The sequence below is a fragment of the Mycolicibacterium chubuense genome, from assembly GCF_001044255.1.
GTDB lineage: Bacteria > Actinomycetota > Actinomycetes > Mycobacteriales > Mycobacteriaceae > Mycobacterium > Mycobacterium chubuense.
The window spans coordinates 1-55,913 of the sequence record NZ_JYNX01000039.1; the positions used below are offsets into that span (position 1 = coordinate 1).

A 55,913-nucleotide genomic window follows, 5' to 3' on the forward strand; every position below is an offset into this window, starting at 1 on the left:
CCCACGTCTGAAGCTCGGTACCGGGCGGGCGGCTCGGCGGCTCGTCGGCGGTGGATCCACTGGTGGGTTCGGCGCCGCCCCCGGGGGTGGCTTCGGCGCGGATCCGGTCGCGTTGACGTCCGCCGACACACCGATGGACACGCCCGAGGCGGCGGCGTTCGGCGACGGGGTCGCGGTGCGGCTGCCCGACGGGACCGTGGTGATGGCGCCGAACGCGGTGGCCGCCAGCGCGGTGCGGCATGCCCTGACCCAACTCGGCGTGCCGTATCAGTGGGGCGGGACGACGCCGGGCCAGGGCCTGGACTGCAGCGGTCTGACGCAGTGGGCGTACCGCGAGGCGGGGCTGACCTTGCCGCGGTTGGCCCAGGAGCAGGACATCGGCGCGGCCGTGGCGCCCGGGTCGCTGCTGCCCGGCGACCTCGCGGTGTGGGACGGCCACGTCGCGATGATCGTGGGCGACGGCACGATGATCGAGGCCGGTGACCCGGTCAAGCTCTCGCCGATCAGGACGACGAACCTGAGTCAGGGGTTCCAGGGGTTCTGGCGGCCGACCGCGTAGGTGCCCCTACCGGCAACCGCCCGCGTACTGGCGGGCCAACTGGTCGACCCAGAGTTCCGCGGCGATCGGGTCATAGGGCGGCCCCGCTACCACGACCAGCTCGTCGACGCCGATGTCGTCCAGCTTCATGAGGTTCGCGGGGGCCGACTCCTTCAGGGAGACCGACACCTTCAGGTCGCCGAAATCGCGGCCGGCCTCGCGACACATCCTGCGCAACACCGACACCCGCTCGGCGACCTCCTCCACATCGGCGAGGTTGAAGCCGTACCACCCGTCTCCCCACTCGGCTACGCGCCGCAGGGCCTCGTCGGAGTTGCCGCCACAGATCACCGGGATCCAGCGCCGCACCGGCTTGGGATTGACGCGCACACGGTCGAAGGAGACGAACTCGCCAGTGAAGGTCGACACGTCATCGCGCCACAGCGTGCGCATGGCCGCCACATACTCTTCGGTGCGCCGGGCGCGCCGCGCGAACGGCACTCCCAGCGCGTCGAACTCCTCGCGTGACCAGCCGACCCCGATGCCCAGCGAGAACCGCCGACCGCCGCTGAGGCTATCCAGGGAGGCCGCCCGCTTGGCGGTGATGACCGGGTTGTGTTCGGGCAGCAGCAGCACACCCGTCGCCAGCCCGATCCGGTTGGTGGCAGCCGCCGCGAAGCTCAACGCGATCAGGGGATCCAGCCAGTCGGCGTCCGCCGGGACCGCCATCCGGCCGTCGGCATCGTAGGGATATATCGAGGACGGCTCATCGACCATGACAACGTGCTCGCCGATCCACAACGTCGCGAAGCCCGATCGTTCGGCAGCCGCAGCGACCGCATCGATCACAGGTCGGGAAGCTCCTGCGCCGATGCCCAGACCGTGTAGACCGAGACTGACCACATGCTGATCGTGGCAGCACTGCTCATCCAGCCGAGCGACGATCGGGTTGCGATACGTTAACGACTACGGTGAGCGTCACAAGTCGGCTGTCGGCCAAGAGCTGGCGCACGTCGCGGATTTCCGCTTCGCGGCCGACGAAGCTGGTGTAGTTCCCCTCATCCCGCAGCTGGACCTCTCCCGTATGCACACACGCCCGTGAAGTGATCACGGTGACGTGTGCCGCACCGTCCGCGAGGACGGCATCAAACCACGCGCCTGCACTACAAGCAGCTGTTCTTCGACCCCTAGAGCCCCTCAGGGGATTCGTGCAGAAGGCCCTCGGCTTCCGCCAGAGTCGTCGTGCAGATCGGCACACAGAAAGACCACCGCGTGTGCGCCCACGCGGTACGTCGTACCCGGGATGGGTTGTGCGCTAGCGAGATCTGCGACGTCGTCGGGTGGGTCGAGCGCGGTGTCGACGATGCGGCGCCACGGCAGGTCTGGTTCGGCCACATCTGGCAACTCGAAATCCACCGGCGCTTCGGAACTGTTGAGCATCGCATGCACCATCCGCGTACCGATGACGCTCCGGACGGTGAGCGCCAGTGTGTGGGAATCGTCTGACCAGTCGGGTTGATAGAGGCGACAGCCGTGGAACTGCACCAACGATCGGGTCAGGAACTCCCGCAACGGCAGCCCGTGCATCACCTGCGTCATGTCGAGTTCGAGCCGCACGTCGATCAGCTTCTCCGTGAATCGGCGGACGTCGGCGTGCCGATCCGGCAATGACCAGTCGAACCAGGTCATCTCGTTGTCCTGGCAGTACGGATTGTTGTTTCCCAGCTGGGTTCGACGAACCTCGTCACCCATGACGATCATCGGCACACCCATGGCAATCAGCGTGATACCGAGCAGATTCTTGACCAACCGCGTCCGGAGACGCTCGATCTCGGGATCATCGGAGGGACCCTCAACGCCGCAATTGACGGAGTAGTTCTCGTCAGTACCGTCGGTGTTGCCGGAAAGGTTGGCCTCGTTGTGTTTTCGGGCATAGCAGACGAGGTCGTTGAGGGTGAAACCGTCGTGGCAGGCGACGAAGTTGATGCTGTGCTCGACCTCGGCGGGGCGACTGCCGAACAGGTCCGGACTGCCGAGCAGCCTGTTGGGAAGCAGCGCCACGGTGCCTCGGTCACCGCGCACGAACCTGCGGAGGTCGTCACGAAACTTGCCGTTCCACTCCCGCCAGCGATCGCCGACGAAAGACCCGAGTTGGTAAAGCCCCGCGACGTCCCAGGCCTCCGCGATCACCTTCGTGCCGGCCAGCACGGGGTCACTCTCGATCTCCCAGATGATGGGTGGATCGGCCATGGGAGCGCCGCGCTCGTCGCGCGTCATAGCCGAGGCGAGGTCGAACCGAAAGCCGTCCACATGCATCTGGTCCACCCAGTGATGCACCGCGTCGACGATCATGCGTCGCACCACAGAGTTGTTGGCATTGATGGTGTTTCCGCACCCGGTGAAGTCCAGGTACCTCGCGGGGTTCACCGGATCGAGGATGTAATAGGTCTCGTTGTCCAGCCCGCGCCAGCAGAACGTGGGACCGTCGGGGCCGTCCTCGGCCGTGTGGTTGAACACCACGTCCAGGATCACCTCGATGCCGGCTCGGTGCAGTTCCTTGACCATGGTCCGGAACTCGTTCAAGGCGTCTACCGGATCACCGGTCGAGGCGTATGCGGCATGTGGGGCGAAAAACGACACCGGGCTGTAGCCCCAGTAGTTGACCAGACCCGCGGGTGCGTCCTGCGGATCGAAAGCCAGAACCGGCATCAACTCCACCGCCGTGATGCCCAACGAGCGCAGGTAGGGAATCTTGGTCACCAGCCCGGCGTAGGTACCGGCCAGCTCAGGCCCGAGCCCGCTGTTCGGGTGGGCGGTGAAGCCCCGGACGTGAAGTTCGTAGATGACGGTGCGCGCGAACGGCCGCCCCAAGGGGACATCTCCTTCCCAATCGTAGCCAGACAGATCGCACACGACGCTCTTCATCGCCGTACGCGTATCGCGATCCGCGCGCGCCTCAGCCATCCGGTCGTAGGCCGCCGGCACCGCCACCGCGAGGCCGTACGGATCAAGGAGGATGGCCGAGGAGTCTCCGACGCGCCACGCGTAGACCTGGCCCTGCCCGACGTCGGGCACGAACACGTGCCAGTAGTAGGCGGTCCGGTTCCGCATGCGGTCGAGGCGTATCACGCGCTCCGGCCGCGCGTCGTCCACGTCGTCGAACAGCAGCAGTTCGAGCGCCCCCTTGGTGCGCGACCACACCGAGAAGTTGGTGCCGCCGTCGATCCGACGGGCACCCAAAGGATACGCGCGGCCCGCGGCCGCACTTCGATCCATCGCTTCATTGTGGACCGAGTCGGGCCGCCAGTGGCGACCCAGACGAAACTCACCTTGGCGATCTCGAACAGGTGATGCGGCACGTGGTGAGCGGCATCCGGGATGCCGCTGCCGCGAAACACCGCCCCCCATCATCCCAGGATCGGAAAGCGACGCCGTGCTGCGAGTCCGTCGAGGCCCGCTTGCATCGCGGCCCTGACATACTCGTCGACCTCGCCCACGTTCGGGTTCTCCCCGAAGCGCGCCTCGATGTCGATCGGGGGCAACACCTGCGTGACGATTTTGGTGGGGAGCGGAATGTTGATCGGAAGTACCACGCTGAGGCCGAACGGGAATCCGACGGTGACAGGCAGGATATTCGTCCGAAAGAGCTTGCGCTCCAGGGCTGTCAGCCGCAGCGCACGCGCCAGCCACGTCCCCCTGGTGAGGTAGAACTGGTTCTCCTGACCGCCGATGGACACCGCGGGAACGATGGGAACGCCGGCCTCGATCGCGGTGGTCACATAGCCGGTCCTTCCGCCGAAGTCGATGACGTTCTCGCGCAGGGTCGGGCGGTAGACGTCGTAATCACCGCCGGGAAAGACCAACACCGGGGCCCCGGTCGCGAGTGCCTCGGCGGCGTGCTCGGGCGTCGCTCGGATGACACCGGTCCGCTCGAAGAAGTCGGCAACCGGTCCGCGGAAGAAGTTGTCGTGCGCGAGGACGTAGAGCGGCCGGTCGTATCCGAACGCCATGTAGTAGTCGACCGCGATCACCGACAGGTCGAAGGTGACGATCCCGCCGGAGTGGTTCGCCACCACCAGGGACGGTCCGGCCGGTATGTTCTCCAAACCCATGACCTGAGAGCGGAAGTACGTCTTGACAATCAGGCGGGTCAGATCCACGACGCGGCGGGTCAGATCCCCGTCCCACTTCGCGACCGCCGAAGTCGAGTCAGCCATCGGCTCACCCCGTCATCATGTTCCCGCCGTGACCGCCGTGGCCCCGTGCACAGTGGCACTCTGCGGGTCTGCCCGACGGGCTGATGTTACGCCGCCTCCGCGACCGGAGGCGAATGTTCGCTGTCGCGCTTCGAATGAGATCCGCGAGGGTCACGCCAACCGGTGCCCAAAGACTCTAGCTCCGGCCACCCGCCGGGCCGATTATCAAGTGATCCAACGATTCCGATCTCAGGAGGGCGCCATGACTGAAACCACCTCAAAGAACAAGTCCGACGCCGCCGCGACCGCCCACACGGTGGCCGAGCGCGCGGCTGGTTTGTCCGACGACGTGCTCAGATCGGTCGAAGCCGGCCAGCGGGCCGCAATCGAGGCGGTGCGCAAGTTCGTCGATACCGTCGACGAAGCGCTTCCCGCCAAGGAGGATCACCCGGCGCGGCGCGAAACCGTGATCGACGCGGCCCTGGACATGGCCGACCGACTCGTCACCACGCAGTACGAGTTCCTGCGCAGCGTCGTCCACAGCGCAGATCGATCGCTGCGCAAATCCGACGACTCGCACAGCTGACATGGCTGATCGCACCGAGCTGGCCGAACTGGCCGACCAGGTCGCCGCGGCGCTCCTGAAGGCCATCGCCAGTGCCGCGCCGAAGAGCCAGTCAACGGATGGGGTGCTGCATTTGGCGCAGGCTTACGCGCTGGTCGTCTCGGCCGAGTCCGACAAGGCACCACAGCCTCCGATCACAGCGAACTGACTGTCCGCGCGGCTCAGTCGTAGAGACGTGCGATGACGTCGGCGGAGTTCTTCACGATGACGTTGCGCTTCGCTTTCAGACTCGGCGTGAGATCGCCTGCGGCGATCGACAGTTCGCGATCGAGGATCGCGAAACGCTTGATCTGCTCCCACCGGTTGAGTTGCTCGTTGAGACTGTCGACATACCCGGCGATCAACTCCCGCGTCGCGTCGTGCCGCGCGATGTCAGCGAAGGACAGGTCGCCCAGACCGTTCCTGGCCGCCCAGTCGGCGATCGCCTCGCTGTCCAGACTCACCAGCGCCACACAGTAGGGCCGCTCCTCGCCGTCCACGATCATCTCGCTGACGTACGGGCACACGGCCTTGAACGCCGCCGCAACCGCCGACGGCGCCACGTACTTCCCCTGAGATGTCTTGAACAGGTCCTTCTTCCGGTCGGTGATACGCAGGAAGCCGTCGTCGTCGAGTGCTCCGACGTCACCGGTGCAGAACCAGCCATCCGCATCGAGCGCTTCGGCGGTGGCGGCCGGCAGATCGTGATAACCGGTCATCACACCCGGACTGCGCAGCAGGATCTCGCCGTCATCGGCGATCCTGGCTTCCGTGCCGGGAAAGGGCAGTCCGACGGTGCCGAAGCGATAAGCGTTGGGCCGGTTGATGAACGATGCCGCCGCCGTCTCGGTGAGGCCGTAGCCCTCGAGCACGATGATGCCGACCGCGTCGAACCACTGCGCGATGTCGTGGTTCAGCGGCGCCGCGGCCGAGACGAAGAACCTCAACCGGCCGCCGAATCGCTGCCGGATCGTCGAGAACACCAACCGGTCGGCGAGCGCGTGCTGCACCGCCAGCATCGGCGACAGGCTCCGGCGTTCCTCCCTGGCCTTCGACGCCTGGACTCCCACGCCGATCGCCCAGTCGAAGATGCGCTTCTTGATCCCGCCTTCGTCGGTGATCATGTTCTGGATCCGGGCGTGTGCCTTCTCGAAGATCCTGGGCGCGGCGGCCATGAACGTCGGGTGCACGGTCGCGAGGTTGTCCACGATCCTGTCGACCCGACCGTCGATCGCCGTCGGGAAGCCGACGATCAGCGGCAGCGCGAGCATCACCTTGCCGAACGCGTGGGCCAACGGCAACCACAGGAAGTTCAGGTCGTCGGCGCTCAGGAGGCCCAGGTCGTCGATGGCCGCGGCGGTGTACGTCCACGCGCGGTGAGGAAGGCGCACCCCTTTGGGACGGCCGGTGGTTCCCGAGGTGTAGATGATGCTGGCCAGGTGGTCGGGCCGGATGGCGTTCACCCTCTGCTCGATGACGTCGGCAGACTCGGCGAGCAGTCGCCCACCGAGTGCCTCGAGTTCGTCGAGCGTGATCACGAAGTCGCCGTCGCCCTGCCGATTGATGGGGCCGTCGATGATCACGACCTTGCGCACGTCGGGCAACTCCGCGCGGTGCTCGAGCAGCTTGTCGACCTGTGTCTGGTCTTCGGCGACCACGACGCGACTTCCCGAGTTGGCGACGATGAACGCGACATCGCGGGCATTGGTCGTCGGATAGACGGTGGTGGTGGCGGCACCGGCACACAGCACCGCGAAGTCGACCAGCACCCAGTCGTAGCGCGTCGACGAGGCCAGCGCGACCCGATCCTCGGGGGCCACGCCCAAGGCGACCAACCCGGCCGCGATGGACCGGACGCGATCCCCCACCTGCTGCCACGTGACGGTCGTCCAGCCGCCGTTGCCGGGGAACCGGAACGCCTCGGCATGCGGGGTGGCCGCGACGCGGTCGCGGAACAGGTGTGCGACGGACGGCGCCTGGTCGCAGATCGTGCCGATGTCGGCTGTGCTCGGCCTTGCCACGTCTTGAACGTAGGTACGACGCTTCGTGGTGCTGTAGAGGACAAAGACACCGATCTGATGGGGCTGCGCTCCAGGGCGTGTCGTTAGGCTGTGCCGCATGGCTGCAGACATCGTGCCGATCGGGCTGAGCTTGACCAAGGGCGACGTGTACACCCTGTGGGCGCCGCGGTGGCGCGCCGACGGCGACGAATGGGAGGCGTTCCTCGGTAAGGACGAGGACCTCTATGTCTTCGACACGGTCGCGGACCTGGCGGCGTTCGTCCGGACCAGCACCGACAACGACCTCGTCGACCACCCCGCGTGGGAGAAGCTGACCGAGGCCAACGCGCATTCGCTGACGCCCGCAGAGGAGCACTCCTACGACCTCGCCGGCTTCGAGGAGATCCTGTCGAACAAGCCGACCGACGACAGTGTGCGCACGCTGCACCGCGCCCTGGCGGTCGTGTCGTCGATCGGGTCGGTGTGCGAGATGCCCGCCGTCACGAAGTTCTTCAACGGCAACCCGGTGCTCGGCACCGTCGGCGGCGGAGCCGAGGCCTACGCCGGCCGCGCCGGGCGCAAGCGGTGGGCCGAGATCGAGAAGATCATCAACCGCGGGTGGGACCCCGTGATCGAGGCGCTCGACGAGATCATCACCAAGCCCGAGGTCGACGCCGCAGCCGTCCAGAAGGCACAGGAAGAACTCGACGCGCCGGCCCCCGAGATCGACGAGGACGACGTGGTGATCGACGACATCGTCGACACCGAGGAGGAGGCCGACGAGCTGACCGCGGTCGCCGAGACCAAGGTGCTCGGCAGCGACGAGGACTTCTGGGCGCGCGTCGGCATCGACCCGGTCCGCATCATGACCAGCGGCGGCACCTTCTTCACGCTGCGCTGTTACCTCGACGACCGGCCCATCTTCCTGGGCCGCAACGGGCGCATCAGCGTCTTCGGCTCCGAGCGGGCGCTGGCGCGCTATCTCGCCGACGAGCACGACCACGACCTGTCCGACCTGGCCACCTACGACGACATCCGCACCGCCGCCACCGACGGCTCGCTGCGCGTCGAGGTCACCGACGACAACATCTACGTGCTGTCCGGGATCGTCGACGACCTCGCCGAGGGCCCCGACGCACTCGATCACGACCAGCTCGAGCTAGCGGTCGAGCTGCTGCGCGACATCGCCGACTACGCCGACGACACCAACGTGGCGGCCAAGCTCGACAAGAACACCGCGCTGGGCCGGCTGATCTCCTACTCGCTGGACCCGGCGTCGGTGTCACGGCCGAACGCGCCCTACGCCGAGGCCGTCACCCAGTGGGAGTCGCTGGAGCGGTTCGTCGAATCCCGTCTGCGGTCCGAGTGATTTGGGCGTCGTTGGTCGCGCTGACGTTGACCAACGACGCCGAAATCGTTAACCGATGAGGACGGCGTAGCGGGGTTTGATGACCTCATCGATGATCGCCAGCCGCTCGTCGAAGGCGATGAACGCCGACTTCATCGCGTTGATCGTGAACCGCTCGAGATCGCTCCACCCGTAGCCGAACGCCTCCACCAACCGCAGCATCTCCAGGCTCATCGTGGTGTCACTCATCAGCCGGTTGTCGGTGTTGACGGTGACCCGGAACCGCAGCCGGGCCAGCCGGTCGAACGGATGCTCGGCGATGCTGCCCACCGCGCCGGTCTGCACGTTCGAGCTCGGGCACATCTCGAACGGGATGCGCTTGTCCCGCAGCAGCGACGCCAGCCTGCCCAGTTGCGCGGCGCCGTCCTCGTCGACGGTGATGTCGTCGACGATGCGGACGCCGTGGCCGAGCCGGTCGGCGCCGCAGAACGCGATCGCCTCGTGGATGGACGGCAGCCCGAACGCCTCGCCGGCGTGGATGGTGAAGCGCGCGTTGTTGCTGCGCATGTACTCGAACGCGTCGAGGTGCCGGGTGGGCGGGTAGCCCGCCTCGGCGCCGGCGATGTCGAAGCCCACCACACCCTTGTCGCGGAACCGGATGGCCAGCGCCGCGATCTCGCGCGAGCGTGCGGCGTGGCGCATCGCCGTGACCAGGCACCGCACCACGATCGTGTGGCCCTGCGCCGCGGCCGCCTTCTCCCCGTCGGCGAACCCGGCCAGCACCGCGTCGACGACGGCGTCCAGCGACAGTCCCCCGTCGATGTGCAGTTCGGGAGCGAACCGGATCTCGGCGTAGACGACGTTGTCGCGGGCCAGGTCCTCGACGCATTCCAACGCCACCCGGTGCAGGGCGTCGGGGGTCTGCATGACGCCGACGGTGTGAGCGAACGGCTCGAGGTAGCGAACCAGCGAGCCGCTGTGCGCGGCGGTGCGGAAGAACGTCGCGAGCGCGTCGACGTCGTGGGCGGGCAGCTGGTCGTAGCCGTACTCCTCAGCCAGGTCGAGCACCGTCTCCGGACGCAGCCCCCCGTCGAGGTGGTCGTGCAGCAGCGCCTTGGGCGCCTGCCGGATGGTCTGCAGCGTCAACGGTGTCGTCATCTGGCTCTCCTCACGTGATCCGGTCGATAATCAGCGGCCGCGTCGGGGGCGCCTGGTCACCCACGCTCCAGGCGCCGTCGAGTTCGGACAGTGCGGAGGCGAAGCGCTCCGGGGTGTCGGTGTAGAGCGTGAAGAGCGCCTCACCGGCGGCGACGGGTTCACCCGGCCTGCGGTGGATGCGCATCCCGGCGCCGAACTGCACGCGCTCACCCGGGGCCGAGCGGCCCGCCCCGAGCCGCCACACCGCCAGTCCCACGGCCATTGCGTCGATGTCTCCCATCGTGCCACCGCGGGGCGCCGTGACGGTCTCACTGTGGGCACCGATCGGCAACGGCGCCTCGAGGTCGCCGCCCTGGGCGGCGATCAGCGCGCGGAACCGGTCCATCGCCGAGCCGTCGCGCAAGGTCTGCGCCGGGTCGACGGCGTCCAGGCCGGCCGCGTCGCACATCTCCCGCGCCAGCGCGACCGTCAGCTCGACGACGTCGTCCGGGCCGCCGCCGGCCAGCACGTCGAGCGACTCGGCGACCTCGACCGCGTTGCCGACCGTCCGTCCGAGCGGCACCTCCATGTCGGTCAGCAGCGCCCGGGTCGTCAGCCCGTGCTCGCGGCCGAGGTCGACCATCGTGCGGGCCAGCTCGCGGGACTCGGCCTCGGTGGCGAGGAACGCCCCCGAGCCCACCTTGGTGTCGAGCACCAGCGCCGCGGCGCCCTCCGCGATCTTCTTGCTCATCACCGAGCTCGCGATCAGCGGCAGCGATTCGGTGGTGCCGGTGACGTCGCGCAGCGCGTAGATCTTGCGGTCCGCGGGAGCCAGCTCGCCGGCGGCGAAGATGGCCGCCCCGGTCTCGCGGAGTTGTTGGCGGATCTGGGTTTTCGTGATCTCGGCGGTGAAGCCCGCGATGGACTCGAGCTTGTCGAGGGTGCCCCCGGTGTGGCCCAGGCCGCGTCCGGCAGCCTGCGGAACCGCACCCCCGCAGGCCATCACGACCGGCACCAGCGGGATGGTGATCTTGTCCCCGACCCCGCCGGTGGAGTGTTTGTCCACGGTCGGGCGACCGACGTCGGAGAAGTCGAACCGCTCCCCCGACGCCACCATCGCGGCGGTCCAGCGCGCGATCTCGTGCCCGGACATCCCGCGCAGGAAGATCGCCATCAGCAGCGCCGCCATCTGACCGTCGGTCACCCGGTCGTGGGTGTAGGCGTCGATCACCCAGTCGATCGCCGCGTCGGACAGCGTCCCGCCGTCGCGCTTGGTCCGGATGACCGACGGAGCGTCCAGATGCGCGCCGAAGGTGTTCGGGGTCACGGTGTTTCCTCGCCCGCCGCACGGGCCAGATCGTCGGGTCCGAACGCGTCGGGCAGCAGCTCCCCCAGCGGCCGGGGTCCCGAGGGGTGGTCGATGAGCATGGCCGCTCCCCCGTGCTCGAACAGCACCTGGCGGCACCGGCCACACGGCATCAGCAGCTCCCCGTCGGGCCCCACACACGACAGCGCGACCAGCCGTCCGCCGCCTCCGGAGACCAGGGCGCAGACCACTGCGCACTCCGCACAGAGACCCAGGCCATATGAGACATTTTCCACATTGCATCCGGTCACTATTCGGTAATCGTCGGCCAGCGCGGCCGCTCCGACCCGAAACCGCGAGTAGGGCGCGTAGGCATGCTTGGATACCTCGATGGCGTTGCGGCGCAACGCATCCCAGTTGATTTCGATGGTCACGTCAGGCCCTTTCGGCCGGTTCTGAATCCATTCCGAACCCATCGATTCCGAACCGGCAGTATCAGATAGGACACCCTAATTTCGGCCGCTGGACGTGGGCATACGCCCACACGCTAGTTCGTTCGACAGTACAAAGGAGATTAGAGTCGCCCCGAGGTTGGAGATCCTTGTCCACGGGCAAGTCTCCGGGCGTCCACCGATGGCGTTGGAGGGACACATGAGTACGGCGACATCATCAGAGTCCGGCATAGCCGCACCGCGCTCGCAGCCGTCGCGCCGGCGCACCCTGTACCGCGGGGATCCCGCGATGTGGTCGTGGGTTCTGCACCGGATCACCGGCGCCTCGATCTTCTTTTTCATGTTCGTCCACGTGACCGACACCGCCCTGGTGCGGGTCAGTCCGGAGGCCTACAACCAGATCATCGACACCTACAAGACTCCGATCATCGGCCTGATGGAGATCGGCCTGGTGGTGGCGGTGCTCTTCCACGCGCTCAACGGCGTGCGGGTGATCCTGATCGACTTCTGGTCCGAGGGGCCGCGCCACCAGCGCACGATGCTGTGGGTGGTGGCGGGCGTCTTCCTGGCGATCATCATCCCGACCGTTGCCGTGATCGGCATGCACATGGTGGAGCGTTTCCTGTGACCGCGACCGTCCGGGGCGAGAACCCCTACGACCACATCTCCGACAGGGGCGGCGACGCTCCGGTCATGCTGCGCAGCAAGGACCGGCCCCCGAGCCTGGACAACCCGCGTGCACCCCGGCGCAGGAGCGGCATGCCCAACTTCGAGAAGTACGCGTGGCTGTACATGCGCTTCTCGGGACTGGTGCTGATCTTCCTGGTGCTCGGCCACCTGTTCATCGGCCTGGTGTGGGACGGCGGCGTCTACCGGATCGACTTCAACTACGTCGCGCAGCGCTGGGACTCGCCGTTCTGGCAGACCTGGGATCTCGCGATGCTGTGGCTGGCGCAATTGCACGGCGGCAACGGCATGCGCACGATCATCGCCGACTACAGCCGCAAGGGTTCCACCAAGTTCTGGCTCAACACGATTCTCGCAGTGTCGCTCGTCTTCACGCTGGTGCTCGGCACCTATGTGCTGGTGACGTTCGACGCGTCCATCTCGTGATCTCGTCCGGCAGGGAGTGACTGTGATTACCGAACATCGCTATGACGTGGTGATCGTCGGCGCCGGCGGCGCCGGCATGCGCGCCGCCGTGGAGGCCGGCCCGCGGGTCCGCACCGCGGTGCTGACCAAGCTGTACCCGACCCGGTCGCACACCGGCGCGGCGCAGGGCGGCATGTGCGCCGCACTGGCCAACGTCGAAGAGGACAACTGGGAGTGGCACACCTTCGACACCGTCAAGGGCGGTGACTACCTGGCCGACCAGGACGCCGTCGAGATCATGGCCAAGGAGGCCATCGACGCGGTGCTCGACCTCGAGAAGATGGGGATGCCGTTCAACCGCACCCCCGAGGGCCGCATCGACCAGCGCCGCTTCGGTGGGCACACCCGCGACCACGGCAAGGCCCCGGTGCGGCGCGCGTGTTACGCCGCCGACCGCACCGGCCACATGATCCTGCAGACGCTGTACCAGAACTGCGTCAAGCACGACGTCGAGTTCTTCAACGAGTTCTACGCGCTCGACATCGCGATGACCGAGACGCCGTCGGGCCCGGTGGCCACCGGCGTCATCGCCTACGAACTGGCCACCGGTGACATCCACGTCTTCCACGCCAAGGCGATCGTGTTCGCCACCGGCGGCTCCGGCCGGATGTACAAGACCACGTCGAACGCGCACACGCTCACCGGCGACGGCCTGGGCATCGTCTTCCGCAAGGGACTTCCGTTGGAGGACATGGAGTTCCACCAGTTCCACCCGACGGGTCTGGCGGGCCTGGGCATCCTCATCTCCGAAGCCGTGCGCGGCGAGGGCGGCCGCCTGCTCAACGGCGAGGGCGAGCGGTTCATGGAGCGCTACGCGCCCACGATCGTCGACCTCGCGCCCCGCGACATCGTGGCCCGTTCGATGGTGCTCGAGGTGCTCGAAGGCCGCGGCGCCGGGCCGAACAAGGACTACGTCTACATCGACGTGCGCCACCTCGGCGAGGACGTGCTCGAGGCCAAGCTGCCCGACATCACCGAGTTCGCCCGCACCTACCTGGGCGTCGACCCGGTCAAGGAACTGGTGCCCGTCTACCCCACGTGCCACTACGTGATGGGCGGCATCCCGACCACCGTCAACGGACAGGTGCTCCGGGACAACACGACCGTCGTGCCGGGCCTCTACGCCGCCGGCGAGTGCGCGTGCGTGTCCGTCCACGGCGCCAACCGACTGGGCACCAACTCGCTGCTCGACATCAACGTGTTCGGCCGCCGCGCCGGCATCGCCGCCGCGAATTACGCACTCGGACACGACTTCGTCGAGATGCCGGACAAGCCCGCCGAGATGGTGGTCGGCTGGGTCGGCGACATCCTCTCCGAGCACGGCAACGAGCGCGTCGCCGACATCCGCGGTGCCCTGCAGCAGTCGATGGACAACAACGCCGCGGTGTTCCGCACCGAGGAGACGCTCAAGCAGGCGCTCACCGACATCCACGCGCTCAAGGAGCGGTACGCGCGGATCACGGTGCAGGACAAGGGCAAGCGTTACAACAGCGACCTGCTGGAGGCGATCGAGCTCGGCTTCCTGCTCGAGCTCGCCGAGGTGACGGTCGTGGGTGCGCTCAACCGCAAGGAGTCGCGCGGCGGGCACGCCCGCGAGGACTACCCCAATCGCGACGACACCAACTACATGCGCCACACCATGGCGTACAAGGAAGGAACGGAGCTGCTCAGCGACATCCGGCTCGACTACAAGCCGGTGGTGCAGACGCGCTACGAGCCGATGGAACGGAAGTACTGATGAGCGCACCAGTTCTCGACAAGCAGGACACCCCGCCCGTTCCCGAGGGCGCGGTGATGGTGACCCTGAAGATCGCGCGGTTCAACCCCGAGTCGCCCGACGACGCGGGCTGGCAGAGCTTCCGGGTGCCGTGCCTGCCGAGCGACCGGCTGCTCAACCTGCTGCACTACGTGAAGTGGTACCTCGACGGCACGTTGACGTTCCGCCGGTCGTGCGCCCACGGGGTGTGCGGGTCGGATGCGATGCGCATCAACGGCGTCAACCGGCTGGCGTGCAAGGTCCTGATGCGCGACATGCTGCCGAAGAACCCGAACAAGCAGCTCACCATCACGATCGAGCCGATCCGCGGCCTGCCGGTGGAGAAGGACCTCGTCGTCGACATGGAGCCGTTCTTCGACGCCTACCGGGCGATCAAGCCGTACCTGATCACGTCGGGTAATCAGCCCACCCGCGAGCGCATCCAGAGCCAGACCGACCGCGCCCGCTACGACGACACCACCAAGTGCATCCTGTGCGCCTGCTGCACCACCAGCTGCCCGGTGTACTGGAGCGAGGGGTCCTACTTCGGTCCGGCGGCGATCGTCAACGCGCACCGGTTCATCTTCGACAGCCGTGACGAGGGTGCCGCCGAGCGCCTCGACATCCTCAACGACGTCGACGGGGTGTGGCGCTGCCGCACCACGTTCAACTGCACCGAGTCCTGCCCGCGCGGCATCGAGGTGACCAAGGCCATCCAAGAGGTCAAGCGCGCGTTGATGTTCGCGCGCTAGGCGATTTCGGCGTAGTTCGTCACGCCTGCGTTGACGAACGACACCGAAATCACGACTCCGCGGCGCGCTCTGCGACCTGTTCGTCGTAGTACCGCAGGATCACCGCCACGGCGGCGGCCACCGGTACCGCGAGGAACGCCCCGATCACGCCGAACGTCGAGGCGCCCAGCGTCACCGCGAGCAGCACGATCACCGCGTGCAGCTTCATCGACTTCGCCTGCAGCCACGGCTGCAGCACGTTGCCCTCGAGCTGCTGCACCGCCACGATGATCGCCAGCACGATCAGCGCGTTCACCGGACCGTTGGCGACCAGCGCGATGAGCACCGCCAACCCGCCGGCGACGAAGGCGCCCACGATCGGCACGAAGCCGCCGATGAACGTCAGGATCGCCAGCGCGTAGGCCAGCGGCACACCGAGGATCACGAGCCCGATCCCGATCAGCACCGCGTCGATCAGGCTGACGATGGCCTGCGTCCGGATGAACCCGCCCAGGGTGGCCCACACCCGCTCGAGTATCGTCGCGACGTGCGGCGCCGCGGGCAGCCCTACGGTGCGGCGCAGCCACGGGAGGAAGCCCGGCCCGTCCTTGAGCAGGAAGAACGTCACCACCACCGCGGTGAAGAAGGTGACCAGCGCCGACGTCGCGGCGCCGACGCCGGTGAACAGTCCCGAGGCGATCTTGGCGCTGCTGGAGTTCAGGGTGTCGTTGATCGCGTCGACCGCCGAATTCAGTTGTGCGTCACTGATGTTCAGCGGCGGCCCGTCCAGCCAGTCCCGCACCTGCACGACGCCGGCGGTGGCCTGCTCGGCGAGCTCGGCGGCCTGGTCGACGATCGCGGGCGCGACCGCGGCGATGACACCCGCCACGACGACGATCGCCGCGGCGAGCACCAGCAGGACCGCGACCGCCGGCGGGACGCCTCTGCCGCGCAGCCAGCGCACGGGCGGCCACAGCACCGTGCACGCGATCAGCGCCAGCACCACCGGCAGCAGGATCACCCACGTCTTGCCCACCACCCACGAAAGCACCCACAGCGCCGCGGCCACCGCGACGAGTTGCACCGCCGCGGTCGCCGCCGACCTCAGGTGCGCGCTGTAGACCGGCCCTCGACGCGTGACGTCCGTGGTGTTGTCCTGCACCAGCCCTTTCTACCCAACGCCGCGGATTTCACCGCCAACGGCGGGCGAGGAAGTCGCGGATCAGCTCCGTCACCTCGGGCAGGTCGCTCTCGAGCAGGAAGTGCCCGCCGTCGCGGAGATGAATCTCCGGGTCGACGGCGTCCTCGGCGAACGCGCGGGCACCGTCCGGGCCGAAGAAGGGATCCTTGTCACCCCAGACCGCCAGCAGCGGAACCGAACTCGTGCGCAGGTAGTCGTGCAGGACGGGATAGAGCCGGGGATTGCTGGCGTAGTCCAGGAACAGCGCGAGCTGGATCGCGTCGTTGCCGGGACGCGACAGCAGGGCGTAGTCGTGGTGCCAGGTGTCGGGACTGACGACGCTCGGGTCGGGCACGCCCGCGAGGTACTGCATCCGGGTGGCCTCGAAGGACAGGAACTGCCGCAGCAGTCCGGCTGTCTCCGGCGTCTGCTCGCGCTGGTAGTTCCAGACGGCCTCCCAGCCCTCGGGGACGAAGCCCGCGTCGTAGCCGTTGCCGTTCTGGGTGATGATCGCGGTGACGGCGTGCGGATCGCGCAGCGCCAGCCGCCACCCCACCGGGGCGCCGTAGTCCTGTACGTACATCGCGTACGTCGCCACCCCGAGTTGGGCGAGCAGTCCGGCGGTCAGGTCGGCCAGGGCGTCGAAGGTGTAGTCGAACTCCTCGGCCGGCGGCGCATCGGAGTACCCGAACCCCAGGTAGTCGGGCGCGATGACGCGATAGCGGTCGGCCAGCTCCGGGATCAGGTCGCGGAACATGAACGAGCTGGTGGGAAAGCCGTGCAGCAGCACGATGACCGGAGCGTCCGGGTGGCCCGCCTCGCGATAGAAGATCTCGTGGCCGGCCACGGTGGCGTAGCGATGGTGGACCATGACTAACTCCCTTTCGACTTTTTGATGGTTATTCCAGTGAACCCCGCTGCGGTGTAACCTGTCAACAGGAGTTTGGAGGTTAGTCATGGATCTGTACGCGACGACCGCGCGCGACGAAGCACTGCTGCTCGACCTGCTCAACACCACACCGGTCATCGACGGCACCGCCACCGACCTGCTCCCCGACCTCGCCACCGCGGCTGCGTGGTTGGCGGACCACGGCGTCGCCGCCACCGACGACGAACTCGCCGACCTGGTCGCCGCCCGCCAGGAGCTGCAGGCCGTCGTCCGCGGTGACCGCACCTCGTCGGCGCTGCAGCCCTTCCTCGACCGCGTCCGCCTGCATCCCGTCGCCACCGAGGGCGGCATCGACTGGCGGCTGACCGACGCCACCGGCGCCGCCAGGGCCGTCCTCGCCTGGGACGGCCTGCGGATCGCCGGCCCCGGGCGGCTGCGGCCCTGCGCCAACGACGAGTGCCGACTCTTCCTGATCGACCGCAGCAAGCCGAACACCGCCCGGTGGTGTTCGATGGCGATCTGCGGCAACCGGATGAAAGCACGTCGTCACTACCGGCGTACCCACGCGGTCTGATCCTGCATGCTGCTCAGGTGCTGTTGCTGAGCGAGCTGACCGGGACCGCCGTGCACGGGCCCGACGGTCGACCGGTGGGCCGCGTCCTCGACCTGACGGTCAGCCTCGCCGATCCGAGCCCGCTGCCGCTGATCGACCGCGTGCTGATCCGGCCGTCACACCCGCCGGACCTGCTGGTGCCGTGGTCAGCGGTGTCGGCGGTGCAGCAGGGCGCGCTGTCGGTCGCCGCCGATCCGGCCGGCTACGCGATCGGATCGGTGTCCGCCGCCCTCGACGACGACGAGATCCTGCTGGGACGCGACGTCCTCGACACCCAGATCGTCGACATCGGCGAACAGCGACTGGCCCGGGTCGCCGACGTGGTGCTCGCCCGCACGCCGGACGGGCACGTGGAGGTCGTCGGCGCGGAGGTCGGGTTCGGCGCCGTGCTGCGACGACTCGGCCTGCGCCGGCTGGCCGCCCGCGCCGGTCCGGACGCCGTCGCCTGGAGCGATCTGCACCTGACCTCCGAACGCGGCCACGCGGTGCAACTCGCAACCCCGCGGTCGGCGGTGCACCACCTCGACGCCCGCGCCCTCGCCACACTGGTGAGCCGGCTGGACACCGATGCGGCCACCGAGGTGCTCACGGCGCGGGATCCGTCCGCGGCCGCCGAGGTGGTCCGCGTCGGCCCCGCGGCCGTCGGCGAGCGCGTGCTGCGGGCGCTGCCCGACACCACGGCCGCGCAGATCGTCGCCGCCATGCCCGCCGAGCACGCCCGCCACTGGCGCCGCCGGCTCGCCCGCCCCCGCGCCCGGCGGTTCCTGCGCTCGCACGTCTGGCCGCGCCGCGCGTGACCCGACGCAGAGGTCTGGCCCTCGGCGGGCTGATGGCCGTCGTCGGCCCGGGGCTGCTCGCCGGGCTGTCCGACGACGACCCGGCCGGCATCACCACGTACTCGGTGCTCGGCGCCGACCACGGCTATCAGCTGCTGTGGGTACTGCTGCTGTCGACCGTCGCGCTGGTGATGTTCCACGGGCTGGCGGCCCGGATGGGCGTGGTCACCGGCCAGGGCCTGATCGGCCTGGTGCGTCAGCGCTACGGCGTGCGGGTGGGCGGCACGGTGCTGATCGCCCTGGTGATCGCCAACATCGGCACCACGTGTGCCGAATTCGCCGGTATCGCAGCCGGTTTCGAACTGTTCGGGATCAGCCGCTACATCAGCGTGCCCGCCACCGCGGTGATCGTGTCGATGCTGGTGCTGCGCGGCAGTTTTCACCGCGTCGAGCACGTGCTGCTGGCGTTGTCGACGGTGTTCCTCGCCTACATCGCCTCGGGCGTGCTGGCCCGGCCGGACTGGGGCGCCGCCGCGAAGGGTCTGGTGGTGCCGAGCATGCCGATGAACGGCGCGACGATCGCGATCGTGACCGCGACCGTCGGGACGACGCTGGCGCCCTGGGGGTTGTCGTTCATCCAGTCCTATGCGGTCGACAAGAAGCTGCGCACCGAGGATCTGGCGCTCGAGCGCATCGACGTGGTGACCGGGGCGGTGCTCACCGGCGTGATCGGGTTCTTCGTCGTGGTGGCGTGCGCCGCGACGCTGCACCGCGAGGGCCGCTCGATCACCGATGCCGCCGACGCCGCGGTCGCGCTGCAGCCGCTGGCCGGCGACACCGCGGCCACGCTGTTCGCCGTCGGCCTGATCTGCGCGGCGCTGCTGGCCGCCTCCGTGCTGCCGCTCTCGACGGCCTACTCGGTGTGCGAATACGCCGGCGTCGAAGCGGCGCTGGACGATCCGATCAGTGAGGCGCGCACGTTCTACGTCTCCTTCGGTCTGGTGACCGCGCTGGGCGCAGTCGCCGTGCTCATCCCCGGCGCGCCGCTGGTGACGATCCTGGTGGGCACGCAGGTGCTCAACGCCGTGCTGTTGATCCCTCTGCTGATCGCGATGATCGGCACCGGCCGCGATCGAGACCTGATGGGCGAGTTCACAATCGGCCGCGCAGCCACCATCGCCTATGGCATCACGACGGCGGTGGTGCTGGTCTGTGTGGCGGTACTGGCGGTCGTCACATTCGCGGGATGAGCGTGCGCGAAATCGCGGGTTGGCCCGGCGTGTCGCCCGCAGACCCGCACGCTCGCGGGGAAGGTGAGGTGCCCCCAGCTCGCCGAAGGAAGGTCAGGCGAGGTGGGACACCACGATGTCGGCACCGCGGCGCACGCCGCCTGTGGCGGCGAAGCCGGCGGCGACAGCCTGCGCACCGGCCGTCATCGTCATCGCAGCGCCGATCGCCTTCCGCAGTCGCGGGACGCTGAGGCGGCGGGCCGGCAGCCGGGTCCCGCACCGCGCCACCTGCACCCTGCGCGCCACCTCGAACTGATCACGGCCAAAAGGCACGGCGCAGACCGGGATCCCCCGACCCAGCGCCTTCTGCGTGACGCCCATACCGCCGTGGGTGACCACGCACACCGCACGGTCGAGCACCGCGGAGTGGGGTACGAACCGCGCCAGCGTGACCCCGCGCCGGGTCCGCACCGCGTCGGTGTCGCCGGCCGGGCTGGTCGCGACCACGTGCACCGGCCGGCCGTCGAGTGCGTCGATGGTGGCGCGGATCAGTGCCTCGTCTGCCTGGTGCACCGACGACGTCGTCACCAGCACCACCGGCTGATCGATGTCGTCGAGCCAGGACGGCGGCCGCTGCAGCGACGGATCGAAGGACGCCGGGCCGATCATCGACACCGAGGCGCCCCAGTTGGTGTGCTCGTACTCGAACGGCTTGCCGGTGGCCACCAGCAGGCCGGGCGCCCGGCGCAACAGGTCGTCTGCCGAGCGCACCGGCGCCAGCCCCAGAGCCTCGCGGACCGGACGCATGCCCCGGGCGAGCGGCCGGTCCAACAGCGGCCCGGTGACCAGCCCGATGCCCCAGTCCCGCACCCGGCCCACCGGGCCCCGCATCGGCGCCGCGCCCGCGCCGAACGGCGGCGACCCCGGCGATCGCAGATACGGGACGAACGGGGACAGCACCACCCACGGCCGCGTCTGCGCCTCGGCCGCCGCCATCGCGCCCCAGCAATTCGCGTCGAGAACCATCACATCAGGCTCGACGTCACGCACCGCCGCCTGGAAATCCCCCACCTCCAGCACAGCGCGCCGGGTCAGCACCTCGACGGTGCTGGCGACCGACCGCATCATCGAATCGGTGAACGGGTCGATGCTCTGCAGCGCCTCGATCCCCGGATGCACCGGCGCGGCGGTGAACCCCAGCTCGCCGGCCAGGTCGACGCCCGCGGCCAGCGTCCGGAGGTGCACCTGGTGCCCGCGGGACGCCAACTCCGTCAGCAGGGCACAGAACGGGAACAGGTGCCCCAGGGCGGGCGAGGTGTAGGCCAGTACTACCGCCACGGCGCACCGATCCGCGCCGGGTGCGGCGCCGAATGCCTGTCATGGCGTCTGCGAACACCGCTGAACTGGTCGTCCTGGTCGACGAGGAAGGCCGACCCATCGGCTCGGCCGACAAGATCGGGGTCCACCACGAGTCCACGCCGCTCCACCTGGCGTTCTCCTGCTACCTGTTCGACCAGGCAGGCAACGTGCTGCTGACCCGGCGGGCCCTGCACAAACGCACGTTCCCCGGCATCTGGACGAACTCCTGCTGCGGCCATCCCGCGCCGGACGAGTCGATGCCCGACGCGGTGCAGCGCCGCGTGCGCGAGGAACTCGGGGTCGGCATCGCCGACCTGGAGTGCGTGCTGCCCGATTTCCGCTACTACGCGGTGGCCGCCGACGGCGTGGTGGAGAACGAACTGTGCCCGGTGTATCGCGGCCGCGTCGAAGGTCCGGTGCGCGCCGACCCGGCCGAGGTCATGGACTACGAGTGGGTGCCGTGGGAGCAGGCCTGCAGCGCGGCCCGCCTGCCGTGGGCGATCAGCCCCTGGGCGGTCGAACAGATCCCGCTGCTCGAGGCGGCCGGCGTCGGACAACGCACCTAGTTCCTCAGCTCGAAGAGCCGCTCGGCGTAGGCCAGGTCGTCGCGCCACAGCTTGGTGGCAGCGCGTCGCATCAACGGCCGGATCAGCGGTGCGGCCACCAGCCCCTTGCCGAAGTGGGTGCGGTCGGAGTGGGCGATCACCGCTTCGACGACCGCGGTCCTGGGCCGGCCGTCGGGTCCGGGGCCGAGCGGGGTGGCGTGGGTCTCCACCACACTGCCCTGGCCCTCACCCTCGATGATGCGCATCGACACGGTGCGCGGACCCGGTGTGGTGAACTCCGCGATCACCGGGACGCCGAGGCGGCCGATGCGGAACGTGACGTCGACGACGAAGCGGTCCAGCGCGTCGGGCAGGTCGTCGTCGGCGGGCGGGGCGCTGAGCACCTTGAGCTGCGTGAACGAGTACGGATGGAACCAGGCGCCGTGCCACGGGTCCAGCCGGTTGGAGACCACATCGGCCGGTTCGCACACGCCCTCGAGCCGGGTGACAGCCGAGATCGCGGGTTCACCGGGGCGCGGCATCGGCGGGGGTGCGTCGGCGGCGGCGACGCCGGCGGGATCGGCGTGCTCGTCGAGGCGCACCCAGCACAGCACCCCGTCGTCGTGCGCCGGATACGGCTTCCACGTCCCGTGCCTGCGGTCGGCCAGCCGCAGACCGTGCCACGGGCACACCAGGGTTCCGCACTCCACCGGAGCCGTCGCCAGATCGGCGCCCAGGTGCGGGCAGGCCCGCGGGGCGACCAGCAGTCCGCCGTCGGCGCCCCGCCACGCCACCAGCTCCCGTCCGGCCACCGTGGTGCCCAGCGCCGAGTCGCTGACCGACGAGCTCGCGGCGAACGCGAACCAGTTGCCGCCCGGTTTGCGCTGCGCGCGCCGCAGCGCCGCGGAGATCAACGCGGGATTGGCGTCGGCGTAGGTCGGTGTCTGCGCAGCCCAGTCGATCGCCGGCAGCACCTCGAACGGCCACGCCGCGGCCAGCCTGCCGCGCCACCCCGTCTGCTCGCTCACCGGCCCGCACCTCCGCCCGTCGTCGCCAGGCGCCGCAGCAGCGCCGAGCGTCCCTGGTTGGGCACCGTGTGCAGCGGATGCCCGGCCAGCCCGAAGCGGCCCAGCAGCTCGTTGGCCGCGGCCCACCCCGTCGTCGCGGCGCGTTCCATCAGCGCGACGGGCAGATCGATGCGAATTCCGTCACCCGCCAACATGATTCGCGGATCCGGCGTGCGGACGGTGGGACGGTCGGCGAAGTCGCCAGGCGCGAACCGCGGGCAGTCGCCGCGATGCAGCAGCCGCTCGTCGACGATGGAGGCATCCATCGTTTCAGGGTAGAGATCGTGCATGCGTGCGATCAGCCCGTCCCGGACCGTGTCGAGCGGGTCGGTCACCGAGTAGGCGTGCAGTTCGACGACCGAGCCGCCCGTGCGGGCCGCCCACTGCGCCGCCTCCCGTTCATACCGTTCCACCACACTGACATTGTCCAGCGGCTCCCGCCCGCCCGTCCCGACGAACGCGGCTCGGTCTGCCCGCACGGGGCGGTCCAGCCACAGCCGCAGCACCACGAACGGCGGCGCGGTGCCCATCCCGGCGACCCGGCCGCGCCATGGGGCGTTCCCCAGCCAGGGCGAGGCCGCCACGACGCGCCGCAGCCCGGCGACGTCGGTCGCCAGCACCACGCCGTCGGCGGGCAGCCGGTCCGTCGCCGTCGTCACCGCCAGCCCGCCGTCGTCGGCGAGTGCGTCCACCGCCGCGCCGGTGTGGAAGGTGACCCCGCGGCCCTGGAGGTAGTCGCGCAGCGGATCCCACAGCGCCACATCGAAATTGGCGTTCGCCACGTCGAAGATGAGGCCCTCGCTGGAACCGAGGAAATAGATGTGGAACATCGTGACGAGCTCACCGGCCGACAGCGCCTCGGGCCGGGCGAAGAAGCTGCGCGCGAACACCTCGAACGCCAGGTGTCGCGCGGCGTCGGGGAAGTTGATGTCACGCAGGAACCTCGCGGCGTCACGGTCGTCGAGCAGCCGGTAGGTGTCCGGCACCGACACCGTCGCCAGCGGCGCCGCCGCCTTCGCGTCGAGACGGATCAGGTCGCGCAGCCGGAAGGTGGGACTGCGCAGCGCGAACGCCAGCGCGTTCAGCGGCGGCGTCTGGGGCAGCCCGCGGAACGTGTCCTTGCGCCCGGCGCCGTCGATCAGCGGGTAGTCCTCGACCGGCGTCAGCGCAGCCAGGGCGGGATCCGCGCGCCGCAGCAGCGCGCGCAGGTTGTAGTACTGCCGGAAGAAGGCGTGGAAGCCGCGGTTCATCCCGGTCTGTGAGCCGTCGGACAGCGTTTCGGTCCAGCCGCCCACCCGGCCGCCCAGATAGTCGCACTGCTCGACGACGTCGACGGCGACGCCGCGTTCGGCCAAGCCGGTGGCGGCGGCCAGGCCGGCGATACCGGCTCCGACCACGACGACGCGCGGCCGTTCACCGTGCCCGTTGACCGCGCTGCGCCCCGGATGCCCGGGCCACGTCTGACGGCGCGGATCGGTCATGCGTGGACCACCCGTCACACGCTCCCGTGGCGGATCCGCGCCGCCCAAGACTTGCCGAGCCCGGCGGCCGCGACCACCGCGCGGCGGGGCTTGCCGACGGTGGCGCGCCGGCCGAAGATCTCGAAGTCCACGGCCTCGATGCGATCGAGGATCTCCGAGTACAGCGTCGAGGCGGCCGCGACGCACGGCCGCGACGCCGGCGCCAGCATCCCGATGCCGGGCTTGGCCTTCTCGTAGACCTCGCGGGTGCGCGCGTGCTGCTCGGCCAGCGCGGCCCGCACCCGCTGATCGGTGCGGCGGTTGGCCTGGCACCAGCGCAGCAGCTCCCGGTCCACGCCGTGGGCGGCGAGCTCATCGGCGGGCAGGTACACCCGGCCGCGATGCAGATCCTCGTCGACGTCACGGATGAAGTTGGTGAGCTGGAACGCCGTGCCCAGCGCCGCCGCGTACGGGGCGGCCTGCTCGCGCGGGACGACGGTGCCCAGCACCGGCAGCATCTGCAGCCCGATGACCTCGGCCGACCCGTACATGTACTTCTCCAGCGTGGCCCGGTCGGGGTAGTCGGTCACCGTCAGATCCATCCGCATCGACGCGAGGAAGTCGTCGAACAGATCCCAGCCGATGTCGTACTTGCGCGCGGTGTGCACCACGGCGGTCAGCACCGGATCGTCCCCGCAGGGCTGCTTCTCGACCAGCGCGTTGAACAGCCGGGTGGACAGCTGCTGCAGTTGGTCGGCGCGCTGGTCGACGGTGCGCGGGTCGTCGAGGTCGTCGAGGATGTCGTCGGCGAAGCGGGCGAAGCCGTACAGCGCGTGCACGGCGGGCCGCTGCCGCGGCGCCAGCAGCCGGGTGGCGAGGAAGAACGTCTTGCCGTAACGGGCGTTCAGCGCGCGGCACTGCCGGTAGGCCTCCCGCAGCGACGGGTCCCGGACACCGGCGGCGTCGAGCTCGGTATGGATCATGAGCGGTTGACCTCCGAGGTGGGCTGGCTGGCGTGCACCCCGGTGATGCGGTCCGCGGCGAGCCGCCCGGACAGGATCGCGGTCGGCACGCCGACACCGGGGACGGTCGAGGAGCCCGCGAGCACGACGTTGTCGACCCCGCGGACGGTGTTGGCCGGCCGGAACGGGCCGGTCTGGGAGAACGTGTGCGCCAGCGCGAACGGACTGCCCGCCGCCATGCCCTGCCGAGCCCAGTCGGCGGGGGTCACGACGTGCAGCACCTCCGCGTCCTCCCCGACACCCGGCGCGCGTTTGCGCACGTCATCGAGCATCTGCTGGACGTAGGCCGGGCCGGCGGTGTCCCAGTCGACCACCCCGACGTCGGTGTTGGGCGCGGGTGCGAGCACGTAGAGCAGGTCGCGTCCGGCCGGCGCCAGCGACGGGTCGCTTGCGGTGGGGCGGGTCACCAGCAGCGAGGGGTCCCGCATGGTGCGGCCGTCGTCGATGATGTCGCGGAACGTCTGATGCCAGGCGTCGCCGAACAGGATCGTGTGGTGGCCGGCGGCCTCACCGACCGCTTCGCAGCCGACGTGCGCCACCACCGCCGACGGCGCCGCCCGCAGCTTCAGCGGCCGGCGCGGGGTCCGGCGCACCAGGCGGTACGTGTCGGGCAGTTCGGTGGTCAGCACGACGGCGTCGGCGGGCACCCGCCCACCGTCGGCGGTGCGCACCCCGGTGACCCGGGAGCCGCTGAACTCCAGCTCGGAAACCGTTGCGTTATAGATGAATTCGACGCCGGCATCGGCGGCCGAGGCCGCCATCGCGTCGGGCATCGCCCGCACACCGCCCTGGGGGAAGTACACGCCGGCGACGGTGTCCATGTACGCGATCACCGCGTAGGCGGCCAGTGCGCTCTGCGGCGGCACGCCGGCGTAGAGCGCCTGGAACGTGAACACCCGCAGCAGCCGCTCGTCGGTGATGTAGCGGCGCACCATGCGCTCCCAGCCACGGAACCCGCCGAGCGCGGCGAGCCGGGCCAGCTGCGGGGTCACCAGCGACAGCGGCGAGTCGAAGTTCGCGCCGATGAACCCGTCGAACTCGGTGAGGTACAGCTTGGTCAGCCATTCGCGCAGCCGCAGGTAGCCGTCGGCCTGGTCCCGGCCGGCGAAGCGCTCCACCTCGGTGGCCATCGCGGCCGCGTCGGTGTGCACGACGACCGAGCTCCCGTCGGCGAAGCGGGCCTCGTAGGCAGGATCGACCCGTTCCAACGGCAGCCGCGCCGCCAGCGAGTCGCCGACGGCGGCGAACGCGTCGTCCATGATGTCGGGCATCGTCAGCACTGTGGGCCCGGTGTCGATCCGGTAGCCGCCGATGTCCTCGCGGCCGACCCGCCCGCCCGGGTGCGCGCCGCGCTCGAGGACGGTGACCTCGCGGCCGCGGCCGGCCAGGTGCAACGCTGCCGCGAGACCCGACAGACCCGCCCCGACGACGACGACCCGGTCCGTCCGCCCGGTGACGGTGCGCATCAGGCGGCCCTCTGCGTGCACGCGACCGCCATGTCGGCCAGCGCCGCACGGGCGAAATCGGGGATCGCGACCCCGTCGAGGAAATTCAGGGCGCGGGTGTGCCGCTCGGCGATGAGCTGCTCGATCCACTGCACCGCACCGCTGGCCACGATCAGGTTGCGCCAGTGATCCGCGGCGTCGGAGTCGATGTGCGGACGGTTCATCAGGTCGAAGAGCTGGTCGCGCAGCGGTCCGTCGGCCAGCTCGTAGGCGGCGACGATCACGCTGGTGGCTTTGCGCTCCTCCATGTCGGTGCCCGCGGATTTACCTGTCAGAGACGGGGTTCCGAACACGCCGAGGATGTCGTCGCGCAGCTGGAACGCCTCCCCGATCGCGGCGCCGTAGCCCGACAGCGCGTCGATGACAGCATCGTCGCACCCGGCCATCGCCGCTCCGATCTCCAGCGGCCGACGCACGGTGTAGTTACCGGATTTTCGACGAAGCACGTCGAGAACCTCCTCGAGAGTGGGCAGGGTGTGGGAACTGTTGACCAGATCGGAGAACTGGCCGATGGCCAGCTCGGTGCGCATGTCGTCGTAGCGGGGCCACACCCGGGCCAGGGCGTGCTGGCCGACGCCGCTGCGACGCAGCATCTGCTCGGCCCACACCAGGCACAGGTCGCCGAGCAGGATCGCCGCGGACTCCCCGAACCGGTCGGCCGAGCCGGCCAGCCCGCGGTCGCGGTGCCACCGGCCGAACGAGACGTGCGCCGACGGCCGGGCGCGGCGCAGCGGCGAGCCGTCCATGACATCGTCCTGGATCAGCGCGAACGCGTGCAGCAGCTCCAGGCTGGCCGACGCCCGCAACGCCGCGGCGTTCTCGTCGGCCCCGCACAGCCAGCCGACGTACATGAACGTCGACCGCACGTACTTGCCGCCGTCGAGGAACCCCGACAGCAGGTCACCGGCGACGTCGACATTGGCGGCCGCGAGTCTGCCGAGGCACTCGCTGCGCACGAAGTCCGCCAGGTAGTTGCGCACGCCCGCGCGCAGGTCGTCGCGCCAGGCACCCAGGCTGGTCGCCGTCGGGACTCTCGCACCCGACATGACCAGGTGTGTTCCCGCCCATTCGCCGTCCCTCAAGCTCACACTCCTCCTGGTGGTGCGTCCGGCTCGACCGCCGCGGCATCATCGATTCGTTGCGACCCCGATCCCGGATTGGTCGGACCCGAAAATTTCCCCCCGGGCTGTCAGTACTTCACAGCCAAGCACGTCCGGGGCGCGGTTTCACCTCGCATGTGACGGTCTGATGCGTTCGTGCAGCCTCGCCAGCGGCGCGGGCGCCCACCAGTTCCACCGTCCCATCAGATGCATCATCGCGGGCAGCAGCACCATTCGCACCACCGTGGCGTCGATCAGCACCGCCAGCGTGAGACCGAGTCCGAACATCCGCATGAAGGAAACCTGGGCGGCGACCAGCGCACCGAACGAGATCGCCATGATCAGCGCCGCGGCCGTCACCACCCGCCCGGTGCGCGCCAGACCGACGGCGACGCTCTCGTCGTTGTCGGCGCGGGTGCGCCCGCTGGCCAACCACAGTTCGCGGATGCGGGCGAGGAGGAACACCTCGTAGTCCATCGACAACCCGAAGGCGATACAGAACAGCAGGACGGGCATATTGGCCACCAGCGTCCCGGTGGGGGTTGTGCCCAGGGCGCCGAGATTGCCGTCCTGGAAGATCCAGACCAACGCGCCGAACGCCGCGGTCAGCGAGAGCGTGTTGAGGATCAGCGCCTTCAGCGGCAGCACCACGCTGCCGGTCAGCAGGAACAGCAGTACGAACGTCACGACGGCGACGATGCCCAGCACCGCGGGCAGCCGGGCGGTGATGGCGGTGAGGGTGTCGGCGTTGATCGCCGCGATCCCGGTCAGCTCGACCGTGCGGCCGCCGGGTCCGGGCAGGGCACGGAGGCGGTCCAGCTGCGCGTCGGATTCCGGGGTGAACAGCGGGGTGCTGCTGGCGACGGTGAGGAACGCGACACCCCGGTCCAGGCCGGAACCGGTGGCCGGCGGCCCGACCCGGGTGCCCTCGACGAACGTGCCCGCCGGCGAGTCGACCGCCGGGACTCCCGGCAGCAGCGACGCCGACCGGGCGTAATCGGTGAAGGCACTGGGCGTCAACCCGTGGGCGTCGGGCAGCACCACGGTCACCGCGGCCTCCGAGTTCCCGGGGAACTGGGCCCGCATCAGGTCACCGACCTGACGCGACGACGCCGACGTCGGCAGCACACGGTCGTCGGGCAGACCCCACGCCACCTTCAGGAAGGGCGCCCCCAGAGCGAGGAGCAGCACCGTGGTGGCGGCCCCGATGGGCAGCGCCCGCCGGATGACGAACCGGGTGGTGCGGTACCAGAACATCTGGTCGGTCGGGCGCGGCTGGGCACGCGGCGGACCGAGGAGGCGGTGCAGATCGAATGCGTCGAGCCGGGGGCCCAGCGCCATGATGGCCGACGGCGTCACGACGATCGCCGCGAGCGCACACAGCGCCACCGTCGCCACCCCGGCGTAGGCGAAGGAGGTGAGGAAGTACATGGGGAACAGCGCCATCGCGGCCATCGACAGCGCCACCGTCAGCGCGGAGAACAGCACGGTCCGGCCCGCGGTGACCATCGTGGTGATCAGCGCCTGCTCCCGGTCGGCGCCGTCGGCCATCTCGTCGCGGAAGCGGCTGACGATCAGCAGCGTGTAGTCGACGGCCAGCGCCAGGCCCAGCGCTGTGGTGAGGTTCAGCGCGAAGATCGAGGCGGGGGTCACCATCGCCACCAGCCGCAGCACCGACAGCGACCCGACGATCGCCAGCGCGCCGACGGCCACCGGGAGCGCCGCGGCCGGCAACCCGCGGAACACCCACACCAGGACCAGGAAGGTCAGCGGGATCGCGATCGACTCCATCAGCACCACGTCGCGCAGGGTCTGACTGTTGATCTGGGCGTACACCATCGCCGAGCCGCCGGCCAGCACGCTCACCCCGCCGTGCCGGGGCGCGATGTCCGCGGCCACCTGGTCGGCGAGCCGTTCAGCCACCCGGGGTGCGTCGTCCTCGCCGCCGGCCAGCTCCGCCACCACCAGGCCCGAGCGGCCGTCGGCGCCCGTGAGCCCCGGCGTACCCGGAGGCGCCGTCCACGCCGACACCACCCCGACGACTTCGGGGGCGGTCCGCAGCAGCGCGACGATGTCCTCCCCGGCCGCGCGGGCGTCGGGGCTGTCCACGCCCGCGGAATCGGTGACGCCGAACACCAGCTGCATCCCGCCTCGGCCGAACGTCTCCATCAGTGTGGTTGTCGCACGGGCGGATTCGGCGGCCGGATCCTGAAAACCCCCGGCGGACAGGCTCGATGCGGCCGGCACGCCGAACACCGCGCCCGCGACGAGGGCCAGGGCGGCGAGCGCGAGGATTCGCCGCGGCGCGGCGATGGCGGTGAGCGCGACGCGGTGCAGCACGGTGATCCGCTTGCGGTGGCGGCCGCGCAGACCATCGGGGCGGGTCGGGATGGCCATGGTGCCGAGCAGCCTGCGTCACCCGCCCCGCGCGGCGGTAGCGGCGGCGTCAATATGTCAGCGATGCGTCACGGGTTGGCGCAGGTGCGCGTCTTACGCTCGGTCAGCCCGTCGATGACATCGGCCAGGCCGGTGAACCCGGGTGCGGCGGCCATCTGAGCGGCCAGCCGCGCTGAGGCCTGCCGGTACCGACCGTCGTGCAGCACCGCGAGGATCTCGCGGCGCAGCACGCGCGCCGACGGGTGTTCGCTGCGGATCCGCCGTCCGACGCCCGACCACGCGACCCGCGCGCCCACCTCGGGCTTGTCCTCCTTGCCGCCGGTCGCGACGATGGGCACACCGAAGCGTAGTGCGTACTGCACGCCGCCGTATCCGCCGTTGGTCACGAAAACCGAGGTGCGCGGCAGTAATTCGTCGTAGGGAAGGTAAATTGCGGCGCGCGCGTTGGCCGGCAGGTCGGGCAGCGTGTCGAGCGGCCGGCCACCGGTGGTGACCGCCACCAGGACGTCCTCGTCGGCGAGGGCACGCAGCGTCGGCGCGATCAGTTGCTCGTAGTCGAGGTTGGCGAGGGTGCCCTGCGTGACGTGCACGACCGGGCGGCTGCCGTCCAGTTCGGACCACCATTGCGGCAGCGGCGCCTGCGATCCGGTCGCCGACAACGGTCCGGCGAAGTGCAGCGCCTCGGGCGCATCCGACCGGGGGTATTCGAACCCCGGCACGGTGAACTGGACCAGCGCGTCGGCGCGCCGCCCCCAGTCGATCATCGTGCCCGGCATGTCGACGCCGTGCAGGTCGCGGTGGAGGGCGTCGATCACGGCGTACGGCCGCCGCAGCACCCGGCGGTTCACCCCCGCCAGTACCGCGTTGCGGGGACGGTTGAGGATGCGCGCGGGCGCGAGCCCCATGCCGAACGGTGCGGTGTCGCGGCTCTCGACGCAGAGCGGGAGAACGCCGCACACGACCACGGCGGGCCGCTCGGGGCGCGGACGGTGCAGGAGAAACGCGGCGCCGACGAACGCCGGCTCGACCAGCACGGCGTCGGCCGGCCGCTCGGCGAGCGCCGCCACGAGCGCGCCGTACTGTTCGCGCGCCGGCCGCGCGAAGACGTGCTCGATGTCGAAGGCGATCGCGCGGGCGCCCTTGAGCCGGGCGCGCTGCGGGAAACTGCGCGTGAGGTCGCGGTCGTCGTAGTCCGCCTCCGGAGGCAACGGCACGAACCGCGCGCCCGTCGCGGCGACCTTGTCCGCGAAGCGGGAACCGGTGACGAACCGGACGTCGTCGCCGCGCGCCACCAGGTGGGCGGCCACGGCAAGGAGTGGGGTCACATGCCCGTGGACGGGCACGCTCCCGATGATGATCGACGCCATGACACCCTCCCGGCCGTCCACTACTGTCGTGTAGTATTCATTACTGTGCCACCCAAGTCAATGCCCTCTCGGGGCTCGCGCGCCTACCGATCGGAGCTGCGCGAGCAGCAGGCCCTCGCCACCCGCCAGCGGGTGCTTCAGGCCGCAGCCGAGTTGTTCGCCGCCGACGGCTACGCCCGCACCACCATGGCGAAAATCGCTGCGGCAGCCGGTGTCTCGGCCGAGACCGTGCAGGGCCTCGGACCCAAGGCCGCACTGATGGTCGCCGCGATCGAGGATGTGGCGTTCGGTGTCACCGGCGACCAGAACATCCTCGACCTCGACCCCGGCCGCGCTCTGCTGACCATCGAGGACGTCTCCGAGGCCGTCGACTTGGTCGTCGCGGTGCAGACCGACATCCACGAACGCACGGCCACGCTGTACCGGGCCCTCGCCGCCGGGGCGGGCGCCGACCCCGTCCTGGACCGATACCTGTCCGACCTGACCGCCGGGGTCGGCCGGCAGCTCCGTCGGGTCGTCGACGTGTTCCGCGACCGCGGCTGGGTGCGCACCGACGTGGCCTACGACGAGGTCGTCGAGACAGCGGTGGTGCTGGCCGGCGTCGAGACGTTCCTGCGGTTCACCCATCACGACGGGCACAGCGTCGAGGCATTCCGGGAGTGGCTGCGCCGGATGCTGCGGGAGACGGTCTGCGCGCGGTGACCCCGGCTGTCACACAGTGCGGTGCTGCGTCGTCTCCCCGGTATGACCACACGTATCGAACCCGTCCCCGTCCAGCGTGCCTCCCTGTTGACCCGACTGATGTGGCGCTACGCCCGCCGCCGCTTCGGCGAGGTCCCGGAACCGTTCGCCGTCTACGCCCACCACGGCGGCCTGCTGATGACGGCCGCCGCCCACGAGGGCATGCTCGAGCGGGCCTCGACGACACTGCCGGCCGACGTGCGCGAACTGGCCGTGTACTGGACCGCGCGCAAGATCGGCTGCTCGTGGTGCGTGGACTTCGGAGCCATGCTGATGCGCCTCGAGGGCCTGGACCTGTCGCGGCTCACCGACATCGACGACTACGCGACCTCACCGCTCTACTCCGACGACGAACGGGCGGCGATCGGCTATGCCGCGGCGATGACCACCGACCCGCACACCATCACCGATGAGCAGGTGGCCGACCTGCGCCGCCGCTTCGGGGACAAGGGTGTCATCGAGCTGACCTACCAGGTCGGCGTCGAGAACATGCGGGCCCGGATGAACTCCGCGCTCGGCATCAGCGAACAGGGCTTCGCCTCCGGTGGTGCGTGCCGGGTCCCGTGGCGGTGACGCCCCAGGTGTTTCAATCGTCGGATGACCCGCGATGAGCCTCCGGCCGGTGCAGGCGGGCGACCTCGCGACGCCACGATCGACGAGCGCGTGCTGGCCACGACCCGCGAGTTGCTTCTCGAGGTCGGCTGGGACGACCTCAGTGTGCGAATGGTGGCGACCCGGGCCGGCGTGGGCCGCGCCAGCCTGAGCCGCCGCTGGACCTCCAAGGCCGAACTCGTGCTGCATGCGATCCTCGGCGAAACCCCGGATCTGACACCGTTTTCCGGCACCGACCTGACCGGCTGGGTCGAGTGGGTGGTGCGCGGCAGCCATCAGCTGTTCAACCGGCGCGACGTCAACGAGGCGGTACCGGGGCTGCTGCTGGCGCTGCGCGAGAACGACGACATGCGAAAAGCCTTGTGGGCGAACTTCAGTACGCCCGCGGTCGCACTGTTCGCCGAGCATCTGGCGGCCGACACACCGGCCCGGCGCCGGCGTGCCGAGCTTAATGCCCGCGCGGTGCTGGTGATGGCCGCCGGGGCGGCACTGTTCCTGAACACCGTCGCCGTCGACGACGATTCCGAGGCGCTACGGCGCCGGATTGCCGAGCTGCTGTCGACGAGCATCGGCGACACTCCCCCGCGCCGAGGCGATGATCGCCGCCCGCGGTGACCGCCACTGCATCCCGAGATCGCGCAGCGTCGTGGTGTCGTCGGTCGGTGTGGCCGCCAGCAGCAGGATCGCCGCCTCGTAACTCAACCCGTCGGGCAGCGCGACGTGGCGTGCGAGAACATCGGTGGCGCGGGCGGCGGCGAGCAGCACGGGTGCCGGCACCGGGACCCGGCGGATCCGCCGGCCGAGACCGGTCTGCAGCGCGTCGATCATCTCGTCGAATCCCAGCAGTTCCCCGCCGCACACATAGCGGCGCGGGCCCCGGCCGGGGCGCATCACCCGCGTGTGCACCTCAGCGACGTCGCAGACGTCGATCATCTGCATGCCGCCCCGTAGCCGCGGCGCGACGGCCCAGCGCACGATCGGCGCCCACCCGCGTTCGGTGACCCCCGGCGCGGTGCCGAACGCCGGACCGACGACGCTGGACGGATAGGTCACCACGACGGGGGCGCCGTCGTCCTGCAGCCGACGCGCGACCCGGTCGGCGTACGCCTTGGTCTTGGCGTAGGCGCTGCGCCCCACCGCGGTCGGGGTCTGCGGTGAGATCACGCCGTCGGTCGGCGGGAAGAGGGCACTGTAGCTGCTCACGGTCAGCACCGGGTCCAGCCCACGCTCGACCGCCCGATGCAGGATCGCCTCGGTCGCGAAGGCATTGACGTCCCACATCAGCCGCACCCGCCGCTCGTCGGTGCCGACGACACCGGCCGCGTGCACGAGCGCCTCACAGCCGTCGAGGAACGCGACAACGTCTGCCTCACAACAGATGTCGCCGACCGTCACGGCTACCGACCCCGCGGCGCGCAGCCGGTCGAGCACGGGCGCACCCGCCTCACCCGGCGGCACCAGCAGGCGCAGCCGATGGCCGGCCGCCAGCAGCGCGCGCGCCGTGTGCGCCCCCACGTACCCGGTTGCCCCGGTGACCGCGATGTCCAGTGTTCCCGCCTCCTCGACGCCGGGGTGCTACATTACGATGCCAATGGCATCGATACAAGCGTTCAGCCCGGCGACCCTGGGCCCGCTCACGCTGAAGAACCGGTTCATCAAGGCCGCCACCTTCGAGGGGGTGATGCCGCGCGGACACGTCAGTCCGGCGCTGGTGGACTTCCACGCCGAGGTGGCCCGCGGCGGCGCGGCGATGACCACGGTGGCGTACTGCGCGGTCTCCCCCGGCGGCCGGGTGCACCGCGACACGATCGTCCTCGACGCCTCGCGCGCCCGGCAACTGCGCGCGCTGACCGACGCGGTCCACGCCGAAGGCGCCCTGGCGTGCGCCCAGATCGGTCATGCCGGCCTGGTGGCCAACACCCTGTCCAACCGGACGCCCACGCTGGCGCCGTCCACCCGGCTCAGCGCGCCGGCCATGGGCGTGGTGCGGGCCGCGACGGTTCACCAGCTCGACGCGCTCGTCGACGACTTCGGCGCTGCCGCAGCACATGCCGTCGACGCCGGGTTCGACGCGATCGAGATCCACATGGGCCACGGCTATCTGCTCAGCTCGTTCTTCAGCCCCAATCTCAACCGGCGCACCGACCGCTACGGCGGGGACACCGCCCGCCGGGCCGAACTCGCGCGCCGGGTCGCCGAGCGGGTGCGCCACACGGTCGGCGACACCGTCGCCGTGACCGCGAAGTTCAACATGGACGACGGTGTGCGACGCGGCTTCTGGCTCACCGACAGCCTGCCCACCGCACGGCTGCTGGAGAGCGACGGACATCTCGACGCGCTGCAGCTCACCGGCGGCAGCTCACTGGCCAACCCCATGTACTACTTCCGCGGAGACGTCCCGCTCGACGAGTTCATCGCGTCCCAACCGCGCGCCGTCGGCCTCGGACTGCGGCTCATCGGCAAGCGCATGTTTCGCGAATATCCCTTCACCGAGGCCTTTTTCGCCCCGCAGGCCCGCCAGTTCCGGGCAGCACTGTCGATGCCGTTGATCCTGCTGGGCGGCATCAACCGGATGGACACCGTGACCGCGGCGCTCGACGACGGTTTCGCGTTCGTCGCGATGGCCCGGGCGCTGTTGCGAGAACCCGACCTGGTCAACAGGTTTCGCGACCGGACCGCCACGGAGGGTCTGTGTGTGCACTGCCAGAAATGCATGCCGACCGTCTACAGCGGAACTCACTGCGTGGTGCGCAGCGGTGAACCGGTGAACTTGTCCGGGTTGGCGATGTCGTAAACCGCCACCACCCGTCCGTCGCACACCGTCAGCGCCTGGATCCGGGGCGCGATCGCGGGCCCGTGCGCATCCCCGTCGTCGCCGCGGGAGAACACGCCCAGTTCACCGTTGACCAACCCGAGCTCGCCGCTGGTGAACAGCCGTGTCCCGTAGCGGCGCGCCAAGCCCAGGAGGAACCGCGCCACCTTGTCTCTGCCGTGGATGACCTGTGGCGCCGTCGGCGCGCGCCGGTTCGCGTCGCCGCTGAACGTGACGTCGGGATGCAGCAGCGCCACCACGGCCTCCAGATCGCCGGCCGCCATCGCCGCCATCAGCGCACCGACCACCTCGTCGTGCTCGGCCGCCGGCGGGGGCGCCGTGGAGACGGTGCGGCGCGCCCGCGACGCGAGCTGCCTCGCCGCGGCGGGCGTGGCCCCGAGAACGTCGGCGATCTCGTCGAACGGCACCGCGAATCCGTCGTGCAGCACGAACGCCACCCGCTGATCGGGCGTCAGATTCTCCAGCACGACCATGGCCGCGAAGCGGGCATCCTCCCCGGCCACCACAGCGGCCAGCGGGTCGTCCCCGTCGAGCGTCGTCACCACCGGTTCGGGCAGCCAGGTGCCGGCGTAGGTCTCGCGCCGGTGGGCCGCCGATCGGAGCCGGTCGAGCGACAGCCGGCTGACCACCGTCGTGAGCCAGGCCCGCAGGTCGACGATCGCGGTGTCGGTCCGCCGGGCCCGGTGGGCGTCCCAGCGCAGCCAGGCATCCTGCACCACGTCCTCGGCGTCGGCGAACGTGCCGGTGAGGCGGTAGCCCACGGCGAGCAGGTAGGGACGCAGCTCTTCGAAGTCCTCGACCCGCGCGGTCATGACATCGAGGGTAGTACCCCTCAAACGCAACGAAATCCGAAGCTGTGAAGTTGATGAATCGACGGAATCAGTCAATAGTGATCGGGTTCACAACCGATTCCGGCTGATTTCGACCGAGGAGGGCCCGTGGTCAAGCACGAAGTGATTCACGGTGAAGGCACCGTGGAGAGCAAGGGACTCAAGGGCGGCGCCCTCGGGCTGGTGTCGAGCATCGTGGTGGGGATGGCCTCGACGGCGCCGGCCTACAGCCTGGCCGCCACGCTCGGCCTGATCATCGCCAGCGGGGGCGCGCTGTTGTCCGGTGTGAAGGCGCCTGCCATCGTGCTGATCTCCTTCATCCCCATGTACCTGATCGCGGTCGCCTACCAGGAGCTCAACAAAGCCGAACCGGACTGCGGCACGACCTTCACCTGGGCGTCGCGCGCCTTCGGCCCGGTCGTCGGCTGGCTGGGCGGCTGGGGCATCATCGCCGTCGACGTCATCGTGATGGCCAACCTCGCGCAGATCGCCGGGGCCTACTCCTTCACCTTCGCCGGGGACCTCGGCTGGGACTCGGCGGCCACGCTGTCCGACAGCACGTTCTGGTCCACCGTCGCCGGTGTCATCTGGATCGCGGTGATGACCTACATCTGCTACCGCGGCATCGAGGTGTCGGCGCGCCTGCAATACGCACTGCTGGGCATCGAGGTGGTCGTGCTGATCGGGCTGTCGATCGTCGCGCTGGTCAAGGTGTACACCCGCACCGCAGAGAGCTACTCGCTGATGCCGTCACTGTCCTGGTTCTGGCCCGGCGGACTGGACTTCAGCACCGTCATCGCGCCGGCGATCCTGACCACGATCTTCATCTACTGGGGCTGGGACACCGCCGTCGCGTGCAACGAGGAGTCCGACGACCCCGGGCGCACCCCCGGCCGGGCCGCCGTCATCTCGACCTTCCTGCTGCTGGCCACCTACGCGCTGGTGAGCGTCGCGGCCGTCGCGTTCGCCGGTGTCGGCACCGACGGGATCGGGCTGGGCAACCCGGACAACTCGGCCGACGTGTTCGCCGCGATCGGACCGGATCTGTTCGGCGACAGTGCGCTCGGGCACATCGGGATGCTGCTGCTGTCGGCGTCCATCCTGACCTCGGCGTCGGCGTCGACGCAGACCACGATCCTGCCGACCGCGCGCACCACGCTGTCGATGGGCGTCTACCGCGCCCTGCCCGAGTCGTTCGCGAAGATCCACCGGCGCTACCTGACTCCGACCACGTCGACCATCGCGATGGGCGTGGTGTCGGCGATCTTCTACGTGCTGTTCACCGTGATCAGCACCAACCTGCTGACCGCGCTGATCGGCTCGGTCGGGCTGATGATCGCCTTCTACTACGGGCTGACCGGTTTCGCCTGCGTCTGGTTCTACCGAAAGACGTTGACGCGCAACACCCGTGACCTGGTGATGCGCGGGGTGGTGCCGCTGCTGGGCGGCATCGTGCTCCTCGTGGTCTTCGTCTACGGCCTGCTGCAGTACGCCAAGCCGGACTGGCTCACCGACGACGACGGCAACAACGTGACCATCTTCGGCGTCGGCGCCGTCGCGGTGGTGGGCATCGGCGCGCTGGTCCTGGGCCTGGTGCTCATGGTGGTCTGGCGGTTCATGTCGCCCGACTTCTTCAAGGGCGTGACGCTGCCTCGTCGCAGTCACGACCTGGTGCTGGAGACGGTGCCCGATCAGGAGGCGGCGGTGCCCCGCTTCGGTCTGCCCGACGCCGGCGACGTGCCCACGATCATCGCCAAGGATCTGTCCAACCTGCCGCCCGGCGAGAAGGCGATCGACCCGCTGACCGGCCACGAGTACACCAAGAACTGACGTCTCACAGGTTTTTCGCACTGTCCTGCCAGGAGGCTCGCAGGACCGTATATTGCGCGCATGGCAATCACCTCCGAACCGTCGACCCCTGCTGTCGGCAGCAAGGGGCTGCAGGCCGGTGCGCTCGGCCTCGTCGGCAACGTCGTCATCGGTCTGGCGGCGGTGGCGCCAGCCTACAGCCTGGCCGCCACGCTCGGCTACGTCGTGCTGGAGGTCGGCGAGAAGGCGCCGTCGATGTTCGTGCTGGCGTTCATCCCGATGCTGCTGGTGGCGTTCGCCTACAAGGAGCTCTCGCAGGAGACCCCGGACTGCGGCACGACGTTCACCTGGGGCACCAAGGCTTTCGGCCCGTGGATCGGCTGGATCGGCGGCTGGGGGCTGGCCGTGTCGGCCATCATCGTGCTGGCCAACGTCGCCGAGATCGCCGCGATCTACCTCTACAACTTCCTCGGCCTCGACGATCTGGCCGACAACACCTTCGCCACAGTCGGATTGGGATGCTTCTTCATCGTGTCGATGACGCTGGTGTCGGCCCGCGGCATCGTCGTCAGCGAGCGGGTGCAGAACATCCTGATCGCCGTCCAGTTCGGCGTGCTGATCATCGTCAGCGTCATCGCACTGGTCCGGGTGTTCTCCGGAACCGCCGGCGCGCAGGCGATCAGCCCTCAGCTGTCGTGGCTGTGGCCCAGCGGATTGGACACGTCGTCGATCGCCGCGGCGGTGATCCTGTGCATCTTCATCTACTGGGGTTGGGACGCCTGCCTGGCCGTCGGTGAGGAGACCAAGGATCCCGGCCGGACGCCGGGCATCGCTGCGGTCATCACCACGCTGATCCTGGTGTGCACCTATGTGCTGGTGGCTTACGCACTGCAGTCGTTCGCCGGATTCGGTGAGGTCGGCATCGGGCTGAACAACGCGATGAACTCCGACGACGTGCTCACCGTGCTCGGCGAACCGGTGGCGGGCACGATCGCCGCGTCCGCGCTGCTGCTCACCGTCTCGGTGTCGGCGCTGTCGTCGACGCAGACCACCATCCTGCCCACCGCGCGCGGCACGCTGTCGATGGCCGTCTACGAAGCCATCCCGAAGCGGTTCGCCAACGTGCATCCGCGCTACATGACGCCGGCGTTCGGCACGATCGTGATGGGTCTGGCCGCCCTGTTCTTCTACCTGCTGCTGAAAGTGTTGTCGGAGAACGCCCTCGCCGACTCGGTGGCCTCCCTCGGGCTCGCGGTCGCGTTCTACTACGGCATCACCGCGTTCGCCTGCGTCTGGTATTTCCGCCGGACGCTGTTCAGCTCGGTGCGAAATCTGTTCTTCCGCGGCATCTTCCCGCTGCTGGGCGGCCTCGCGATGGCGGCGGCGTTCGTGATCAGCGCCAAGGACATGATCGCGCCGGACTACGGCTACACCGCGTTCGGTCCCATCGGCGGGGTATTCGTGCTCGGGGTCGGCATGCTGGTGCTCGGCATCCCGTTGATGCTGGCGTGCTTCGCGTTCGGCACGAAACGCTTCTTCCGCGGCGAGACGCTCAACGCATCCACCGAAGTCCAAGTACCCGACGTCTACTGAGGAACCGCCATGCATCTGACCGTCGGCTACCTTGCCACCCCGACCGGCGACGACGGCGTCGCGCTGGCCAGTGCGCTCGCGCGGACCTTCGACGCCAGCGTCGACGTCCTGTTGGTGGTTCGCGAAGAACTGCCCGACGGCCATCCCGGGCGCCTGGAATACCAACGTCTGCTCGTCGAGCGGGGCGAGCAGTGGGTGGCCGGTGCGGTGGCCACGCTCGCGCGCGACGGGGTGCACGCCGAGTCGTCGGTGACCGTCGGAGAGTCGTTCGCGCAGACGCTGGTTGACTACGCGCAGGAGAAGTCCTCGGACCTGATCGTGGTCGGGGGTGCGCGCGACGGGTTCTTCGGTCGGCACACCATCGGCCCTGTGACCGGGGCGTTGCTGCACTCCTCGCCGATCCCGGTGGCGCTGGCGCCGCGCGGCTACGCCGAGGATCCGGACGAGAGGTTCACCGCGGTGACCGCCGCGGTGCCCACCAAGCCGGGCGACGACAACCCGCTGCCGTTCGCGATCACGCTGGCCAGCGCGGCCGGTCTGGGGATCCGGATGCTGTCGCTGGTGTCGGCGGAGAACTTCGCCGAGGCGGGCAGCGCGCGGGAGGTGCGGCAGCTGCAGGTCGCCGCGGCTGAAGAGAACCTCGCCGTCGCGGCGCGCGCGCTGCCCGACTCGCCGGAGATCGAGTCGCTGGTCGCCGACGGCATGACGCTGGAGTCGGCGCTGAAGAAGCTCAACTGGGACGACGGCGACCTGTTGGTCGTGGGCTCGTCCCGGTTCGCCGCACCGCGCCGCATCTTCCTGGGGTCGACGGCCGCGCGCATCCTCGCCGGGGTCGACGTGCCGGTGATCGTGGTGCCGCGCGACGAGTAACCGCGCCGTTTCCCCGCGGAAGCGCATTCCGGGCTGCGATCCGGTAGGCGATCACGACCAGGAATGCTATTCCGCGGTCGCCTCAGCGCTTGGTGAAAATGGTTCGGTGCCAAGCCTTGTCGACCACGCCGGTGATGTCGCTCATGACGTGCTTGATCGACAGGTACTCCTCGAGCGAGTACTGGCTCATATCCTTGCCGAATCCCGACGCACCGAACCCACCGTGCGGCATCTCCGAGATGATCGGGATGTGGTCGTTGATCCACACACACCCGGCGTGGATCTCCCGCGACGCGCGCTGCGCGCGATAGACGTCGCGTGTCCACGCCGAGGCCGCGAGCCCGTAGGCGGTGTCGTTGGCCTGCCGGATCGCGTCGTCGTCGTCGGTGAACGACCGCACCGTCAGCACGGGACCGAAGATCTCGTCGCGGTACACCTCCGACTGCTCGGACACGTCGGCGATCAGCGTCGGCCGGTAGAACGAGCCCGGTCCCTCCGGCGCCACGCCGCCGGTCACGATGCGCCCGCCCTCGCCGGGCGCGCGCGCCACCATGTCGGCCACCTTCGCCCGGTGCGCCAGCGTGATCAACGGGCCGAGATCGGTGTCGGGATCCTGCGGGTCGCCGACGACGATCTTGCCCATCACCTCGGCGACCCCGGCGACGAAGTCGTCGTACACCTCGCGGGCGACGATCGCGCGGGTGGCGGCGGTGCAGTCCTGCCCGGTGTTGATCAGCGACCCGGCGACCGCGCCCTGGATCGCGGCGTCGAGATCGGCGTCGTCGAACACGACGAACGGTGCCTTACCGCCCAATTCGAGCTGGGTGCGGTGCCCGTGCACCGCGGCCGCGGCCATCACCTTGCGCCCGACGGCCGTCGACCCGGTGAACGTCACCATGTCGACGTCGCGATGCCCGGCCAGCGCGGTCCCCACGTCGGCGCCCGCGCCGGTCACCACATTCAGCACACCGGGCGGCAGCCCGGCCTCGCCGGCCAGCCGGGCCAGCGTCAGCGTGGTCAGCGGCGTGATCTCGGCGGGCTTGATCACCACGCTGCAGCCGGCGGCCAGCGCGGGCAGCACCTTCCACACCGCCATCTGCAGCGGATAGTTCCACGGGGTGATCGTCGCGACCACGCCGACGGCCTCGCGGCGGATCGACGACGTGTGATCGCCGGAGTACTCCCCCGATGCCTTGCCCTCGAGATGGCGGGCGGCGCCGGCGAAGAAGTCGATGTTGTCGACGCTGCCGGGGACGTCGAACTCGGTGGCCAGCCGGACGGGCTTGCCGGTCTGGCTGACCTCCTCGGCCACCAGCGTGTCGGCGGCCTCGTCGGCGAGCACGGCCAGCTTCGCCAGCACGGCCGAGCGCTCGGCCGGGGTGGCCCCGGCCCAGCCGGGCAGCGCCGCCCGCGCCGAGCCGACCGCGCGGTCGACATCGCCGGGTGAGGCCAGCGCCATCTCGGCCACCGGCTCGCCGGTCGCCGGGTTGATCACGGAGTGTGTGGCGCCGCCGGTCCGCACCGGTGCGCCATCGATCCAGCTGCCGGCCAGATCCCTCGAAGACGAAACCACGGTCATGGCCCACACCGTATCGTTTGATACACGAGAAACGCTACGCATTACCTCAGCTTCGGCCACCTACAACGATTGATTTCATGGTCATGGTTGCTTGAAACGACGGATTCCGTGCACAATCTGAGTCATGGTCAACCCGGGGGTCCCGCACGCCGTCGGCCCCGTCTCGTTCCGCGTCAACCAGTCGCGACCCGGTGCCGCCTTCCAGCTCGACGAGCTCTCCAAGGCGATCATCGAGAAGCTGCAGCAGGACGGCCGCCGTTCCTATGCGGGCATCGGGAAGGCCGTCGGCCTGTCCGAGGCCGCGGTGCGCCAGCGCGTGCAGCGCATGGTCGACGCCGGGGTGATGCAGATCGTCGCGGTCACCGACCCGATGCAGCTCGGCTTCGCCCGGCAGGCCATGATCGGCGTCCGCTGCACCGGTGACACCACCAAGATCGCCGAGAAGCTCGCCGCCCTCGAGTCGGTCGACTACGTGGTGCTGACCGCGGGCTCGTTCGACGCCATCGTCGAGGTCGTGTGCGAGGACGACGACCACCTCCTTCAGCTACTCAACACCCAGATCCGTGCGTTACCGGGAGTGATATCCACAGAGACCCTCGTTTACCTGAAACTCGTTAAGCAGCAATACAATTGGGGAACCCGATGACAATCATTTCCGAAACCGAACAACCGACGACAAGCAAACTCGCCGCAACGGCCAAGCGCCACCTGTGGGGGCATTTCGCCCGCCACGGCGCGGACATCACCCCGCCGATGATCATCCGCGGCGAGGGCGTCCACATCTACGACGACCAGGGCAAGCAGTACATCGACGGGCTCTCGGGCCTGTTCGTGGTACAGGTCGGGCACGGCCGCAAGGAGCTCGCCGAGGCGGCGGCCAAGCAGGCCGAGCAGCTGGCGTTCTTCCCGCTGTGGTCCTACGCCACGCCCAGCGCGGTCGAGCTGGCCGAGCGCCTGGCTGGCTACGCCCCGGGCGACCTGAACCGCGTCTTCTTCACCACCGGCGGCGGCGAGGCCGTCGAGAGCGCCTGGAAGCTGGCCAAGCAGTACTACAAGCTGACCGGCAGGCCCGGCAAGTACAAGGTGATCTCGCGGTCCATCGCCTATCACGGCACGCCGCAGGGTGCCCTGGCCATCACGGGCATCCCGACGTTCAAGGCGCCGTTCGATCCGCCGACTCCTGGCGGTTTCCGGGTGCCCAACACCAACATCTACCGCGCGCCCGAGCAGTTCAGCAACGACCCCAAGGCGTGGGGACGCTACTGCGCCGACCGCATCGCCGAGGCCATCGAGTTCGAGGGCCCCGACACCGTCGCCGCCGTGTTCCTGGAGCCGGTGCAGAACGCCGGCGGCTGCTTCCCGCCGCCGCCCGGATACTTCGAGCGGGTCCGCGAGATCTGCGACGAGTACGACGTGCTGCTGGTCTCCGACGAGGTGATCTGCGCCTACGGCCGCATCGGTTCGATGTTCGCGTGCAACGACTTCAACTACGTGCCGGACATCATCACGTGCGCGAAGGGCCTGACGTCGGGCTACTCCCCGATCGGCGCGATGATCGCCAGCGACCGGCTCTTCGAGCCGTTCAACGACGGCCACACCGTGTTCGGGCACGGCTACACCTTCGGCGGGCACCCGGTGTCCTCTGCGGTCGCACTGGCCAACCTCGACATCTTCGAGCGCGAGGGCATCAACGCCCACGTCAAGGAGATGGCGCCGGCCTTCCGCGCGACGCTGGAGAAGCTGTACGACCTGCCGATCGTCGGCGACGTCCGCGGCGAGGGCTTCTTCTACGGCATCGAGTTGGTCAAGGACAAGACCACCAAGGAGACCTTCAACGACGAGGAGTCCGAGCGGCTGCTGCGCGGCTTCCTCACTCCCGCACTGTGGGAGGCCGGTCTGTACTGCCGCGCCGACGACCGCGGCGACCCAGTCGTGCAGCTGGCTCCCCCGCTGATCAGCGGGCAGAAGGAGTTCGACGCGATCTACGACGTGCTGCACAACGTGCTCGGCGAGGCCAGCCGCCGGATGTAGCCACTCCTTTCTCGCCGAGATTGCGTTCCGTGCGGCCACATCAGCGAAAACGGCGCGTGGAATGCAATTTCGGCGAGACTGGGCGGTAATGAAACCGCCGATCAATCCCGTGCGCTGGCAGGCCCCGCCGGTGCGGCCCCTGCCCCCGTTCCCGAGCGCCGACGTCACGCTGGTCCCCGTGCCGGGCGGCGAGCCCGAGGACGTCGTCACCGACGACGACGGCCGGTTGTGGGTCGGCGCGATGGACGGCGGCATCGTGCGGCTGGAACCCGACGGCACAGCGCCGGTCGTCGTCGCCAACACCGGGGGTCGGCCACTGGGTCTGGGCTTCGCGCGCGACGGGCGGCTGCTGATCTGCGACAGCCCCCGCGGGCTGCTGGCCCTGGATCCCAGCACCGGCCGCATCGAGACCCTGGTGGACTCGATCGCGGGCCGGACGCTGCAGTTCTGCTCCAACGTCACCGAGACACCGGACGGCGCAATCTATTTCACCGAATCCACGTCGCACTTCACCGTCGCGAACTATCTCGGCGCGATTCTCGAAGCCCGCCCGCGCGGCGCCCTGCACCGCCTCGACCCCGACGGCACCGTGACGACCGTCGTCGACGGGCTGTACTTCGCCAACGGCGTGACGCCCACCGCGGACGGCACCGCGCTGGTGGTCGCCGAAACCCAGGGCCGACGGCTGTCGACGTACTGGCTGAGCGGACCGCGCGCGGGTGAGTTCACCCCGCTGGCCGAACACCTGCCCGGGATGCCGGACAACCTGTCGACCGGCCCGGACGGGCGGATCTGGTGCGCCATGGTCACGCCGGCCAACCCGGTCGCCGACCGGCTGGCCGCCGGGCCCCCGCTGCTACGCCAGGCGGTGTGGCGGCTGCCCGCGCGCCTGCAGCCCAAGCCCGTCTCCGTCGTGTGGGTGGTCGCGTTCGACCCCGGCACCGGTGCGGCCGTGGCCGGCATGCGCACCACCCACCCGCACTTCAGCATGGTGACCGGCATGGTGGAACGCGACGGCCGGCTCTGGATGGGCAGCATCGGTGCGCCGTACCTCGGCCGGATCGGCGTCGCCGCGACCGCGCTCTGACCCCTGCGCCAAAGCGGTTCCTGCCAGCGGGCAGCCAATTCCTGCCAGCGGAAATGAACGCGCTGACCTGCTGGTTCTTCAGTGCAGATCACCACGATCGCCACAAGAGAAGAGCAGGACCATGAAGAGCTTCACGATCACCACCGCCGCCGCCGCCGCCGGGCTGGCCGCCGCCGTCCTCGGACTGGCCGCGCCCGCCGTCGCCGCCCCCACCGGAGGCAACGCCGCCGACACCATCAGCGCGCTCGAAGCGCAGGGCAACCGCGTCATCGTCACCCGCCAGTCCAGCACCCCGCTGGATGAGGCCTCGGTCGTGTCCATCCATCGCGGCCCGATCATGCGCCAGAGCATCCCGATCCCCGACTCGATCGGCAACGGCAGCCGCTCGGTCAGCAGTCAGACCGTCTACGTCACCATCAAGTAGCAGTGACGCGGGGCACCTCCGGAGCGGCGGTGCCCCGACATCACAATTCGGCGCCTCCCAACAGCCCCATTTCTGCCAGACACCGTCGAAATCCTGCCAAGAGAAATGAAAGTCCGCCGCGGCCGGTTATACCCGGCGGACCTGATTCACACCACGAAATCCGGTCCGGCACATATAACTTCACACAGTCAGAACCGCGCGACTCGCTCCACGGCTCCGACCCGACTTCAGGGGAGAGCACCCATGAAAACCCTCACGATCACCACCGCCGCCGCAGCCGCCCTCACCGCGGGCGTGCTCGGACTGGCCGCCCCCGCGCTGGCTGCCCCGTCGGGCGCCGGCAGCGCCGCCGACACGATCAGCGCGCTGGAAGCGCAAGGCAACCGCGTCGTCGTCAACCGGCAGAGCAACGCTCCGCTCGACGAAGCCTCCGTTGTCTCCGTCACCCGGGGTCCGGACGTCCGCCAGTCGGTACCGAACGCCACCTCCAACGGTGACAACAACCGCTCGGTGAGCAACCAGACGGTGTACGTCAACGTGCGCTAGCACGACAGACAGCATGAAGGGGCACCTCCGGACGGAGGTGCCCCTTTTTTGCCGTGTGTCTCAGACTGCGCGCAGCGGCGGCGGGGGGACGGCGGTCCGGGACTGGAAGGACGGGTGCCTGCGCATCGCCTCTTCGATGGCCCGGGCCCGTCGGTCGGCGGCACTGCGGGCCGCATGCGACTGCAGATCGATCACCGTGGCGGTATTCGTCATCATCAACGCCCTTCCGCTGAATGCCTTGGATTTCTTCAGCGTGCCCGGCCCACCTGAGCGTCTTCGTCAGTGTTGGCCGTGAACTTGATGAGAGAAATAACCCAACGGGCCGGGCAGTAAACACTCAGGTGCGCAATGTCAGCACGCTGATGTCCGGCCGCGTGCCCACCCGCAGCGGCGGACCCCAGAACCCCGCCCCGCGGGTGACGTAGAGCTGGGTGTCCCGCACCGTCGACAGCCCGGCCAGGACCGGCTGCGCCAGCTCGACGGCGTAGTGGAACGGCCACATCTGGCCGCCGTGGGTGTGGCCGGACAGCTGCAGATCCACCTGCCGCTGCGCGGCTTCGGCCACCTGAACCGGCTGGTGAGCAAGCAGAACGGTCGCCGTCGAGGGATCGACGCCGCGCAGCGCACGGCCGAAGTCGGGCGGATCCGACCGCGACTCCCCCGCGATGTCGTTGACCCCGGCCAGATCGAACGCCGCCGCCCCGCGCCGGATCCGGGTGTTCTCGTTGCGCAGCACCTGCAGCCCGAGTCGCTCGAGTTCACGCAGCCACGATGTGGTGCCGTCGACGAAGTATTCGTGGTTGCCGGTGACGAAGAACGTGCCCTCCCGGGAGACCAGGTCGGCCAGCGGCGCCGCCGCCGGCCCGAGCTGCTCGACGGTGCCGTCGACCAGGTCGCCCACCACGGCAACCAGGTCGGGCTCGGTCTCGTTGATCATTCGCACGATCCGCTCGGTGTGTGCGCGGCCCAGCAGCGGCCCGAGATGAATGTCGGAGACCACCGCGACCCGGAACCCGTCGAACGCCGCGTCCAGACGCGGCAACCGCACCGGGACCCGCAGCACGTCGGGCGCCCCCATCGCGGTCGTGACGCCGACACCGGTGACACCCACCGCGGCGGCCCCCGCGGCCATCGCTCCGGCGCGCGCGAGGAATTGCCGCCGGTCCAACCCGGGCGTCGGCTCTGCCGGCGCCCGGCGCCGCCGCAGCCAGGCCACCAGCCGAACCGGCTCGATGACCAGCAGCGCCAGGAACAGGTAGACCAGCAGGCCGAACCAGACGTAGCCGGGCCAGGCGAACCAGCCCGACTGCTCGATTCCGGTCACCCGCGGCAGCACCAGCGTGAGCACCAGCAGCGCGGTCAGGCCCAGCAGCGCGAGCGTGAGGATGCGACGCCGCCGGCCCGGTCCGGTGGTGTCCCTGATCGTGCGGAACCAGACGTAGAACGTCATCAGCCCGAGGATCGAGCCGAGAACGAGGATGAACATGGGCGTCCTTTTGCGGGCGGCGCGGGCGGCTCGGGGCGGTCTCCCCAGGGTAGTGATCGCCGCGGCGGCGCTACCCGGAGAAGTCACATTCGAAACACTGGCCACACCCGTCACCCGCGTGGCTCCCGGGCCGGACCCGTTCGATCGCCTAATCTGCAACATCGATGGCGACCTTGACGAAGATCTCGACACGCGCGTCTGCGCTGGTCACGGCCGTGATGCTGGCGCTGGCCCCGGTCGCCGCCGCCCAACCCGCGCCGGCACCGGAGGCCAACACCTGCCCCTACAAGGAGTCGACGCCGCCGGCGGTCGACGCGTCCGAGATCCCCGAGTCGGGCGACCCGCCGGGACCGCTGCCCGTGCCGGCCAAGCCGATGGGCGGCGACGCGCTGTCGGGCTGTGGCGTGATCACCGCGCCGGGTACTCCCCCGCTGCCCAACGACGTGTCCGCCGAGGCCTGGCTGGTGGCCGACCTCGACAGCGGCGACGTCATCGCCGCGCGCGACCCGCACGGCCGCCACCGCCCCGCCAGCATCATCAAGGTGCTCATCGCGATGCAGGCCATCCGCGACCTTCCTCTGCACAAGGTCGTGGCGGGCACGCAGGACGACGCCAACGCCGAGGGCACTAGGGTCGGCGTCGGCGAAGGCGGGTTCTACTCGATCAACGACCTGCTGCACGGGCTGCTCATGCACTCCGGCAACGACGCCGCGCACGCGCTGGCGATGCAGCTCGGCGGCATGGACACCACGCTGACCAAGCTCAACACCCTCGCAAACAAGCTCGGCGCCCGGGACACCCGCGTCGCGACACCGTCAGGGCTGGACGGCCCCGGCATGAGCACGTCGGCCTACGACATCGGGCTGTTCTACCGCTACGCGTGGAACAACCCCGTGTTCGCGAACATCGTTCACACCCAGGAGTTCCAGTTCCCCGGCCGGGGCGACGGCGGGTATCCGATCGAGAACGACAACAAGCTGCTGGCCAACTATCCGGGCGCGCTGGGCGGCAAGACGGGCTACACCGACGACGCCGGGCAGACGTTCGTCGGCGCCGCCGACCACGACGGACGGCGCCTGGTCGCGGTCCTGATGCGCGGCACCCGCCAGCCGATCGCGCCGTGGGAACAGGCCGCGCACCTGCTCGACTACGGCTTCGCCACCGCGCCGGGCACCAAGGTGGGCGATCTGGTGGAGCCCGACCCGTCGCTGGCAGAACCGAAGGCCGACCCTGCCGCCGCGGCGACGACGAACAAGGCCAGCGCCACACTGCCCGACGTCGACGCGATGCCGGTGCGGGTCGGCGTGGGCGTCGTCGGCAGCGTCATCGTGTTCAGCCTCATCATGGGGGCGCGGGCACTCAACCGCAGACCCCAGCACTAGCGCTTGCGCCACCGCGAAAGGCTCAGCGCGCCAAGCGCTCCGGCCGCCGCGGCGGCACCCGCCTGCCACGGCGCGAGACCGGGCCGGGTGATGATGCGGTTCCGGATGACCGCCGGGCCCGGCGCCGGAATCGGCGCCTCGGCCAGGTTCTCCGCGGTGGTGGCCGCCCATGCGGTGGAGAACAGGATCAGCCGCGCGGTGATGTAGGCGAACACCATCAGACCGAGCACCGGCCCGAACGTCGCGCCCGCAGGACCGGTCAGCACCGTTTTCAGGTAGATCGAGGCCACCAGCTTGAAGATCTCGAAGGCCACCGCGGCGATCAGACCGGCGCGCACGCTGCTGCGGAAGGTGGCCGACTCGCGCGGCAGCCGGGCGATCATCCACGTGAACAGCAGCCACGACACGAGGATCGACACCGCGATGGACGCCACCCGCAGCAGCACGGTCAGCACCGTGGAATCCGGGAAGCCCAGCCAGTTCAGCACGTTCTCCACGATCGAGGAGTTGCCCAGCGCCGACAGCGCGACCGTGACGACGATCGCGGCGAACGTCGACAGCAGCGCCAGCAGATCCGACAGCTTCGTCTTCAGGAACCCCGGCGGCTCGTCCCGGAACAGCCCCCACATCTGGCTGAGCGCCTCGCGCAGGTTCGCCATCCAGCCCAGGCCGGCCCAGGCTGCGGTGGCCAGTCCGATGATGCCGACGGTGCCGCGGGAGTCGATCGCCGAGTCCATCAGGGTCACCAGCTGCTGGCCGAGGTCGCCGCTGACCGCCGAGCGGATCTTCGCCTCGAGCTGGTCGAGCAGTTGAGGCTCGCTGGCCAACACGAAGCCACCGATGGAGAAACCCACCATGAGCAGCGGGAACAGCGCGAAGATCGTGAAGTAGGTGATACCGGCGGCGTAGAAGTCGCCCTTGCTGTCGTTGTAGCGCTGCTGAGCCCGCATCACGTGGTCGAACCACGGCATCCGGGCCCGCAAGCGGTCGAGGATGCCGGGCTTCTCGTCGGACGGTGAGCCTTCCGGCGCGGTCATCGGGGCCTCCTCGGGGCTAGCGCGGTGCCAGGAACCCCAGCCGGTCATATACCCGGCGCACCGTGTGTCCAGACACCTCGCGCGCCCGCTGCGCGCCGGCCGCCAGCACCCCCTCCAGTTCGGCGGGGTCGTCGAGCAGCTCGTCGACCCGCGCCTTGATGGGCGTGACGAACTCGACGACGGCGTCGGCGGTCTCCTTCTTCAAGTCGCCGTAGCCGCGGCCGGCGTACCCCTCGACGAGTTTGTCGATGTCGGCCCCGGTGACCGCCGACTGGATGGTCAGCAGGTTCGACACCCCCGGTTTGGCTTCGGGATCGAAGCGGATCTCGCGCTCGCTGTCGGTGACCGCGGACCGGATCTTCTTGGCGGTGCGGGCCGGATCGTCGAGCAGGCTGATCAGCCCGGCGTCGGTGGCGGCCGACTTGCTCATCTTGGCCGTGGGATCGGCCAGGTCGTAGATCTTGGCGGTCGCCTTGGGGATCATCGGTTCGGGGATGACGAACGTGTCGGGGAAGCGGGCGTTGAAGCGTTGCGCGACGTCGCGGGCGAGTTCGAGGTGCTGGCGCTGGTCCTCGCCGACGGGCACCAGCTCGGTGTCGTAGAGCAGCACGTCGGCGGCCATCAGGATCGGATAGGTGAACAACCCCACCGTCTGCGCGTCGGCGCCGTGCTTGGCGGACTTGTCCTTGAACTGCGTCATCCGCGATGCCTGCCCGAACCCGGTGAAACATCCCAGCACCCAAGCCAATTCGGAGTGCTCGGGCACATGGCTCTGGACGAACACCGTCGCCCGGGCGGGGTCCACCCCCAGCGCGAGGTACTGCGCGGCGGTGGCCAGCGTGCGCCGCCGCAGCGTCGCGGGATCCTGCGCCAACGTGATCGCGTGCAGATCCACCACACAGAAGTACGCGTCGTGACCGTCCTGGAGGCCCACCCACTGTGCGACCGCGCCCAGCGCGTTGCCCAGGTGCAGAGAGTCGGAGGTGGGTTGCGCGCCGGAGAAGACGACGGGCTTGGCTGCGGTGCTCATGGTGAGATCCAGTTTTTCATGCGGGCCCGTCGTTTCGGTCGGCGGCCATCCGTCGCAGTGCGCGCAGGAACACCCGCCGCTCCTCGGTGTCGAGCAGACCGAGCCAGCGTTCCTCGCCGCGCTGGATCTGCGCCTGCGCCGCGTCCTTGCTCCGACGGCCCTGCGCGGTGATGCGCAGCAGCCGGGCGCGTCGGTCCTCAGGGTCGGGCACGCGTTCGATGAGGCCGCTGTGCTGCAGGTCGTCGAGGGTGCGGATGATGCGCGTCTTGTCGGCGTTGATGGCCTCGGCCAGCGCGGCCTGCGTGCGCACCTCGCCGCGGTCGAGGGCGCAGAGCACGACGTAGCCCCACATGGTCAGGCCGTGGGCGGCCAGCACCGGTTCCTCGGCGGCCACCAACTCCCGCACGAGGGGTGCCAGCAGCGCAGCCAGATCAGGGCGGCGCGCGGAACTCACGGGGAAAGCGTAAGCATTGCCGTATCGTATGCAGGTGCATATCATATGCGTATGCCTATATTCTCCGCTCAGCACCGCACCGCCGTGGAGACCTCGATCGAGGTCGTCTCCGGCGTCCGCAGCAGTGATCTCGACCGGCCCACCCCGTGCTCCGGGTGGACGCTGGCCGACCTTCTCGCCCACATGACCGCGCAACACCGCGGGTTCGCCGCCGCCGCGCGCGGCCGCGACACCGACCCCGACGTCTGGCGCACCGAACCGCTGGCCGCGGCGATCGCCGCCGATCCGGTGGGCACCTACACCGCCGCCGCCCGCGACGTCCTGGCGGCGTTCGCGACCCAAGGCACCGACGAGGCGCTGTTCGCACTGCCCGATTTCGGCGCCGACGTCACCGTCGTCGGCGAGACGGCGATGGGGTTCCACTTCGTGGATTACGTGGTGCACGGCTGGGACGTCGCCGCGGCGCTGGGGACACCGTTCACGCTGCCCGACGACGTCATCGCCGCCGTCACGCCGCTGACGCTGTCGGTTCCCGACGGCGACTTCCGCGACACCGGTCTCTCCCCGTTCGCGCGGGCACTGCCGCAGACCGACGACGACGCCTTCGCGCGCCTGTTGCGCCACCTCGGACGGTCCCCGGACTGGAACCCGATCCCCAGGTAGTCTTCGCGCGCATGCGGGGGTTGATCATCGTCGTGGTCGCGCTGATGCTCGCGGCCCTTCTGCATGCCGGTCCTGCGCACGCCGCGCCCGGCCGCGCGGTCGTCATCGTCTCCGGCGGTGACGCGGTCAGCCCGTTCACCACCCCTGACGACGCCTGCCGATCCGGCCTGGCGGCCGGGAACACCGACACCGCGCTGCGGGAGAACCTGCTCGCCGCAGGGCACGCCGTCTACACCTCCCCGGCGATGGCGGGCCGCGGGCCGGTCGTCGACCAGAGCGGGTTCGGCGCGTTCGGCGACTGCCCGATCACGCTGCCCGACATCATGACCGTCGACTCGACGGCATCGATCGACCTGGCCGGCGAACACCTCGCCCGGTTCCTCACCTATCTGCACGACACCCGCGGCGTGGACGTCATCGACGTCGTCGGCCACTCGATGGGTGGGTTGTACTCGCGGGCGGCGTTCCGGGTGCTGCAAAGCCTCGGCTCACCGATCCGGATCCGTTCGCTGACCACGCTGGGCACGCCGTGGGAGGGATCGTTTCTGTCCGACTACGCCAACGGCATCACGACCCTGGCGGACTGCGCGGGCGACGCCTACTGCGAGAAGGCGTCCCTGGCGATGGCCGCGGAGGTGACCCGGCTGCAGACCGGGTCGGGCCGGGAAGTCAACCAGGGCTACCTGATGGGCCCGCAGGGCTGGAACGATTTCCAGGCCGGCGTGTTGGACGAGATTCCGGTCGTCGTCATCGGCGGGGCCCGGTTCACCCGTCCGGCGCCGGCCAACCCGATGGTGTGGCCCAACGACGGCATCGTGTCGAATCGCAGCGCGCTGGCCACCGACATCAGCGACCGGGTGCTGGCGCACCGGCGCTGCGTGTCCTTCGACGACACCCACAGCATCTACGTCTCCGACGCGGTCGGCCTGCCGTGGGAGACGGGGCTGACGTGGGATCCGCGGGTGTTCGACGTGGTGCGCGGCGCGATCGACGGCGCCGACGGCGCGCTGCAGAACCCCACGCGCATCGGCTGCTGAGCGATTTCGGCGTCGTTGGTCGCGCTCAGCGTGACCTACGACGCCGAAATCACGCGTAGGTGACGGTGACGGGGCAGTGATCGGACCAGCGCAGCGCGTAGGCCGCGGGCCGCTCGGTGTGCACCGCAGCCACCCGCGCGGCCAGTCCCGGCGTCGCGAGCTGATAGTCGATGCGCCATCCCGCGTCGTTGTCGAACGCCTTGCCCCGCCACGACCACCACGCGTACGGCCCCGCCTCGTCAGGGTGCGCGGCCCGCACGACGTCGACCCAGCCGGTGGCCAGCAACTCGCTGAGCCAGCGGCGCTCATCGGGCAGGAACCCGGCCTTCTTGACGTTGCCCTTCCAGTTCTTGATGTCGTTCTCGGTGTGGGCGATGTTCCAGTCGCCGCCCAGCACCGCGTCGCGGCCCGCCGCCCGCAGCACGGCCATCCGGTCGGCCACCGCGGCCATGAACCGCTCCTTCTCGCGCTGCCGCTCGGTGTCGGCCTCCCCCGTCGGGAAGTACACGCTGCCCACCGTCACCCCGGCCGTGTCGACCTCGATGTAGCGTCCGTGCGAGGCGAATTCTCCTGCACCGCAACCGATCCGAACATCATCGTGCGGCGTGCGGGACAGCACCGCCACACCGTTGCGCCCCTTGACGTGCGGCGCGGCCGACGCGAGGTGCCACCCCTCGGCGAGCACCGGGGCCAGCGCGTCGGCCAGCTGCTCGTCGTCGGCGCGGGTCTCCTGAAGGCACACGACGTCGGCGGGAGTCTGCGCCAACCACGGCAACAGGCCACGGTTGTCCTCGGAGCGCTGCTTCACCGCCGCCCGGATGCCGTTGACGTTGACGGTGCTGACTGTGAGGGGACGCGTCACGGCCGTCGACCCTAGCGGCCGTTCTTGCGGTACCGCCGGTATCACCTTAATGTCGGGCGCTATGAGGCAACGCGATCCGATCCACCTCGGCTCCGGCGAGCCGGTGCTGCTGCTGCACCCGTTCATGATGTCGCAGAACGTGTGGAAGAACGTCGCGCCCGCACTCGCCGAGACCGGTCGCTACGAGGTGTTCGCGCCCACCATGGCGGGCCACAACGGCGGCCGCAAGAACCGGTCCTGGCTGCTCGACAGCTCCACACTGGCCGACGACGTCGAACGCTGGCTCGACGAGATCGGCTGGGACACCGCCCACATCGTCGGTAACTCGCTGGGCGGCTGGGTGGCCTTCGAGCTGGAGCGACGCAACCGCGCGCGCTCGCTGATGGGCATCGCACCGGCCGGCGGCTGGCACCGCTGGACACCGGCCAAGTACGAGATCGTGTTCAAGTTCGTGATGGGCTTCCCGGTGTGGCTGACCGCCAAGGCGCTCGGCCCCCGCGCGGCGCGGCTGCCCGGCGCCCGGGCGGCGGCGAGCGTGCCGTGCAGCGCCACCCGCGACGGCATCAGCGACGAGGACATGCTCGACATCATCGACGACGTCACCCACTGCCCGGCCTACTACCAGCTGCTGGTCAAGGCGCTGCTGATGCCGGGGTTGATGGAACTCGCCGACACCGGCATCCCGACCTCGCTGGTGGTTTGTGAGAAGGACCGGGTGCTGCCGCATCCGCGGTTCACCAACCACTTCCGCAAGCATCTGCCGCGCGACGTCGGCGTCACCGAACTCGACGGCGTGGGCCACATCCCGATGTTCGAGGCGCCGCAGCGGATCGCCGAGCTGATCCGCGATTTCCTCGACGAGCAGACGGGCTCGCAGCGCGCCATCGGCTGAACCCGGTGGCACCCGGTCGCCGGGGTGCGTTATTCTTCGTGACGGTTCTGAGTGCCAGCGCACAGCCCCGGCTTGCTGGCCGGCAACCCTCCAACCGCGGTGGGGTGCCCCGGGTGACGACCAGGTTGAGTAGCCGATCTCGGCTATAAGGCAAGCGCGGGTCCGCCGTGAAACGGGCCCCCCGTTCATGGAGGAGACATCGAATGAGCCTCGACAACGGCTTCGACGACCCCACAAGTCGCTGGGCGTTCGAGACCAAGCAGGTGCACGCGGGGCAGGCGCCCGACGCCGCCACCGGCGCACGCGCCCTGCCGATCTACCAGACCACCAGCTACGCGTTCCGGGACACCGACCACGCCGCGGCGCTGTTCGGGCTGGCCGAGCCG

55 protein-coding genes and 1 riboswitch (1 of these 56 running past the window's edge) are annotated in these 55,913 nt (G+C 69.6%); of the genes, 29 read left to right on the top strand and 26 right to left on the bottom strand.

Annotated features, from left to right (window positions below):
* The coding region (locus MCHUDSM44219_RS16425) for a C40 family peptidase (RefSeq protein WP_048419329.1) at positions 1-559 on the top strand (559 nt) is incomplete at its 5' end.
* Positions 560-565: 6 nt separating this feature from the next.
* Here the strand turns inward: MCHUDSM44219_RS16425 and MCHUDSM44219_RS16430 are convergent.
* From MCHUDSM44219_RS16430 to MCHUDSM44219_RS16440, 3 genes are all read right to left on the bottom strand, one after another.
* Complete coding sequence (locus MCHUDSM44219_RS16430) at positions 566-1,441, bottom strand: LLM class F420-dependent oxidoreductase (protein ID WP_048419330.1); 876 nt, start codon at positions 1,439-1,441, stop codon at positions 566-568.
* Positions 1,442-1,735: 294 nt separating this feature from the next.
* Positions 1,736-3,946 carry a glycogen debranching protein gene (locus tag MCHUDSM44219_RS16435; protein ID WP_236695489.1) on the bottom strand — a complete coding sequence of 737 codons (2,211 nt, stop codon included), beginning with the start codon at positions 3,944-3,946 and terminating at the stop codon, positions 1,736-1,738.
* Entirely contained in the window at positions 3,946-4,755 is an 810-nt protein-coding gene (locus tag MCHUDSM44219_RS16440) for a lysophospholipid acyltransferase family protein (protein WP_048419332.1), read from the bottom strand. Before MCHUDSM44219_RS16440 ends, MCHUDSM44219_RS16435 begins: the two co-directional genes overlap by 1 nt.
* A 241-nt stretch (positions 4,756-4,996) precedes the next feature.
* On the opposite strand from MCHUDSM44219_RS16440, the gene MCHUDSM44219_RS16445 reads away from it, so the two are divergent.
* Positions 4,997-5,320: a hypothetical protein gene (locus tag MCHUDSM44219_RS16445; protein WP_048419333.1), complete on the top strand. Its 324-nt coding sequence runs from the start codon at positions 4,997-4,999 to the stop codon at positions 5,318-5,320.
* A 1-nt stretch (position 5,321) separates the two neighbouring features.
* A complete protein-coding gene (locus tag MCHUDSM44219_RS16450) occupies positions 5,322-5,507 on the top strand; it encodes a hypothetical protein (RefSeq protein ID WP_048419334.1) in 186 nt (61 codons plus the stop codon).
* A gap of 13 nt (positions 5,508-5,520) precedes the next feature.
* Here MCHUDSM44219_RS16450 and MCHUDSM44219_RS16455 read toward each other — a convergent pair whose 3' ends face one another.
* Positions 5,521-7,359 (bottom strand): AMP-dependent synthetase/ligase, encoded by a 1,839-nt coding sequence (locus tag MCHUDSM44219_RS16455; protein ID WP_048419335.1) that lies wholly within the window; start codon positions 7,357-7,359, stop codon positions 5,521-5,523.
* Between the two features lie 97 nt (positions 7,360-7,456).
* Between MCHUDSM44219_RS16455 and satS the strand changes: the two genes are divergently transcribed.
* A complete protein-coding gene (satS, locus tag MCHUDSM44219_RS16460) occupies positions 7,457-8,707 on the top strand; it encodes a protein export chaperone SatS (RefSeq protein ID WP_048419336.1) in 1,251 nt (416 codons plus the stop codon).
* 48 nt (positions 8,708-8,755) lie between these two features.
* Here the strand turns inward: satS and MCHUDSM44219_RS16465 are convergent, their stop codons facing one another.
* From MCHUDSM44219_RS16465 to MCHUDSM44219_RS16475, 3 genes are read right to left on the bottom strand one after another with little or no spacing between them, the layout of a single operon-like run.
* Complete coding sequence (locus tag MCHUDSM44219_RS16465; RefSeq protein WP_048419337.1) at positions 8,756-9,844, bottom strand: adenosine deaminase; 1,089 nt, start codon at positions 9,842-9,844, stop codon at positions 8,756-8,758.
* 10 nt (positions 9,845-9,854) lie between these two features.
* Positions 9,855-11,150, bottom strand: coding sequence for a thymidine phosphorylase (locus MCHUDSM44219_RS16470; RefSeq protein ID WP_048419338.1), 1,296 nt, complete (start codon positions 11,148-11,150; stop codon positions 9,855-9,857).
* On the bottom strand, positions 11,147-11,563 hold the full coding sequence (locus MCHUDSM44219_RS16475) for a cytidine deaminase (protein ID WP_048419448.1): 417 nt from the start codon (positions 11,561-11,563) through the stop codon (positions 11,147-11,149). Before MCHUDSM44219_RS16475 ends, MCHUDSM44219_RS16470 begins: the two co-directional genes overlap by 4 nt.
* A gap of 217 nt (positions 11,564-11,780) precedes the next feature.
* Here MCHUDSM44219_RS16475 and sdhC point away from each other — a divergent pair, with 217 nt between their 5' ends.
* The 4 genes from sdhC to MCHUDSM44219_RS16495 all read left to right on the top strand — a co-directional run bounded on the left by sdhC (position 11,781) and on the right by MCHUDSM44219_RS16495 (position 15,241).
* Positions 11,781-12,209, top strand: a complete 429-nt coding sequence (gene sdhC, locus MCHUDSM44219_RS16480) for a succinate dehydrogenase, cytochrome b556 subunit (RefSeq protein WP_082162247.1) — start codon at positions 11,781-11,783, stop codon at positions 12,207-12,209.
* Between the two features lie 65 nt (positions 12,210-12,274).
* Entirely contained in the window at positions 12,275-12,694 is a 420-nt protein-coding gene (locus MCHUDSM44219_RS16485; RefSeq protein ID WP_048419449.1) for a succinate dehydrogenase hydrophobic membrane anchor subunit, read from the top strand.
* A 22-nt stretch (positions 12,695-12,716) separates the two neighbouring features.
* Positions 12,717-14,471: a succinate dehydrogenase flavoprotein subunit gene (sdhA, locus tag MCHUDSM44219_RS16490; RefSeq protein ID WP_048419450.1), complete on the top strand. Its 1,755-nt coding sequence runs from the start codon at positions 12,717-12,719 to the stop codon at positions 14,469-14,471.
* The gene (locus MCHUDSM44219_RS16495) at positions 14,471-15,241 is read left to right on the top strand and encodes a succinate dehydrogenase iron-sulfur subunit (protein ID WP_048419340.1); all 771 of its coding nucleotides are present in this window, start codon (positions 14,471-14,473) and stop codon (positions 15,239-15,241) included. The genes sdhA and MCHUDSM44219_RS16495 overlap by 1 nt, the downstream gene beginning before the upstream one ends.
* A gap of 49 nt (positions 15,242-15,290) precedes the next feature.
* Here MCHUDSM44219_RS16495 and MCHUDSM44219_RS16500 read toward each other — a convergent pair whose 3' ends face one another.
* The gene (locus MCHUDSM44219_RS16500) at positions 15,291-16,382 is read right to left on the bottom strand and encodes an AI-2E family transporter (protein WP_048419341.1); all 1,092 of its coding nucleotides are present in this window, start codon (positions 16,380-16,382) and stop codon (positions 15,291-15,293) included.
* Between the two features lie 28 nt (positions 16,383-16,410).
* A complete protein-coding gene (locus tag MCHUDSM44219_RS16505; RefSeq protein ID WP_048419342.1) occupies positions 16,411-17,271 on the bottom strand; it encodes an alpha/beta fold hydrolase in 861 nt (286 codons plus the stop codon).
* Positions 17,272-17,356: 85 nt separating this feature from the next.
* On the opposite strand from MCHUDSM44219_RS16505, the gene MCHUDSM44219_RS16510 reads away from it, so the two are divergent.
* From MCHUDSM44219_RS16510 to MCHUDSM44219_RS16520, 3 genes are read left to right on the top strand one after another with little or no spacing between them, the layout of a single operon-like run.
* On the top strand, positions 17,357-17,863 hold the full coding sequence (locus MCHUDSM44219_RS16510; RefSeq protein WP_048419343.1) for a CGNR zinc finger domain-containing protein: 507 nt from the start codon (positions 17,357-17,359) through the stop codon (positions 17,861-17,863).
* A 17-nt stretch (positions 17,864-17,880) separates the two neighbouring features.
* The gene (locus tag MCHUDSM44219_RS16515) at positions 17,881-18,699 is read left to right on the top strand and encodes a magnesium transporter MgtE N-terminal domain-containing protein (protein WP_048419344.1); all 819 of its coding nucleotides are present in this window, start codon (positions 17,881-17,883) and stop codon (positions 18,697-18,699) included.
* Positions 18,696-19,928, top strand: coding sequence for an NRAMP family divalent metal transporter (locus MCHUDSM44219_RS16520; RefSeq protein WP_236695490.1), 1,233 nt, complete (start codon positions 18,696-18,698; stop codon positions 19,926-19,928). Before MCHUDSM44219_RS16515 ends, MCHUDSM44219_RS16520 begins: the two co-directional genes overlap by 4 nt.
* 93 nt (positions 19,929-20,021) lie before the next feature.
* Here MCHUDSM44219_RS16520 and MCHUDSM44219_RS16525 read toward each other — a convergent pair whose 3' ends face one another.
* Complete coding sequence (locus MCHUDSM44219_RS16525) at positions 20,022-21,245, bottom strand: glycosyltransferase (RefSeq protein ID WP_048419346.1); 1,224 nt, start codon at positions 21,243-21,245, stop codon at positions 20,022-20,024.
* Positions 21,246-21,286: 41 nt separating this feature from the next.
* Between MCHUDSM44219_RS16525 and idi the strand changes: the two genes are divergently transcribed.
* Positions 21,287-21,832: an isopentenyl-diphosphate Delta-isomerase gene (gene idi, locus MCHUDSM44219_RS16530; RefSeq protein WP_048419347.1), complete on the top strand. Its 546-nt coding sequence runs from the start codon at positions 21,287-21,289 to the stop codon at positions 21,830-21,832.
* Here idi and MCHUDSM44219_RS16535 read toward each other — a convergent pair.
* The 7 genes from MCHUDSM44219_RS16535 to MCHUDSM44219_RS16565 all read right to left on the bottom strand — a co-directional run bounded on the left by MCHUDSM44219_RS16535 (position 21,829) and on the right by MCHUDSM44219_RS16565 (position 31,729).
* Positions 21,829-22,839 (bottom strand): DUF5914 domain-containing protein, encoded by a 1,011-nt coding sequence (locus MCHUDSM44219_RS16535; RefSeq protein ID WP_048419348.1) that lies wholly within the window; start codon positions 22,837-22,839, stop codon positions 21,829-21,831. The two genes, idi and MCHUDSM44219_RS16535, sit on opposite strands and share 4 nt — an antisense overlap.
* On the bottom strand, positions 22,836-24,359 hold the full coding sequence (locus tag MCHUDSM44219_RS16540) for an FAD-dependent oxidoreductase (RefSeq protein ID WP_048419349.1): 1,524 nt from the start codon (positions 24,357-24,359) through the stop codon (positions 22,836-22,838). Before MCHUDSM44219_RS16540 ends, MCHUDSM44219_RS16535 begins: the two co-directional genes overlap by 4 nt.
* 14 nt (positions 24,360-24,373) lie before the next feature.
* Complete coding sequence (locus MCHUDSM44219_RS16545) at positions 24,374-25,321, bottom strand: phytoene/squalene synthase family protein (RefSeq protein ID WP_048419350.1); 948 nt, start codon at positions 25,319-25,321, stop codon at positions 24,374-24,376.
* Positions 25,318-26,826 (bottom strand): phytoene desaturase family protein, encoded by a 1,509-nt coding sequence (gene crtI, locus MCHUDSM44219_RS16550; protein WP_048419451.1) that lies wholly within the window; start codon positions 26,824-26,826, stop codon positions 25,318-25,320. The genes MCHUDSM44219_RS16545 and crtI overlap by 4 nt, the downstream gene beginning before the upstream one ends.
* Positions 26,826-27,911: a polyprenyl synthetase family protein gene (locus MCHUDSM44219_RS16555; RefSeq protein WP_048419351.1), complete on the bottom strand. Its 1,086-nt coding sequence runs from the start codon at positions 27,909-27,911 to the stop codon at positions 26,826-26,828. Before MCHUDSM44219_RS16555 ends, crtI begins: the two co-directional genes overlap by 1 nt.
* A gap of 180 nt (positions 27,912-28,091) precedes the next feature.
* Positions 28,092-30,305, bottom strand: coding sequence for an MMPL family transporter (locus MCHUDSM44219_RS16560; RefSeq protein WP_048419452.1), 2,214 nt, complete (start codon positions 30,303-30,305; stop codon positions 28,092-28,094).
* Positions 30,306-30,430: 125 nt separating this feature from the next.
* Complete coding sequence (locus tag MCHUDSM44219_RS16565) at positions 30,431-31,729, bottom strand: glycosyltransferase (protein WP_048419453.1); 1,299 nt, start codon at positions 31,727-31,729, stop codon at positions 30,431-30,433.
* Positions 31,730-31,789: 60 nt separating this feature from the next.
* On the opposite strand from MCHUDSM44219_RS16565, the gene MCHUDSM44219_RS16570 reads away from it, so the two are divergent.
* The 3 genes from MCHUDSM44219_RS16570 to MCHUDSM44219_RS16580 are packed head-to-tail and all read left to right on the top strand — an operon-like array spanning position 31,790 to position 33,697.
* On the top strand, positions 31,790-32,431 hold the full coding sequence (locus MCHUDSM44219_RS16570; protein ID WP_048419352.1) for a TetR/AcrR family transcriptional regulator: 642 nt from the start codon (positions 31,790-31,792) through the stop codon (positions 32,429-32,431).
* A 42-nt stretch (positions 32,432-32,473) separates the two neighbouring features.
* Complete coding sequence (locus MCHUDSM44219_RS16575) at positions 32,474-33,043, top strand: carboxymuconolactone decarboxylase family protein (RefSeq protein ID WP_048419353.1); 570 nt, start codon at positions 32,474-32,476, stop codon at positions 33,041-33,043.
* Between the two features lie 24 nt (positions 33,044-33,067).
* Complete coding sequence (locus MCHUDSM44219_RS16580) at positions 33,068-33,697, top strand: TetR/AcrR family transcriptional regulator (protein ID WP_048419354.1); 630 nt, start codon at positions 33,068-33,070, stop codon at positions 33,695-33,697.
* Here the strand turns inward: MCHUDSM44219_RS16580 and MCHUDSM44219_RS16585 are convergent.
* Positions 33,614-34,630 carry an NAD-dependent epimerase/dehydratase family protein gene (locus MCHUDSM44219_RS16585; RefSeq protein WP_048419355.1) on the bottom strand — a complete coding sequence of 339 codons (1,017 nt, stop codon included), beginning with the start codon at positions 34,628-34,630 and terminating at the stop codon, positions 33,614-33,616. The genes MCHUDSM44219_RS16580 and MCHUDSM44219_RS16585 overlap by 84 nt on opposite strands.
* A gap of 43 nt (positions 34,631-34,673) precedes the next feature.
* Between MCHUDSM44219_RS16585 and MCHUDSM44219_RS16590 the strand changes: the two genes are divergently transcribed.
* Entirely contained in the window at positions 34,674-35,876 is a 1,203-nt protein-coding gene (locus tag MCHUDSM44219_RS16590; RefSeq protein ID WP_048419356.1) for an NADH:flavin oxidoreductase, read from the top strand.
* Here the strand turns inward: MCHUDSM44219_RS16590 and MCHUDSM44219_RS16595 are convergent.
* Positions 35,819-36,727: a sigma-70 family RNA polymerase sigma factor gene (locus tag MCHUDSM44219_RS16595; protein WP_048419357.1), complete on the bottom strand. Its 909-nt coding sequence runs from the start codon at positions 36,725-36,727 to the stop codon at positions 35,819-35,821. The two genes, MCHUDSM44219_RS16590 and MCHUDSM44219_RS16595, sit on opposite strands and share 58 nt — an antisense overlap.
* A 141-nt stretch (positions 36,728-36,868) precedes the next feature.
* Between MCHUDSM44219_RS16595 and MCHUDSM44219_RS16600 the strand changes: the two genes are divergently transcribed.
* Genes MCHUDSM44219_RS16600 through MCHUDSM44219_RS16610 form a run of 3 tightly spaced genes read left to right on the top strand, consistent with a single transcriptional unit; the run spans position 36,869 to position 41,017 of the window.
* On the top strand, positions 36,869-38,575 hold the full coding sequence (locus MCHUDSM44219_RS16600) for an APC family permease (protein WP_413783617.1): 1,707 nt from the start codon (positions 36,869-36,871) through the stop codon (positions 38,573-38,575).
* Between the two features lie 60 nt (positions 38,576-38,635).
* Positions 38,636-40,147, top strand: a complete 1,512-nt coding sequence (locus tag MCHUDSM44219_RS16605; protein WP_048419358.1) for an APC family permease — start codon at positions 38,636-38,638, stop codon at positions 40,145-40,147.
* 9 nt (positions 40,148-40,156) lie between these two features.
* Complete coding sequence (locus MCHUDSM44219_RS16610) at positions 40,157-41,017, top strand: universal stress protein (RefSeq protein ID WP_048419359.1); 861 nt, start codon at positions 40,157-40,159, stop codon at positions 41,015-41,017.
* A gap of 82 nt (positions 41,018-41,099) precedes the next feature.
* On the opposite strand, the gene MCHUDSM44219_RS16615 is transcribed toward MCHUDSM44219_RS16610, so the two are convergent.
* Positions 41,100-42,596 (bottom strand): gamma-aminobutyraldehyde dehydrogenase, encoded by a 1,497-nt coding sequence (locus MCHUDSM44219_RS16615; RefSeq protein WP_048419360.1) that lies wholly within the window; start codon positions 42,594-42,596, stop codon positions 41,100-41,102.
* A gap of 124 nt (positions 42,597-42,720) precedes the next feature.
* Between MCHUDSM44219_RS16615 and MCHUDSM44219_RS16620 the strand changes: the two genes are divergently transcribed.
* From MCHUDSM44219_RS16620 to MCHUDSM44219_RS16640, 5 genes are all read left to right on the top strand, one after another.
* Positions 42,721-43,242 (top strand): Lrp/AsnC family transcriptional regulator, encoded by a 522-nt coding sequence (locus MCHUDSM44219_RS16620; protein ID WP_043406241.1) that lies wholly within the window; start codon positions 42,721-42,723, stop codon positions 43,240-43,242.
* Positions 43,239-44,627 (top strand): aspartate aminotransferase family protein, encoded by a 1,389-nt coding sequence (locus MCHUDSM44219_RS16625; protein ID WP_048419361.1) that lies wholly within the window; start codon positions 43,239-43,241, stop codon positions 44,625-44,627. The genes MCHUDSM44219_RS16620 and MCHUDSM44219_RS16625 overlap by 4 nt, the downstream gene beginning before the upstream one ends.
* Before the next feature lie 88 nt (positions 44,628-44,715).
* Positions 44,716-45,714, top strand: a complete 999-nt coding sequence (locus tag MCHUDSM44219_RS16630; protein ID WP_109777804.1) for an SMP-30/gluconolactonase/LRE family protein — start codon at positions 44,716-44,718, stop codon at positions 45,712-45,714.
* A 121-nt stretch (positions 45,715-45,835) separates the two neighbouring features.
* A complete protein-coding gene (locus MCHUDSM44219_RS16635; protein ID WP_048419363.1) occupies positions 45,836-46,138 on the top strand; it encodes a hypothetical protein in 303 nt (100 codons plus the stop codon).
* 243 nt (positions 46,139-46,381) lie between these two features.
* Positions 46,382-46,684 carry a hypothetical protein gene (locus tag MCHUDSM44219_RS16640; protein WP_048419364.1) on the top strand — a complete coding sequence of 101 codons (303 nt, stop codon included), beginning with the start codon at positions 46,382-46,384 and terminating at the stop codon, positions 46,682-46,684.
* A gap of 60 nt (positions 46,685-46,744) precedes the next feature.
* Here the strand turns inward: MCHUDSM44219_RS16640 and MCHUDSM44219_RS30015 are convergent, their stop codons facing one another.
* Positions 46,745-46,897 carry a hypothetical protein gene (locus MCHUDSM44219_RS30015; protein WP_157868771.1) on the bottom strand — a complete coding sequence of 51 codons (153 nt, stop codon included), beginning with the start codon at positions 46,895-46,897 and terminating at the stop codon, positions 46,745-46,747.
* 124 nt (positions 46,898-47,021) lie between these two features.
* Entirely contained in the window at positions 47,022-48,170 is a 1,149-nt protein-coding gene (locus MCHUDSM44219_RS16645; protein ID WP_048419365.1) for a metallophosphoesterase, read from the bottom strand.
* A 164-nt stretch (positions 48,171-48,334) separates the two neighbouring features.
* Here MCHUDSM44219_RS16645 and MCHUDSM44219_RS16650 point away from each other — a divergent pair, with 164 nt between their 5' ends.
* Positions 48,335-49,552 (top strand): D-alanyl-D-alanine carboxypeptidase family protein, encoded by a 1,218-nt coding sequence (locus tag MCHUDSM44219_RS16650; RefSeq protein ID WP_048419366.1) that lies wholly within the window; start codon positions 48,335-48,337, stop codon positions 49,550-49,552.
* Here MCHUDSM44219_RS16650 and yhjD read toward each other — a convergent pair.
* The 3 genes from yhjD to MCHUDSM44219_RS16665 are packed head-to-tail and all read right to left on the bottom strand — an operon-like array spanning position 49,549 to position 52,073.
* Entirely contained in the window at positions 49,549-50,589 is a 1,041-nt protein-coding gene (gene yhjD, locus MCHUDSM44219_RS16655) for an inner membrane protein YhjD (protein ID WP_048419367.1), read from the bottom strand. The two genes, MCHUDSM44219_RS16650 and yhjD, sit on opposite strands and share 4 nt — an antisense overlap.
* Before the next feature lie 16 nt (positions 50,590-50,605).
* Positions 50,606-51,619, bottom strand: a complete 1,014-nt coding sequence (gene trpS / locus MCHUDSM44219_RS16660) for a tryptophan--tRNA ligase (protein ID WP_048419368.1) — start codon at positions 51,617-51,619, stop codon at positions 50,606-50,608.
* A gap of 16 nt (positions 51,620-51,635) precedes the next feature.
* A complete protein-coding gene (locus MCHUDSM44219_RS16665; RefSeq protein WP_236695492.1) occupies positions 51,636-52,073 on the bottom strand; it encodes a MarR family winged helix-turn-helix transcriptional regulator in 438 nt (145 codons plus the stop codon).
* Between the two features lie 51 nt (positions 52,074-52,124).
* On the opposite strand from MCHUDSM44219_RS16665, the gene MCHUDSM44219_RS16670 reads away from it, so the two are divergent.
* Positions 52,125-52,736 (top strand): TIGR03086 family metal-binding protein, encoded by a 612-nt coding sequence (locus MCHUDSM44219_RS16670; RefSeq protein ID WP_048419370.1) that lies wholly within the window; start codon positions 52,125-52,127, stop codon positions 52,734-52,736.
* A gap of 11 nt (positions 52,737-52,747) precedes the next feature.
* Complete coding sequence (locus tag MCHUDSM44219_RS16675; RefSeq protein WP_048419371.1) at positions 52,748-53,773, top strand: esterase/lipase family protein; 1,026 nt, start codon at positions 52,748-52,750, stop codon at positions 53,771-53,773.
* Positions 53,774-53,822: 49 nt separating this feature from the next.
* Here the strand turns inward: MCHUDSM44219_RS16675 and MCHUDSM44219_RS16680 are convergent, their stop codons facing one another.
* Complete coding sequence (locus tag MCHUDSM44219_RS16680; RefSeq protein WP_048419372.1) at positions 53,823-54,635, bottom strand: exodeoxyribonuclease III; 813 nt, start codon at positions 54,633-54,635, stop codon at positions 53,823-53,825.
* 61 nt (positions 54,636-54,696) lie between these two features.
* On the opposite strand from MCHUDSM44219_RS16680, the gene MCHUDSM44219_RS16685 reads away from it, so the two are divergent.
* Together MCHUDSM44219_RS16685 and MCHUDSM44219_RS16690 are read left to right on the top strand one after the other, a co-directional pair.
* Complete coding sequence (locus tag MCHUDSM44219_RS16685) at positions 54,697-55,527, top strand: epoxide hydrolase EphH (RefSeq protein WP_172506326.1); 831 nt, start codon at positions 54,697-54,699, stop codon at positions 55,525-55,527.
* Positions 55,528-55,570: 43 nt separating this feature from the next.
* Positions 55,571-55,690: riboswitch (SAM riboswitch) on the top strand.
* Positions 55,691-55,730: 40 nt separating this feature from the next.
* Positions 55,731-55,913 carry the start of a bifunctional o-acetylhomoserine/o-acetylserine sulfhydrylase gene (locus MCHUDSM44219_RS16690; protein WP_048419374.1) on the top strand. It continues 1,170 nt past the right edge of the window, so only the first 183 of its 1,353 coding nucleotides appear in the window; it begins with the start codon at positions 55,731-55,733; its stop codon lies off the right edge, out of view.

Bases quoted from the DNA above. Each gene is read 5' to 3' on its own strand.
- MCHUDSM44219_RS16640 (WP_048419364.1), top strand. From the start codon at position 46,382: ATGAAAACCCTCACGATCACCACCGCCGCCGCAGCCGCCCTCACCGCG.
- MCHUDSM44219_RS30015 (WP_157868771.1), bottom strand. From the start codon at position 46,897: ATGACGAATACCGCCACGGTGATCGATCTGCAGTCGCATGCGGCCCGC.
- MCHUDSM44219_RS16465 (WP_048419337.1), bottom strand. From the start codon at position 9,844: ATGACGACACCGTTGACGCTGCAGACCATCCGGCAGGCGCCCAAGGCG.
- MCHUDSM44219_RS16650 (WP_048419366.1), top strand. From the start codon at position 48,335: ATGGCGACCTTGACGAAGATCTCGACACGCGCGTCTGCGCTGGTCACG.
- idi (WP_048419347.1), top strand. From the start codon at position 21,287: ATGGCGTCTGCGAACACCGCTGAACTGGTCGTCCTGGTCGACGAGGAA.
- crtI (WP_048419451.1), bottom strand. From the start codon at position 26,826: ATGCGCACCGTCACCGGGCGGACGGACCGGGTCGTCGTCGTCGGGGCG.
- MCHUDSM44219_RS16435 (WP_236695489.1), bottom strand. From the start codon at position 3,946: ATGGGGGGCGGTGTTTCGCGGCAGCGGCATCCCGGATGCCGCTCACCA.
- MCHUDSM44219_RS16505 (WP_048419342.1), bottom strand. From the start codon at position 17,271: ATGGTCCACCATCGCTACGCCACCGTGGCCGGCCACGAGATCTTCTAT.
- sdhC (WP_082162247.1), top strand. From the start codon at position 11,781: ATGAGTACGGCGACATCATCAGAGTCCGGCATAGCCGCACCGCGCTCG.
- MCHUDSM44219_RS16635 (WP_048419363.1), top strand. From the start codon at position 45,836: ATGAAGAGCTTCACGATCACCACCGCCGCCGCCGCCGCCGGGCTGGCC.
- MCHUDSM44219_RS16605 (WP_048419358.1), top strand. From the start codon at position 38,636: ATGGCAATCACCTCCGAACCGTCGACCCCTGCTGTCGGCAGCAAGGGG.
- MCHUDSM44219_RS16570 (WP_048419352.1), top strand. From the start codon at position 31,790: ATGCCCTCTCGGGGCTCGCGCGCCTACCGATCGGAGCTGCGCGAGCAG.
- MCHUDSM44219_RS16440 (WP_048419332.1), bottom strand. From the start codon at position 4,755: ATGGCTGACTCGACTTCGGCGGTCGCGAAGTGGGACGGGGATCTGACC.
- MCHUDSM44219_RS16445 (WP_048419333.1), top strand. From the start codon at position 4,997: ATGACTGAAACCACCTCAAAGAACAAGTCCGACGCCGCCGCGACCGCC.
- MCHUDSM44219_RS16685 (WP_172506326.1), top strand. From the start codon at position 54,697: ATGAGGCAACGCGATCCGATCCACCTCGGCTCCGGCGAGCCGGTGCTG.
- MCHUDSM44219_RS16545 (WP_048419350.1), bottom strand. From the start codon at position 25,321: ATGATCCATACCGAGCTCGACGCCGCCGGTGTCCGGGACCCGTCGCTG.
- MCHUDSM44219_RS16580 (WP_048419354.1), top strand. From the start codon at position 33,068: ATGACCCGCGATGAGCCTCCGGCCGGTGCAGGCGGGCGACCTCGCGAC.
- MCHUDSM44219_RS16495 (WP_048419340.1), top strand. From the start codon at position 14,471: ATGAGCGCACCAGTTCTCGACAAGCAGGACACCCCGCCCGTTCCCGAG.
- yhjD (WP_048419367.1), bottom strand. From the start codon at position 50,589: ATGACCGCGCCGGAAGGCTCACCGTCCGACGAGAAGCCCGGCATCCTC.
- MCHUDSM44219_RS16540 (WP_048419349.1), bottom strand. From the start codon at position 24,359: ATGACCGATCCGCGCCGTCAGACGTGGCCCGGGCATCCGGGGCGCAGC.
- MCHUDSM44219_RS16670 (WP_048419370.1), top strand. From the start codon at position 52,125: ATGCCTATATTCTCCGCTCAGCACCGCACCGCCGTGGAGACCTCGATC.
- MCHUDSM44219_RS16630 (WP_109777804.1), top strand. From the start codon at position 44,716: ATGAAACCGCCGATCAATCCCGTGCGCTGGCAGGCCCCGCCGGTGCGG.
- MCHUDSM44219_RS16645 (WP_048419365.1), bottom strand. From the start codon at position 48,170: ATGTTCATCCTCGTTCTCGGCTCGATCCTCGGGCTGATGACGTTCTAC.
- satS (WP_048419336.1), top strand. From the start codon at position 7,457: ATGGCTGCAGACATCGTGCCGATCGGGCTGAGCTTGACCAAGGGCGAC.
- MCHUDSM44219_RS16555 (WP_048419351.1), bottom strand. From the start codon at position 27,911: ATGTCGGGTGCGAGAGTCCCGACGGCGACCAGCCTGGGTGCCTGGCGC.
- trpS (WP_048419368.1), bottom strand. From the start codon at position 51,619: ATGAGCACCGCAGCCAAGCCCGTCGTCTTCTCCGGCGCGCAACCCACC.
- MCHUDSM44219_RS16450 (WP_048419334.1), top strand. From the start codon at position 5,322: ATGGCTGATCGCACCGAGCTGGCCGAACTGGCCGACCAGGTCGCCGCG.
- MCHUDSM44219_RS16510 (WP_048419343.1), top strand. From the start codon at position 17,357: ATGGATCTGTACGCGACGACCGCGCGCGACGAAGCACTGCTGCTCGAC.
- MCHUDSM44219_RS16565 (WP_048419453.1), bottom strand. From the start codon at position 31,729: ATGGCGTCGATCATCATCGGGAGCGTGCCCGTCCACGGGCATGTGACC.
- MCHUDSM44219_RS16675 (WP_048419371.1), top strand. From the start codon at position 52,748: ATGCGGGGGTTGATCATCGTCGTGGTCGCGCTGATGCTCGCGGCCCTT.
- MCHUDSM44219_RS16595 (WP_048419357.1), bottom strand. From the start codon at position 36,727: ATGACCGCGCGGGTCGAGGACTTCGAAGAGCTGCGTCCCTACCTGCTC.
- MCHUDSM44219_RS16615 (WP_048419360.1), bottom strand. From the start codon at position 42,596: ATGACCGTGGTTTCGTCTTCGAGGGATCTGGCCGGCAGCTGGATCGAT.
- MCHUDSM44219_RS16610 (WP_048419359.1), top strand. From the start codon at position 40,157: ATGCATCTGACCGTCGGCTACCTTGCCACCCCGACCGGCGACGACGGC.
- MCHUDSM44219_RS16485 (WP_048419449.1), top strand. From the start codon at position 12,275: ATGCTGCGCAGCAAGGACCGGCCCCCGAGCCTGGACAACCCGCGTGCA.
- MCHUDSM44219_RS16620 (WP_043406241.1), top strand. From the start codon at position 42,721: ATGGTCAACCCGGGGGTCCCGCACGCCGTCGGCCCCGTCTCGTTCCGC.
- MCHUDSM44219_RS16590 (WP_048419356.1), top strand. From the start codon at position 34,674: ATGGCATCGATACAAGCGTTCAGCCCGGCGACCCTGGGCCCGCTCACG.
- MCHUDSM44219_RS16575 (WP_048419353.1), top strand. From the start codon at position 32,474: ATGACCACACGTATCGAACCCGTCCCCGTCCAGCGTGCCTCCCTGTTG.
- MCHUDSM44219_RS16625 (WP_048419361.1), top strand. From the start codon at position 43,239: ATGACAATCATTTCCGAAACCGAACAACCGACGACAAGCAAACTCGCC.